Annotated in this window: 42 protein-coding genes, 1 tRNA gene and 1 pseudogene (2 of these 44 running past the window's edge); 34 read left to right on the forward strand and 10 right to left on the reverse strand. The window is 44.3% G+C overall.

Annotated features, from left to right (window positions below):
- The 4 genes in view from ACMXI2_RS02135 to ACMXI2_RS02150 are tightly spaced (at most 34 nt apart) and all read left to right on the forward strand, a layout consistent with a single transcriptional unit that may run on beyond the window.
- Nucleotides 1-1,137, forward strand: partial view of a GMC oxidoreductase gene (locus ACMXI2_RS02135; RefSeq protein WP_483780079.1) — the 3' portion only. 582 nt of this gene lie to the left of the window's left edge; the window shows 1,137 of its 1,719 coding nt (coding positions 583-1,719); the start codon falls outside the window, past its left edge; its stop codon occupies nt 1,135-1,137.
- Between the two features lie 32 nt (nt 1,138-1,169).
- Nucleotides 1,170-1,682: a gluconate 2-dehydrogenase subunit 3 family protein gene (locus ACMXI2_RS02140; protein ID WP_483780080.1), complete on the forward strand. Its 513-nt coding sequence runs from the start codon at nt 1,170-1,172 to the stop codon at nt 1,680-1,682.
- 34 nt (nt 1,683-1,716) lie between these two features.
- Nucleotides 1,717-3,528 (forward strand): DUF4091 domain-containing protein, encoded by a 1,812-nt coding sequence (locus ACMXI2_RS02145; protein WP_483780081.1) that lies wholly within the window; start codon nt 1,717-1,719, stop codon nt 3,526-3,528.
- Nucleotides 3,529-3,553: 25 nt separating this feature from the next.
- On the forward strand, nt 3,554-5,356 hold the full coding sequence (locus ACMXI2_RS02150; RefSeq protein WP_483780082.1) for a DUF5107 domain-containing protein: 1,803 nt from the start codon (nt 3,554-3,556) through the stop codon (nt 5,354-5,356).
- 128 nt (nt 5,357-5,484) lie between these two features.
- Here ACMXI2_RS02150 and ACMXI2_RS02155 read toward each other — a convergent pair whose 3' ends face one another.
- The 4 genes from ACMXI2_RS02155 to ACMXI2_RS02170 form a co-directional block, all read right to left on the reverse strand.
- Nucleotides 5,485-6,816 carry a PQQ-dependent sugar dehydrogenase gene (locus tag ACMXI2_RS02155; RefSeq protein WP_483780083.1) on the reverse strand — a complete coding sequence of 444 codons (1,332 nt, stop codon included), beginning with the start codon at nt 6,814-6,816 and terminating at the stop codon, nt 5,485-5,487.
- Nucleotides 6,817-7,197: 381 nt separating this feature from the next.
- Nucleotides 7,198-7,737 carry a hypothetical protein gene (locus ACMXI2_RS02160; RefSeq protein ID WP_483780084.1) on the reverse strand — a complete coding sequence of 180 codons (540 nt, stop codon included), beginning with the start codon at nt 7,735-7,737 and terminating at the stop codon, nt 7,198-7,200.
- 10 nt (nt 7,738-7,747) lie between these two features.
- Nucleotides 7,748-8,146, reverse strand: a complete 399-nt coding sequence (locus ACMXI2_RS02165; RefSeq protein WP_483780085.1) for a hypothetical protein — start codon at nt 8,144-8,146, stop codon at nt 7,748-7,750.
- 39 nt (nt 8,147-8,185) lie between these two features.
- Nucleotides 8,186-8,749 (reverse strand): T6SS immunity protein Tdi1 domain-containing protein, encoded by a 564-nt coding sequence (locus ACMXI2_RS02170; protein ID WP_483780086.1) that lies wholly within the window; start codon nt 8,747-8,749, stop codon nt 8,186-8,188.
- A 1,417-nt stretch (nt 8,750-10,166) separates the two neighbouring features.
- Between ACMXI2_RS02170 and ACMXI2_RS02175 the strand changes: the two genes are divergently transcribed.
- The 4 genes from ACMXI2_RS02175 (at nt 10,167) to ACMXI2_RS02190 (ending at nt 13,564) form a co-directional block, all read left to right on the forward strand.
- On the forward strand, nt 10,167-10,928 hold the full coding sequence (locus ACMXI2_RS02175) for an SDR family NAD(P)-dependent oxidoreductase (RefSeq protein WP_483780087.1): 762 nt from the start codon (nt 10,167-10,169) through the stop codon (nt 10,926-10,928).
- A 60-nt stretch (nt 10,929-10,988) separates the two neighbouring features.
- Entirely contained in the window at nt 10,989-11,741 is a 753-nt protein-coding gene (locus tag ACMXI2_RS02180) for an SDR family oxidoreductase (protein ID WP_483780088.1), read from the forward strand.
- 90 nt (nt 11,742-11,831) lie between these two features.
- Nucleotides 11,832-12,737: a helix-turn-helix domain-containing protein gene (locus ACMXI2_RS02185; protein ID WP_483780089.1), complete on the forward strand. Its 906-nt coding sequence runs from the start codon at nt 11,832-11,834 to the stop codon at nt 12,735-12,737.
- Nucleotides 12,738-12,784: 47 nt separating this feature from the next.
- Entirely contained in the window at nt 12,785-13,564 is a 780-nt protein-coding gene (locus ACMXI2_RS02190; RefSeq protein WP_483780090.1) for an alpha/beta fold hydrolase, read from the forward strand.
- Nucleotides 13,565-13,904: 340 nt separating this feature from the next.
- Here ACMXI2_RS02190 and ACMXI2_RS02195 read toward each other — a convergent pair whose 3' ends face one another.
- Nucleotides 13,905-15,038 carry a redoxin domain-containing protein gene (locus ACMXI2_RS02195; RefSeq protein ID WP_483780091.1) on the reverse strand — a complete coding sequence of 378 codons (1,134 nt, stop codon included), beginning with the start codon at nt 15,036-15,038 and terminating at the stop codon, nt 13,905-13,907.
- 1,033 nt (nt 15,039-16,071) lie between these two features.
- Here ACMXI2_RS02195 and ACMXI2_RS02200 point away from each other — a divergent pair.
- The 10 genes and pseudogenes from ACMXI2_RS02200 to ACMXI2_RS02245 form a co-directional block, all read left to right on the forward strand.
- A pseudogene (locus ACMXI2_RS02200) lies at nt 16,072-16,191 on the forward strand (IS630 family transposase); the annotation flags it as partial.
- Between the two features lie 114 nt (nt 16,192-16,305).
- Nucleotides 16,306-16,896 carry an RNA polymerase sigma factor gene (locus tag ACMXI2_RS02205; RefSeq protein WP_483780092.1) on the forward strand — a complete coding sequence of 197 codons (591 nt, stop codon included), beginning with the start codon at nt 16,306-16,308 and terminating at the stop codon, nt 16,894-16,896.
- 1,306 nt (nt 16,897-18,202) lie between these two features.
- Nucleotides 18,203-19,429, forward strand: a complete 1,227-nt coding sequence (locus ACMXI2_RS02210) for a FecR family protein (protein ID WP_483780093.1) — start codon at nt 18,203-18,205, stop codon at nt 19,427-19,429.
- A gap of 267 nt (nt 19,430-19,696) precedes the next feature.
- Nucleotides 19,697-23,173 carry a SusC/RagA family TonB-linked outer membrane protein gene (locus tag ACMXI2_RS02215; RefSeq protein ID WP_483780094.1) on the forward strand — a complete coding sequence of 1,159 codons (3,477 nt, stop codon included), beginning with the start codon at nt 19,697-19,699 and terminating at the stop codon, nt 23,171-23,173.
- 148 nt (nt 23,174-23,321) lie between these two features.
- The gene (locus ACMXI2_RS02220) at nt 23,322-24,656 is read left to right on the forward strand and encodes a RagB/SusD family nutrient uptake outer membrane protein (RefSeq protein ID WP_483780095.1); all 1,335 of its coding nucleotides are present in this window, start codon (nt 23,322-23,324) and stop codon (nt 24,654-24,656) included.
- 85 nt (nt 24,657-24,741) lie between these two features.
- A complete protein-coding gene (locus ACMXI2_RS02225; RefSeq protein ID WP_483780096.1) occupies nt 24,742-25,668 on the forward strand; it encodes an ABC transporter ATP-binding protein in 927 nt (308 codons plus the stop codon).
- Between the two features lie 11 nt (nt 25,669-25,679).
- Nucleotides 25,680-27,983 carry a Gldg family protein gene (locus ACMXI2_RS02230; protein WP_483780097.1) on the forward strand — a complete coding sequence of 768 codons (2,304 nt, stop codon included), beginning with the start codon at nt 25,680-25,682 and terminating at the stop codon, nt 27,981-27,983.
- 8 nt (nt 27,984-27,991) lie between these two features.
- The gene (locus tag ACMXI2_RS02235) at nt 27,992-29,332 is read left to right on the forward strand and encodes a MutS-related protein (RefSeq protein ID WP_483780098.1); all 1,341 of its coding nucleotides are present in this window, start codon (nt 27,992-27,994) and stop codon (nt 29,330-29,332) included.
- 2 nt (nt 29,333-29,334) lie between these two features.
- On the forward strand, nt 29,335-30,663 hold the full coding sequence (locus tag ACMXI2_RS02240; protein WP_483780099.1) for a MutS-related protein: 1,329 nt from the start codon (nt 29,335-29,337) through the stop codon (nt 30,661-30,663).
- A gap of 35 nt (nt 30,664-30,698) precedes the next feature.
- Nucleotides 30,699-33,494: a M16 family metallopeptidase gene (locus ACMXI2_RS02245; RefSeq protein ID WP_483780100.1), complete on the forward strand. Its 2,796-nt coding sequence runs from the start codon at nt 30,699-30,701 to the stop codon at nt 33,492-33,494.
- A gap of 138 nt (nt 33,495-33,632) precedes the next feature.
- On the opposite strand, the gene ACMXI2_RS02250 is transcribed toward ACMXI2_RS02245, so the two are convergent.
- From ACMXI2_RS02250 to nfi, 3 genes are all read right to left on the reverse strand, one after another.
- Nucleotides 33,633-34,211: a hypothetical protein gene (locus ACMXI2_RS02250; protein ID WP_483780101.1), complete on the reverse strand. Its 579-nt coding sequence runs from the start codon at nt 34,209-34,211 to the stop codon at nt 33,633-33,635.
- A 167-nt stretch (nt 34,212-34,378) separates the two neighbouring features.
- Nucleotides 34,379-34,452: transfer RNA gene (locus tag ACMXI2_RS02255), tRNA-Asp, on the reverse strand.
- Nucleotides 34,453-34,522: 70 nt separating this feature from the next.
- Nucleotides 34,523-35,188 (reverse strand): deoxyribonuclease V, encoded by a 666-nt coding sequence (gene nfi / locus ACMXI2_RS02260; RefSeq protein ID WP_483780102.1) that lies wholly within the window; start codon nt 35,186-35,188, stop codon nt 34,523-34,525.
- A 308-nt stretch (nt 35,189-35,496) separates the two neighbouring features.
- On the opposite strand from nfi, the gene ACMXI2_RS02265 reads away from it, so the two are divergent.
- From ACMXI2_RS02265 to ACMXI2_RS02335, 15 genes are all read left to right on the forward strand, one after another.
- Nucleotides 35,497-36,096, forward strand: coding sequence for an RNA polymerase sigma factor (locus ACMXI2_RS02265; RefSeq protein ID WP_483780103.1), 600 nt, complete (start codon nt 35,497-35,499; stop codon nt 36,094-36,096).
- A 47-nt stretch (nt 36,097-36,143) separates the two neighbouring features.
- On the forward strand, nt 36,144-37,097 hold the full coding sequence (locus ACMXI2_RS02270) for a FecR family protein (RefSeq protein ID WP_483780104.1): 954 nt from the start codon (nt 36,144-36,146) through the stop codon (nt 37,095-37,097).
- Nucleotides 37,098-37,130: 33 nt separating this feature from the next.
- Entirely contained in the window at nt 37,131-40,514 is a 3,384-nt protein-coding gene (locus ACMXI2_RS02275; RefSeq protein WP_483780105.1) for a SusC/RagA family TonB-linked outer membrane protein, read from the forward strand.
- Between the two features lie 17 nt (nt 40,515-40,531).
- Nucleotides 40,532-42,133 carry a RagB/SusD family nutrient uptake outer membrane protein gene (locus ACMXI2_RS02280; protein ID WP_483780106.1) on the forward strand — a complete coding sequence of 534 codons (1,602 nt, stop codon included), beginning with the start codon at nt 40,532-40,534 and terminating at the stop codon, nt 42,131-42,133.
- A 108-nt stretch (nt 42,134-42,241) separates the two neighbouring features.
- Complete coding sequence (locus ACMXI2_RS02285) at nt 42,242-43,678, forward strand: hypothetical protein (RefSeq protein ID WP_483780107.1); 1,437 nt, start codon at nt 42,242-42,244, stop codon at nt 43,676-43,678.
- Between the two features lie 23 nt (nt 43,679-43,701).
- The gene (locus ACMXI2_RS02290; protein ID WP_483780108.1) at nt 43,702-44,490 is read left to right on the forward strand and encodes a patatin-like phospholipase family protein; all 789 of its coding nucleotides are present in this window, start codon (nt 43,702-43,704) and stop codon (nt 44,488-44,490) included.
- Between the two features lie 67 nt (nt 44,491-44,557).
- Nucleotides 44,558-45,253: a FadR/GntR family transcriptional regulator gene (locus ACMXI2_RS02295; RefSeq protein ID WP_079469191.1), complete on the forward strand. Its 696-nt coding sequence runs from the start codon at nt 44,558-44,560 to the stop codon at nt 45,251-45,253.
- A 197-nt stretch (nt 45,254-45,450) separates the two neighbouring features.
- Nucleotides 45,451-48,825 (forward strand): SusC/RagA family TonB-linked outer membrane protein, encoded by a 3,375-nt coding sequence (locus tag ACMXI2_RS02300; protein WP_483780109.1) that lies wholly within the window; start codon nt 45,451-45,453, stop codon nt 48,823-48,825.
- An 18-nt stretch (nt 48,826-48,843) separates the two neighbouring features.
- A complete protein-coding gene (locus tag ACMXI2_RS02305; protein ID WP_483780110.1) occupies nt 48,844-50,415 on the forward strand; it encodes a RagB/SusD family nutrient uptake outer membrane protein in 1,572 nt (523 codons plus the stop codon).
- Nucleotides 50,416-50,437: 22 nt separating this feature from the next.
- Entirely contained in the window at nt 50,438-51,355 is a 918-nt protein-coding gene (locus ACMXI2_RS02310) for a dihydrodipicolinate synthase family protein (protein ID WP_483780111.1), read from the forward strand.
- The gene (locus ACMXI2_RS02315; RefSeq protein WP_483780112.1) at nt 51,352-52,497 is read left to right on the forward strand and encodes a hypothetical protein; all 1,146 of its coding nucleotides are present in this window, start codon (nt 51,352-51,354) and stop codon (nt 52,495-52,497) included. Before ACMXI2_RS02310 ends, ACMXI2_RS02315 begins: the two co-directional genes overlap by 4 nt.
- Nucleotides 52,498-52,507: 10 nt before the next feature.
- Nucleotides 52,508-53,737, forward strand: coding sequence for an MFS transporter (locus ACMXI2_RS02320; RefSeq protein WP_483780113.1), 1,230 nt, complete (start codon nt 52,508-52,510; stop codon nt 53,735-53,737).
- Nucleotides 53,738-53,739: 2 nt separating this feature from the next.
- Nucleotides 53,740-54,912: a sialidase family protein gene (locus tag ACMXI2_RS02325; RefSeq protein ID WP_483780114.1), complete on the forward strand. Its 1,173-nt coding sequence runs from the start codon at nt 53,740-53,742 to the stop codon at nt 54,910-54,912.
- A gap of 122 nt (nt 54,913-55,034) precedes the next feature.
- Complete coding sequence (locus tag ACMXI2_RS02330) at nt 55,035-55,463, forward strand: SRPBCC family protein (protein ID WP_483780115.1); 429 nt, start codon at nt 55,035-55,037, stop codon at nt 55,461-55,463.
- Between the two features lie 112 nt (nt 55,464-55,575).
- Entirely contained in the window at nt 55,576-56,073 is a 498-nt protein-coding gene (locus tag ACMXI2_RS02335; RefSeq protein WP_483780116.1) for an anthrone oxygenase family protein, read from the forward strand.
- A 373-nt stretch (nt 56,074-56,446) separates the two neighbouring features.
- Here the strand turns inward: ACMXI2_RS02335 and ACMXI2_RS02340 are convergent, their stop codons facing one another.
- Nucleotides 56,447-56,641 (reverse strand): hypothetical protein, encoded by a 195-nt coding sequence (locus ACMXI2_RS02340; RefSeq protein ID WP_483780117.1) that lies wholly within the window; start codon nt 56,639-56,641, stop codon nt 56,447-56,449.
- 67 nt (nt 56,642-56,708) lie between these two features.
- Between ACMXI2_RS02340 and ACMXI2_RS02345 the strand changes: the two genes are divergently transcribed.
- Entirely contained in the window at nt 56,709-57,317 is a 609-nt protein-coding gene (locus tag ACMXI2_RS02345) for a TetR/AcrR family transcriptional regulator (protein WP_483780118.1), read from the forward strand.
- A 17-nt stretch (nt 57,318-57,334) separates the two neighbouring features.
- Here ACMXI2_RS02345 and ACMXI2_RS02350 read toward each other — a convergent pair whose 3' ends face one another.
- Nucleotides 57,335-57,671, reverse strand: partial view of an alpha/beta fold hydrolase gene (locus ACMXI2_RS02350; RefSeq protein ID WP_483780119.1) — the 3' portion only. The gene runs 449 nt beyond the window's last position; only the last 337 of its 786 coding nucleotides appear in the window; the start codon falls outside the window, past its right edge — the gene reads right to left on this strand; its stop codon occupies nt 57,335-57,337.

Genomic DNA, 57,671 nt, shown 5'->3' on the forward strand with positions numbered 1-57,671 from the left:
GTAGAAGAGCATTTAAAAGAAACATTGGCCGGTAAGTTCAACCGTCATTATGTATCTGGCAGATGGGCACAGGTAACACAGCCGCAGGATATTCATAAAGAGCAACACCGTCAGTGTTTAAGCAGGAATCTTTGCATGCGCGGTTGTCCGCTGGGGGGGTATTTCAGCTCAAATGCGGCTACTCTTCCGGCGGCGGAAAAAACGGGCAATTTAACGATACGGCCTTTTTCTGTTGTACATTCCATTATCTATGATGAACAATCCGGTAAAGCAACGGGGGTGAAAGTGATTGATGCCCGCACAAAGAAGGAGATCATCTTTCATGCAAAGATTATTTTCCTTAATGCCTCTGCTTTAAACACGAACCTGGTTTTATTAAATTCAACCTCCAGGCGGTTTCCGAACGGACTGGGGAACGATAACGGGTTGCTTGGAAAATACATTGGTTTTCACAATTACAGGGCAGGTATGAGCGGGGAGTTTGATGGTTTTGAAGATAAGTATTACAAAGTATCGAAGCCTGCGGAATGTATTATTCCCAACTTCAGGAATGTGTATCAGAAAGACACAGATTTTGTAGGCGGTTATGTCATCTTTAGCGCTGGTTACAGGGAAAAGTTAAATGATAAAAACATTCCACAGGCAGTAGGCGCTGCATTTAAAGACGCCATTAGTAAGCCGGGTAAATGGGGAGCATATATGTATATGCAGGGAGAAACAATTCCCAAAGAAAGCAATCATGTAAGATTAAGCAAAGATAAAAAGGATGAATGGGGAATTCCTTTATTAATAACATCTGTAGACTATGATGATAACGATGATAAAATGGTAAAGGATTTTATCGAACAGGGAAGAGCAATGCTGGAGGCAGCCGGCGCTAAGAATATTGTGGTGAATGAAAACCGCCAGCCGCCGGGATTGGATATACATGAAATGGGCGGCGTACGTATGGGAAAAGATCCTGCCAATTCATTGCTTAATGAATGGAATCAGCTGCATCATTGTAAAAATGTATTTGTTACGGACGGCGCCTGTATGACAAGTACGGGCAACCAAAGTCCTTCTATTCTTTATATGTCGTTAACTGCAAGAGCTGCTGACTATGCGGTGGAGCAACTAAAAAAAGGAGCGTTGTAATGAATCGCCGGGAATTAATAAAAACGATCTCTGTGCTTACAGGTGCAGCATTGGTAGGAGGAGAGCTGTTTCTTACGGGATGCAGGGAGCGTAATGAACCGATTTTTGGTAAGCAAGACATTGCATTCTTTGATGAAGTAGCGGAAACTATCCTCCCCCGCACAAATACGCCGGGTGCAAAGGATGCGGAAGTAGGGAAATTTATTGCATTGTATGCATCAGATTGTTACAATAAAATGCAACAACAAACATTGAAGCGGGGAATTGCTCAATTAAATGATGCTTCACTTAAAAAGTTCAAGGTAACTTTTGTAAAGCTTTCTGCTGAACAAAAAATTGTCCTGCTTACCAACGTGGACAAAGAGGCGAAAGATCACAGCAGGAACAACACTGCATCGCCACATTACTTTACATTGATAAAACAGTTGACTTTATTGGGATTCTTTACATCAAAACCCGGTGCTACAGAAGTATTGCGTTACCTGCCTTTACCCGGGGGCTATCAGGGATGTATAGATTATAATGGAGAAACAGCGTGGAGCTGATAGAACAAGCTTATTCAAATGAACAAATGAACACATGAAAAAAATTTCGTTAATCTTTGGCCTGGCCAGTTGTTTTTCATTTTCAGCTTTTTCGCAGTACAAGGGGGAAGTTGACCGCAACCGTTTACCGGCATTAAGTAGTCATTATCAACCGGAATACACCTTTGATAAAACAACCGATGAGCAGGCATGGGCTGCGCAGGGCCACGGCCTGCATGTATCTTTCAGTACTACCGATAAGCTGTATTTCAGAACAGAAGTGCCGGTGCAAAAGACAGCAACAAGCTGGGATGCCACCGGCTGGAAGGCAGAAAGACTGAATGCACAATTGCTGGTGTGGTCGCCGGACACGCTGAACCAGGTTCGCTTTACATTAAGCGATCTTACCGGCGCCGGCGGTAAGATGATCAGCCGGGAACATATCAGTTTGAACATGGAGCGCTACGTACTTTCTAACTATCCGTACGGCGCCAAAGATGCCGTGTGTGGTGAAACGCCGTATAAGAACGGCTACCTGATGCCAGACCGGTTTGAGCCATTTGAGCGTTTTGATGTTCCCGGCGGGACGGTAAGACCGGTTTGGCTGTCGCTCAATATTCCGGCCAATACCCCGCCGGGCACTTATTCGGGTACCATACAGGTAAACACGGATAAATACAGCACGGCATTGCAGATCAACATCCGGGTGCAGCCACAGTTATTACCGCCGCCGCGTGAATGGTCGTACCGGCTTGATTTGTGGCAGAATCCCTGGGCTGTTGCCTGGCATAACCAATTGCAGCCGTGGTCGGCAGAACATAAAGCACTGTTGAAAAAACATCTGCAATTATATGCAGATGCAGGCGGTAAGTACATTACTACTTATGCCGTGCATTCCCCGTGGTCCGATAATTCGTACATGATAGAAGGAGGAATGATCGAATGGATAAAGCAAAGGAATGGCAGCTGGAAATTTGACTATCATATTTTTGATGAATACGTAGAGATGTGCATGGCGTTGGGCATTGATCAGGCAATCACCCTGTATACCGCTATCCCGTGGGCCAACCGGTTCCGCTATATGGACGAGGCCACCGGTAATTACCAGTATGCTTACTGGGCGCCGGAATCGGCAGCATATAAAACACACTGGCATATTTTCCTCAACGATCTGCAAACGCATCTGCAACAAAAAGGGTGGTTTAATAAAACATACCTGGGTATCAACGAGAATGAAATGAAGCAGACACTGGCCGCGATTAAGGTGATTAAAGAACATCCCGCAAAATGGCGTATCACCTATGCGGGAAACTGGCATAAGGAGCTGGATACGCTGTTGGATGATTATTCTTTCCTGTATGGCAATGAGCCTGCCGTTGCTGAGTTAAAGCAACGAGCCGCAAGAGGCGCTTCCTCTACCTTTTATGTTTGTTGCAATCCTGCCAAACCAAATAATTTTGTTTTCTCGCCTCCTTCAGAAGGACGATGGATCAGCTGGTATTCCGCCGCTGTTGGATACGACGGTTTTTTGCGCTGGGCGTACGATGCATGGACGGAAGATCCGGTAAGGGATGCCCGTTTCGGTTCGTGGCCTGCGGGCGATTGTTTCCTCGTTTATCCGGGAGGCAACAGCTCTGTGCGTTTCGAGAAACTAAGGGAAGGCATTGTGGATTTTGAGAAGATCCGCATTTTAAAAACACAGGCACTGGCATCAAAAGATAAAGCTGTAAAAGCCTTGTGGCAAACATTTGAGCAACATCTGCAACGCTTTGCTGCGGAGAAGGATTTTGATGAAGATAAGATTATCGGAGATATTAATAAAGGAAGAAGCCTGGTAGAAGCACTAAGCGATAAGCTGGGCAGGTAAAATGTTATCTGAAAAAAACGGAATAATGAATATCAGGATATTGTTATTGCTGCTTACAGGTAGTATTGTTAGCAAATGTATTGGTCAGCATACCACTGGTAAAGTGGCATGTTCGGAACATAGCAACTACCTGCTCACGCATGTGCTTACGCCTGCCGGCCCGGTTCCTCCTGTGTTTGATCCAAACGGGGTATATCCGTACGTTAGTTATGCAGAAACATCCAACAGACCTGTGTTGAAAAAATATCGTTTTGTGGCGTTGGAAAATGACCTGCTGAAAGTAACGGTATGTCCGGATCTGGGAGGTAAAGTAGTTTCTATGATTCATAAGCAATCAGGAAAAGAAGTATTGTATGTGCCGGATGTAATCCGGCAGACAAGGATACTGCCCCGGTTTTATTTTGTAGCCGGTGGTATTGAAGTGAGTTTCCCGATTTCACATTCACCTTCTCAGAATGAATCCGTGCTTTACAGGATCGACAGTACACCGGGCAGGACCTATGTTACCTGTGGTGAAAGAGAGCTGCGTTTTGGCATGCAGTGGTCTGTTGAATATTCCCTTGGACCTGCGGATAATTTTTTAACCGAGCGGGTTAAATTCTATAACCCCGGCGCCAACGCCTATCCCTGGATGAGTTGGTCCAATGCAGCGCTGCCTTCCGCTGCCGATACCAGGTATAATTTTCCTGAAGGCAGGGTGCTGTCGCACGCTTCCCATATTGATACCATTGACTGGGCCAGCCAGGGACCGCGGGGGGAAGCTGATATCCGGGAAATGACCGGTTATTTCTGGAAAACAAAAAACGTGAATGCCTTTGGCGCCTATACCCCTTCACTTGGCACGGGGTTATATCATATTGCCGATAACCAGATCGCGCCGGGCATTAAGCTGTGGAGCTATGGCGGGGGGGCCGACAGCGCATGGGCAATGTTGAGCACCGCACGGAGCGCGCCATATATTGAGTTGCAGGGTGGCCCCATAGCAGATCAATCCATCAAGCTGGAACTGCAGCCGAAGGAAATACGCTGGCATGTGGAATACTGGATACCTGCCGACCGGGAACTGGATATCCATTCCCTGCCAACGCCCGCTATTAAACTAAGGCCGGTAAAGGACATCCCTTTATTTGACTGGGCCAGGAACAGGGACGTGCAGGTTTGGAATGAGCTGGCGAAAGCCTGTGCTGCTAAAACGGCACTGCCTTTGCCTCCGCCTGTTGACCAATATACATGGGCGCCTTCGGGTATGGAAAATATGGATGCTCCCTTTAAATACGCCATCAGTAAAGCAAGTGGAGAAAACAGGGAGATGTGGGGATTTTATTATGCCGCCTGGGAGGCAGGCAGGGGAAGAAGCAAAGAGGCAATACAAATGCTTTCTGTCAACAGCATGGGACTCGCAAAAGTGTTACTGGCGAGGCTATTGAAACTAGATGGTAATCTCACAGGCGCCTGGAAAGCAATGGAAGCAATCAGTGAAAAATGGGTACAGCTGCATCCGCAGGTGGTTGTGGAAAGAGATAAGCTGCTGCGCGCTATAGGACCACAAACGATAGCTGAGCGGGAACATTGGTTATCGGCAGTTGATGCATTGGCAGATGAGTGGGTTATTGAAAGAAGAGTGCAGTTGCTGATCGACAAAAAACAGGTGCAGCAAGCGAAAGACTTACTGCTTTCCACACATTTTCAGAAAGTACATCAAACCTATACCCGTACCGGTTTATGGATGCAGATATGTGAACAGCAGGGGATTCCCGCGTTTCCGATACCAGCGCAGCTGGGAGAGGACCAGCTGGCAAGATTTGGCGCCTACAGGGAATATGAGTAGTGCCAGTGATGACTTAGGGGCTGATTTTTTTGTCGGCCCCTAAGTCTCAAACCGAATTTTCACCGCCTATCTTACTGAATGTTTTACCAGTGTCTGAGGTATGGTAAAGTGCCGATACAGGAGGTGAATTATTTTTTTGCAGCTACGCGCCAGATGGTATTGGATGCATCATCCGATACCAGCAATGCGCCATCTTGGGCCATAGTAACACAAACAGGGCGGCCATGAACCTCACTTTTAACTTCATTTGCGATAAACCCTGTCAGGAAATCTTCCGCTTTACCGGCAGGTTTACCATCTTTGAACGGCACATAAATCACTTTGTAGCCAGAGAGGTAGTCGCGGTTCCATGAGCCATGTTGACCAATAAATGCGCCGTTGCGGTATTTTTCGGGAAATGCAGTGCCTTTATAAAAATGCAGTCCAAGAGACGCTGAATGCGCCATCAGGGCAAAGTCCGGTACCAGCGCACTTTTTACCAGTTCGGGCGCCTGGCCTTTAAGAGAGGGATCTTCGTGCTGACCAAAATAGGAATAGGGCCAGCCGTAGAATGCGCCATCTTTCACGCTGGTAAAGTAATCCGGTACCAGGTCGTTACCCAGCTGATCGCGTTCGTTTACTACCGTCCACAGGGTATGTGTGCCCGGCGCCCAGTCCATACCAACCGGGTTGCGTAACCCGCTGGCATATATTCTGACGCCGGTGCCGTCCGGATTTACTTCCAGTATGTTTGCCCTGTTTTTTTCATTTTCCATTCCGTGTTCGGCGGCATTGGTGCCGGAACCCACGGATATATACAGTTTGGCGCCGTCTTCACTTCTAATCACATTACGCGCCCAATGGTTATTATAACCACCTGCGGGGAGGTCTAAAATTTTCTTTCCTGCTGCTTTCATTTCCGTTATGCCGGCAGTGTATGGGTATTGTACCAGCGCATCGGTGTTGGCCACATAAAATTTGTCGTTCAGGATCAGCATTCCCATCGGCTGGTTGAGGTTTTCCAGGAAAACATGACGCTCATCAGGCACTCCATCCTGGTTGGTATCCCGGAACATTGTGATCCTGTTGGCAGTAATGTTGTTATTCTCTGATTTGGATTTGCCACTGACTGCATTGACCACTTCCTGGCTAAACCGTTTGATGGCATGTGCTTCGGAAACAAAGATGTCGCCGTTGGGCGCCACGTAGATCCATCTGGGATTTTTCAGGCCGTCAGCAAATTTGTTAACTACAAATCCTTCCGGGGCAATTGGTTTGCTGTTGTCTTTCCAGCCGATAACATGACTGAAATTGGTAACCGACGGAGTAGCACCAGGGGCAGGCAGTGAGTCGGGGGGCGTGTTGTTGATGATTTCCAGTGAATCCGCTGCCTTATGCAGCGTTTTTGGCTTGCCTCCATTGCATCCATTCAAAACAGCCATCAATGCCATAAAACCGGCAGACAGTAGTAGTCTTTCCATATTTAGTATCATTTATATTGTCATAGGGCGATTAACGCCGGGATGTACGCTTTGTTCGAACAGCGCGCATTTAATGTCCTTTTTTATTTTATTGATTACCCGGGGTTCAGGTTAAATGGGGCCGTATATAGAAGCTTACGTCCTGGCCTTCAAAAAAAATGCTGACAGATTCACCCTCGTATTATTCCGGCTTTATGGTATGCTAAAGACCGCCGGCTTTAATCCGGGTTAAATATAGGATTCTTCCCTGAAAAATTTCTGCTTAAAGCCATATTCCGAGGGATATAAACAAAAAAGTGGCTTTGCGGGTGAGGAAAGACTCGAACGTCTCAGATCCTCCACATTAAAGCAAAATTTCTCTACTTTCAAAAGAAACAATTTTTATTGTAATGGATAATTTAATAGTCCATACTTTTTTATCAGCCAGCCGGATCCAGCCATTGCCCCATTAATCTTTTCGAATCCATCCAATGCGCACTCACAGTCGCCAACAGGCCCAAACATACCGTAATTATATTTCGCCCTATAGCTCAATCCGGTGAGCTGAAAATAACGATTACCTGCTTTTACAATCACCTGATCTGTAATGCTCATTTTATCAAAAGGCAGCATAACCTTCTGGTATTCAGCGACAGGGTTAACATCCACTTTTACCACACTATCCCGCACGATTAATTTGTTCCGAATAAGATAAAAACGAACCTGACTGATTTCTTTTTTACTAAACCCACTAAGTACAAAATCAATTTTTCCATTTACCGTTGTTATGGTATCACAAACCTCTTTTTGATAACGGATTGCCTCTTTCCCTTTTGAATAATTACCCCATTTCACATTTCCCCAGAAAAGCCCCATAATTAATAACAGAAGACAGATGAGGGTTAAGACAGTTGTGCCAATTATTTTAAAGATTTTATTCATTACTGGCTTATTATTCTACTTTCTTAAAATATAATGTCGAAGAAATGCGTATGGTGTTTGCCCAATTTTCTTCTCTGTACAACACCAAACTGTCTTGATCAACTTTCTGTATGCCGTAATGGGTGGTTTTACCATTGCCTATAAATTGAAGTACGCTATCATTTATGGAATAGTCATAACTTAACTTTGTTGCATTTGTGGTAATTTCCAAATTTTTAGCTGTTTTGAAATTGAACAGATCATAGGTAAAGTCCGAAATCTTTACTGTGGTGGTATCAATTTTAGCATCCTTAATTTTATTAACCTCTTTTACAACTTGCCATTTCCCTATAATAGGATCGTTTGCACCAATTCCGCAAGCGTACATTAAAATAATATATGGAATTAAGAGGTATCTGGATTTAAGCATAGAATATGAATTTTAAAAAGCCAAAAGTGCGGGTTAACATTATTTAATCTTACCAAGTGTTTGGGCGATTAAGGAAATATGTTCTTTTATTTTTACTTTCTGAAGATGCACTGCTTTCTCTGGTCCACCTAAACCCAGCAGGGGCACATAACCGAAGCATTCATCATATCCCGGTTCACCTAAATTTGCTTTAGCGGCCATGTAGTTCTTATCATTTAAATTATCCTTTAAAAAGCCCTCATCGGCTAAATCCATATCAAAAAACCACTCCATATCGTCCCCACTTTCAACAATGGAATCGTAACCGTTTTTGAAGTAAACAGCCCGTATTGCATCTCCTGTCCAGGTCAGGAAATCCCCAAGACCAGTAACAGCAAAAACAATTTCGTTGTCCATATTATTGTAGGCTTCATCAAAAAGCTGTTGAAATTCTGAAGGATCAACCATTTTGAGGTAGCCGTTCATATATGTTCCAAATCCATAAGCATTCCAGAAATCCATAAGTTGAATGGGCAGTTTGCCCCTAAACTTATCCAATACATCTACTGTTGGCTTCTGCACAGTTGAATAATCCGGATATTTTTCAAAAAATATATCAAACATAGTTCGTACTTTTTTTTAATCAGGTAAACTCCTGTAAACAGGTTTTAAAGGAAGGGAAATACGAAATTCCTCTTTCTACAAATATTAACTTTAAAAGGAACCTGCAAGGCTTTTTTTTAAGCCTTCAACGCTTTTTCCTGGAATTTATCGGGATGCACCACAAAGGTTTCCATAGCCGTATTCTATTTATAAAAGTATATAAATAAATGTAGCAAAAAGTTCTGTCAATAAAAACAAGTAAGCAGCAATTGTCGAGATCAAAAATTAGTCCATTGCACCCTATATGATTAAATCGTAAATTTATGAGGGCCTATAAAGCTCAAATAGAGAAATGAGGATCTTTTTCAATCAGGAATTTATCGATTAAGAAATAGCGGATCTTCAAAAAAATAAAATAAAAGAGCGTAGCTCCGTTCTACCGGGATGTCTGATCTGATCATTTGGGAGAACAACTATACCCTGCTGCTGAATTTCAGGTATGGTGTTTCAAAAGTAATTGAATCGGGGTTTCAATACTTTTTAGAAGACATATACGACAAAGACTTGATGAGGAGTTAAAGGGGAAACATTATTTGGCGGCCAAAAGGAAGCTCGGTAAAATTTGCTATGAGGAAAGCACATCTCCATCATTGCCCAGGCTCTTGGTAAAATAGAGTAAACCGAAACAGATGTTAAACGATGTATGAGAATATCCGTAAATGTTGATACCTATTTAAATTCCATTTTGAGTTTAAGGGACGAGTCGGACCCGGTTCCTAAACCCTTCTCACAAAAACATTGGGGGTAACCGAGGGTACCAATTCGGAGAAAAAACAGGTACCCTTTTCCTTTGGTAATGTTTGTTTATTTTTCAAATCACTCATTTTCAAATAATTACATTTTATAAGGGCGTTGGTACCCTTAGAGGTACTCTCGATAATTGTTTCCGGAGACTAATAAGAATTGTCAGAAAAGCCTACCTTTCCCGTATCATGGGCTCTGTTAAATCTCTTCATTTCTAAATCTTGCAGCGGAAATTTAAGTCGTGGAATCTCTACCTGGAGCTGCGCTGAATTTTGCTATCAAGTTTGTTATTGGCAATAGCCAAGTCAATATGCTCTGAATATGCGCCAGGCGATTATTTAATTTTTGCTATTTACTATCCAATTCATCAACCAAATTTATTGTGTGTGTTAAATCTGACACAAAAGTGTTCGTTATAACTTGCCGGTCTCTTCTGAAGCAGTAAATCGAATCCCGTCAATGGCTATTCTGCTCCGTAATGAAGTGTCAGGCTAAATGGGGAACGCAGGGATTTTCGCTGAAATATCTACATTTTTCCCAGCATCTATGAAATGTATAAAACCTATCCGGAAATGTATAAGTAGCCCTGCGCCGCGTTGTTGAACTTTGTTATATAAATTAAAACTTTAAAAAGATGAAAACAACAGCATCAAAAATTCTCCTTGTAACCGGCGGGAGCCGTGGAATAGGAAAAAGTATTGCGTTAAATGCCGCTCAACGTGGCATTGACGTTATCCTAACGTATAACAGCAACTCCGATCAGGGGAAAGCTGTTGCCGATACCATCAACAGTAGTGGAGGTAAGGCCGTTGCCTTGCAATTGGACACATCCAAAACCAGCTCCTTTAGTGGCTTTGCCGATCAGATTTCGCAGGTGTTAAAGCAGGGATGGAATCGGGAGAACTTCGATTATCTTGTAAACAACGCAGGGATATCCCAGCGGACGCTCATCAAGGACACAACCGAAGAGTTATTCGACGAACTTGTGGATGTAAATTTTAAAGGCGTGTTTTTTCTTACGCAGAAACTAATTCCGTTGATCGTTGATGGCGGCCAGATTATTAATATTTCTTCCGGGCTTGCCCGCTTCGCCTTCCCAGGGGTTGCTGTATATGGTGCTCTTAAGTCCGCGATAGAAGGCTTGACACGGTATTTTGCCAAAGAATATGCCGGAAGGAAGATCCGTGTAAATAGTGTTGCACCAGGAGCAATTGACACTGAATTTGGTGGTGGGAAAGGTGATGATAGCCATCGTGAGCAGATTGCCGGCATGACTGCGCTCGGACGTCTTGGAAATGCGGACGATGTGGGCATGTTTGTCGCATCAATGCTATCCGAAGACAGCCGCTTTGTAAATGCCCAACGCATCGAAATATCTGGAGGAATGTTCATCTAGCCCTTAGGAGGGACATGCTCGGCGCTTGTCCCTTAATTCTTCAAACTAAATAACTGATTTATGAATTCTTTAAAAGATAAAGTAGCACTGGTTACCGGCGCCTCCAGAGGCATTGGTAAAGCAATTGCCTTGAGGTATGCCCAATTGGGTGCACATATTGTAGTTAACTACGCAAGTAATAGCGTGGCCGCCGATGCAGTAGTTAAACAGATTGAAAGTTACCAGGTAAAAGCTATTTCAGCGAAAGCGGACGTTTCCAGGCCCGCTGAAATAAATCGGCTATTTGAAGTTGCTCTCCAGGAATTTGGGAAAATTGACATTGTGGTGGTAAATGCAGGATTGGAATTGGTTGGCGTGCCGGTTACCGCGTTTAGTGAAGAGCAATTTGATAGGTTGTTTGATACCAATACAAAGGGCGCATTCTTCACTATGCAGGCGGCAGCCAGGCATGTGGCCGACAATGGCCGGATTATTTATATCGGTTCCAGCACGACCGGGCTGCCTAATCCCGGCTATGCGCTTCACGGTGGAAGCAAAATTGCCGCCTTGTACCTGGTGCAGGTATTGGCCAGGGAGTTAGGGAAAAAGGGCATAACAGTAAATGCCATACTGCCCACGGCAACCGAAGGTGCGGGAATTCATACAGTTGTTGATGCGGAAGCGCCTATCAGGGCCATAGTACCAACATTTTATCCTATGGGACGGATGGGTACTCCGGAGGATGTAGCGAATGTTGCAGAATTTTTCGCTGGTGAACTGTCGGGTTTTGTAAGCGGGCAGCAGCTTTTGGTCAGCGGAGGCGCTGTTGCCTGAAGGAGAAATCCACCTCCGATTCATTGTTTAACGCCTGGCATCTATAAGTTCCTTTTTAGTAAATTTACTTAGCTTCTTAATCGGTTATGTATGCAACAATCATTCGTCGATATCAATACTATACATGAGCTACATAAACTCTACAATTGCCCGCCACCGAAACATCCGCTGGTTTCTTTCCTTCAGTTGCAGCAGGTCAGCAGGAATAACTTTCCGGAAAAAGAAACCGCGTTCCGGCTTGGATTTTATGCCGTGTATCTTAAACAGTTAAAAGGATCAATGGGCTACGGGCGTTCTCATTACGATTTTGATCAGGGCACATTGGTATTTACCGCACCGGGGCAGGCTGTTTCTACACAGCGTTATATTTCCTATGAGGATGGATGGGGATTATTCTTTCACCCTGATTTGCTATACCGGACCGCGCTGGGCAAAAAGATACATGGATACTCATTTTTTCAGTATGATGCCAATGAAGCGTTGCACGTATCCGAGGATGAAAAGAAGACCTTGCGAAATTGCGCGGATAACGTGAAGCAGGAGTATTCGCAAAATATAGACAAACATTCACAGGAATTGATCGTAAATAACCTTGAATTGCTGCTTAACTACTGCACCCGTTTTTACGACCGGCAGTTCTTCACACGTTCCAAGCCCAGTCAGGACCTGGTCCAGCAGTTTGAAAGTCTGCTGCTGGACTATTTTTCAAAGGACTCGCTGATCGATGACGGACTTCCTGACGTAAAATACTTCGCTTCCCGGCTCAACCTCTCTGCTGATTATCTTTCTGACCTGCTGAACAGGTATACTGGTAAAACCACCCTGGAACATATCCATCTGCAACTGGTAGACAAAGCGAAATCCCTGCTGTGGAGCACAGATAAAAACATCAGTGAAATTGCATTTGAACTGGGTTTTGAACACCCCTCTCACTTTACAAAGATATTTAAAAACAAAACCGGTAAGTCACCGTCGGATTACCGGCACCAGAATTAAAAATGACGGCATTCTTTCGTTTTATGAACAATAATAAAAAGCATATTATGAACTCAAATCCCAATCGCAGCATTCGTACATTTAAAATGCTGATTATTTTTATCATGACGATTTTTGTCTCAAAAACACAAGCTCAGGTTTCCACGAGAATCCAAAACATTGTGCTTGTTCATGGTGCATTTGTAGATGGCTCAGGGTGGGAACAGGTCTATGAAATCCTCACAAGGAAAGGTTACAAGGTGAGCATTGCCCAGCCTACGCTGACTACCTTTGAAGGTGATGTGGCTGCGGTAAAACGAGTAATTAACCTGCAGGACGGACCTTGTATTTTGGTAGGGCATAGCTATGGAGGAGCCGTAATAACAACGGCGGGTAATGACTCCCTGGTTCGCGGACTGGTATATATTGCCGCGCATGCACCTGCTCATGGTGAATCTGAAGCTGACAACGGCAAGATTTTCCCGGCCGCCTATAAATCACTGATCAAGGGAAATGACGGCTGGGACTACATCAACCCAAAGATGTTTGCCGCTGATTTTGCCGGTGATTTGTCAAAATCAAAAGCAGATTTTATGGCCAATTCCCAGACGCCTACTGCTGACCTGGTATTCCATGCCATCATTCAAAATCCAGCCTGGAAAACGAAACCTGTTTGGTATATGGTGGCAAAATCCGATAGGATTATCAATCCGGAGTTAGAACGGATGTATGCCAAAAGGGCTAATAGTAAAAAAATAGTGGAAGTAGAAGGTGCAAGCCATTGTGTCTATATAACCCATCCAAAGGAGGTCGCAGACTTAATAATTTCCGCAACTCACCTTCCATAAAAGAGTAGGGTAGGCAGGTCTGATTTCTGGCCTGCCGGCTTGCGACAAGGAAGGGCTAAAAATCTGGGTCACCATTAAGGTGCTTATAATTACTATAGAAGTATAGTGAAGAAAAGCATTATACCAATAATCTGCAATTAGTTTTCGGCGTGTCGCCAATGGAGGCCAGACAGGATTTAATTTATTATATGGTCGAATTTTTGAATTTATACTGTTTAATTAATGTTAGAAAATTTGCCCTTTTGAACCAAAGAAGTCTTATTTATTGTATAATTCTCCACATATTCATTAAGCCTGATTTCCAATGAGTTATTTTGCTGTTTTTTTAATGTAGTATAAATTATTGGAGTAATCTATTTGTAAGTGCTTTTTCGATCTCAGCTAGGGATGCTGATTTTAGAAGGATATTACCCGCAGGATCAATTAGAAATTTTGAAGGTATTTCGTTGACATTTAATAAAACGGCTGCTTTATTATTACTACCTTCTAGATCTGATAAATTAGTCCACGGAATTTTATTTTTAATTATAGACTGAGTCCACATTTTTTTATTTGTATCTAACGAAATGCCTAATAGGTCAACTCCTTTTGAATGGAAGCGATTATATAACTCTTTTAATTGCGGTAATTCTTCAAGGCACGGTCCGCACCAACTCGCCCAAAAATCAATTATGACATATTTTCCACGAAACTCAGAAATGGTTCTTAGATTCTGGGTAGTGTCAGGCATTGAGAAAAAGGGGATAGGCTTTAGTAGGGCTGTTTTTTCAGGATAATCGAAAAGCCTGTACTTTAACTTTTTACCGAGAGCACTTTCCTTCAACTTGTTAGTTAGTTTTGAATAATATTTTATTGCAGTATCTAACTTGATAAAATTAGATATACTCCATAATTCGTATAGCATTCCATAATTGGATGGATGACCTTCAATAAAACGAAACAGAGTAGACTCTCGATTGGCATAGTATGGGGTAATGAAATCTCTTTCTAATTGTTTTATTTCAATTGTATCATTTATTTTTTTTAAGCTATCAATTACTGCTTGTACTTTTCTAACTTTCGATAGAGCGGGATAATATATTGTATCCCAATAGAAGTTATATACATTTGTTTGAGATGATCCTGTAACTTTTGAATTGTATACCGAGTCTTTATTACCAGTTATATTTAATTCCTCATTCTCTAGTATAAAACTAACCCAACCTTTTGCTACTGCTGGGACTTCGATTGAATAAAAATCTAAGCCTTTTACTTGTCCCTTAAAAGTAAAACTATCATTTTTGCTGTAGCAAGAATCGAAATATTTGACCTTGAATGCTCCTGAGTACCCTCTGCTAGGTTTATTACCTAAAAGAACTTTTGTGTTGCCAATACCATCAATTTTTCCGAAAATTACAAACTTATCAGCATCTTGAGCGATACCTTTAAAAGTACATATCAAAAATAGCATCATTAGAATCTCTCTTAATTGCATAGCTCAGATTTTTTTTGAATAACGAAGGGAGATTATCCTTAACTGCAATAGCATAATAGAGGTATGTTAGGCTGAGGATAATCAGATCTGAAATTTTTTATCCTAACACATTTCTTCGTACGCACCTGTCTCACCGCATCTAATCTTCGTGCCATCAGTATGACACCTTACTCCAAAACCGCAATCTTTAGTCTTACCTCCGGTTGGGCAGTCAACACAGCATTGACTAGTAGGTGACGCAGAACAAGGATCTGTATTACATGAGCTGTTAATTTTAATTTTTTCATATGCTCGTAATCAATGTTGAAAAGCGGTTCTGTTAAAGTTAACAAGCAACGGTGTAAGGATTTCCAAATCCATCACGATCGCATGTAACAGAGTGTCCGTCCCGTGCATCGCAATGATCGACCCCTGAGCAAGAGACAGTTCTACCTCCTGGTCCAGATCCAAATTCTGCTGTTGCAGTACATGGAATCCCGGCTCCGGTACCTCCAGAGCCGGCACCTCCCCAAATATTCTTTAATTGTAGTGGGAACAATACTTCATTAGCACCAGGCTCAAGTACCTTTAATTTGAGTTTTTCATTTGGTAAATTTTAAATTGTGAAAGATAAGAAATGATTATATGTGCTCATGAATGATATGTCCCTAATAAGTAGCAGGCAATCAAAAATGTTGCTTTCCTAATGTGTCATTTCGTTTAAGTTAAGGTTGTTGAATAATTAACAGTAGGATATTGATGTTTTTTAATAAACAACATAGTTGTTTAGTTAATAAATATGAGTAGTAATGCGGTTCCAGACAAATACAAATAGGGCCAGCACGATTACTTGGAAAATTTCAACTCTATTCTTGTAAATCCAAAATGTAAGAGTTAAACTCTTACATCAAGGTATTAAAGGTTTTATATTTATCAAAATTATTTATCAGTATTGTCCGGGTAAAAAATAAAGGCAAGGCATAAAAAAAGGGGCAAAGCCCCTAATAGTTTATGCGTTATTGATTTATTTTAGTCGAACAATACTGTTAATAAAGTAAAAACAGAAGTAGCAGCATGGCAAAAAGCCAGGAATAATAAAAACAGTAAAATCAATTGGCAATTTACAGCCAAGGACGCAAGGACAAAGCTCAAAAAGCTTTATCCGTCAACTTAAGCATGACACGACACTAGCTTAATATGGGGATACCGGTCAAATTTGCTTTAAGTTCCGAAATATTTCTTTAATATTGGCTTTTGATTCCGCAAATTAAAGGTTAGGACATTACAAATGGCAATTACGTCCCTTTACGATGACAAAGAACAGTTGGCTAAAATTGCAAATGGGGATGAGCGCGCCTTTGAAATAGTTTTTAACCGCTATTATGATAAGATCTTTCGTTATTCCCTTAGGTTGCTCCATGAGCGGCAACCTGCAGAGGAAATTGTTCAGGAGGTGATGTTATACATCTGGCAGCAGGGCGAAAAGCTAACTGAAATTAAAAACCTGGAAGCTTACTTGAAAACACTGACCAAACGTAAAGCGGTTAATGCTTTTAAGCGTAGGCTGCTGGAAGCTAAAGTGGAAAAAGAGTTGAAGGCTGGTTACCATGAAGGGCATCAGGAAACTGAGCAGGGAATTTTGATGAATGAAGCTCGAAAAATACTGGAACAGGGTATAGAGCTTTTACCATTTCAGCAGCGCCAGGTTTATCAGCTTTGCCAGAGGGAAGGGCTTAAATACGAAGAAGCCGCTGCTAAACTGAATATTTCTCATGGCACCGTTCAGACGCATATGAAGTTGGCCTTAAAATTTTTAAGAGAATATATTCGGAAAAACACTGATCTGGCCATCCTTGTCATCATTTTTAAATTACTGTGATGTGCATCAAAAGATGTAAACTAAAAGTACTGTGAACTTTCTCATTTAATGGCACACGATTTTCTCTTTTGATGGCACACTTTATTTGCTTCTATTCTATTCCCAGCCCTTTTTAGCTGCTTGAATATAATGTCATTGGCACAATATTTATTTTTCTTTGGGAACCAATATCTTGTTGATTTTTCCTTGTATCCCTCAGAATAATATCGGTCGTCGGCATCGTAGTTATAGTCTGATCCATAGAAGTCAGTGTGCTCATTTTCATATATTTCTGTTCTGTAACTTTCAGTTGAATCACATTTCTATGTCCCGGTTTGGCTGTTGGTGTTGGAAGCCGTTCTTCAAGCTCGGTCGATACTGGCCCAGAGAACTAGCCTGGGATTTCTCCATAATGCTTTAAAAGATCATTACTCGGCAGGTTGTGCTTCTTACAGTATTTAATGAACCTGCCAGGCCAATGTTCAAGCAGCCAATGGCCTATCAGATGTAGATTCGCCTGATCTTTTAAAGACAGTTTTGCAATGGTCGTCTGGTTGAAACTTTTGTAAGGAACACGATTCTTCTCATAGATTTCCTCCAGAAAGCGGTGGTGATCATCGTTGATCCATTTGCTCAAAAGCAGGGTAGTCGTTTTATGCAGAACCTGGAAGAACCCCACTGAATATCGTTTCGATTCAGTGTATCGCTGATTAAGGCGCTCATTGATCGATGTCTGCATTCCTATTATTGAAGCAGGCGCAATTTCCGGCTTGCACCTGCTAACGTCATGTTTACATCGACCGCAGGACAGAAAAAGGTCTCTTACACTTTGTTCCAAAAATCCCTCGGTACCTATATTCGTATTAGTTGCTCCCTGATTGCAATTGGGGCACCTGTCTTTTAGATAGCATTTACAGTCCATGCACACGAATGAGACTGCAAGACGCCATTGTTTCTTGTAATAAGTAGGTTTGGCCGGTAAGCTAATATGCGCCGGGAAAGATGCTTGCCCGTAATCGAACGATGGCTCGTACCGATCCTTCGGACTGGTTTTACAATCATTGTCAGTTCTTATGAACAATGTCACAAAGCTATACAAAGGGAAAATTGAAAATGGAGATAGTTATAAACACCTGTTAATAAGATGAATAGTATTGCTCCTGTGCCACTAAAAGAGGAAAAAGTGTGTCATCAAGAGAGAAAATTCACAAGTACTTTAAAATATTTCAATTTCAATTACCTCGAATTTCCTACTCAATTGACTAGTTAATAAAAGGATGTTAATTTAGTGTGATATTAACGCTAAATTCATTCTTTTCTAACAGTTATGGATAAGGAAAGAGTAAGCTATTTATATCAGAGACATCTGGACAAGGTTTTAACTGGCGCTGAATTGGCGGAATTAAGGATTTTGGCTAAGAATCCCGAGTTTTCCGAAACGTTGGAGGACTTAACCGAAAACCTCTGGGATTTTGATGAACAGGGGTTTGCGGGTATAGAGCCAATAAAAGCAAGATCTTTTTATGAATATATCGTGCTGCACCCTCAACAAAAAAGAACGTTTTGGCTTTGGCCGCGTATTTTGACAGCGTCAGCTGCGGTAATAGCGATTGCTTTTGGTGTATGGTTTTACACAATTAAGGTTGATTCGTTACGAAATATTTCTGGTAGTGACCAGGTAGTAGTAAATGATGTTGCTCCGGGGAAGGTTGGCGCAACACTTACACTTGCGAACGGGAAAAAAATTAAACTAACTAATGCTGCAAACGGTGAATTGGCTAAAGAAGCGGGTGTGATGATTACCAAATCTGAAGACGGCCAGATTGTTTATGAAATACAGCATTCCGCTGCAGAACCAAACAAAATTAATACTCTAACTACTGCTAAAGGAGAAACTTATCGGCTGCGTTTGCCGGATGGTTCTTTGGTATGGTTAAATGCTGCTTCAAGTCTGACCTATTCTGCTTCTTTAATTGAGCGTGGGAAGCGGATGATCAGGCTTCGTGGCGAGGGGTATTTTGAAATTTTTAAGGATAAAGCACATCCTTTTGTGGTAAAAGTTAAAAAGAGCGATAACCTGCCGGAACAGGAGATCACCGTGTTAGGTACACATTTTAATGTAAAAGCATACGATGACGAAGGCAACATAAAAACGACACTACTGGAAGGATCCGTACGCATTGCTACACCCAGTACCTCATTAGAGCGAGATGGGAAGAAGGAACAATTTCCTGGATATATCATACTTAAACCCAATGAGCAATCCATCGTGACGAGTGCCAACCAAATCAAAGTTAATCAGGCCGATATCGAAGAGGCAATTGCCTGGAAAAACGGTCACTTCAGCTTTAAAGATGAGAATATACAGACGATTATGCAAAGTATCTCTCGCTGGTACAACGTAGAAGTCAGCTACGAGGGAAATATTACCAAAGATGGTTTTAATGGTAAAATATCCCGCTTTAAAAATATCAATCAAGTATTAAAAATGTTAGAAGACACCAAATTGGTCCATTTCAAAGTAGAAGGAAGGAGGGTGATCGTAAGGGAATAAAAATACAAAATTAATTTGCGGGCTAGATAGAAATAAGCCAGGGAACCGGACGAATCCGGAACCCTGACTAAGTAAGGCTCACGTCAATAAATTAAATCAACGAACCGCGGTTGCCTGACCCATCGTCGAAAATGAAAAGGCAACTCGCATAACCTAACCAAGCGAATGTACAGTTTTTACACCAAAAAACTATGGGTTCCACCGCACGCCATAGCCAAACTACTGATGATTATGAGGCTCACCACCCTAATATTAATCATAGCCATAATGCAGGTAAGTGCTTCCTCTGTTGCACAGCGGATTACCTTGTCTGAAAAACAAGCTTCACTGGTGACCGTTTTTGACAAAATCAGAGCGCAAACTGGTGTAGACTTCCTGGTATCTTCCAGCATGCTTCATGAAGCCAAACCTGTGAATATCCAGGTCAGCAATGTTGAACTGGAAGAGGTCCTAAAAAGAATTTTTAAAGACCAGAATCTGGATTTTACAATTAAGGATGAATCTGTAGTTGTCTCAAAAAAGGACATCTCTCCTAAACAGCCGGTTGCGCAGATTGATCCGATTATCGTTCAGGGGTATGTAAAGACTGAAAATGGAAAACCGCTGCAAGGGGTGACTATTCAGATGTTAAATACACCACTAATGTCTCAATCTCAGGAAGATGGTTATTTTTATTTTGGTACAATTCCTGAAAATTCTACACTGATCTTTTCTTATATAGGTTATAAAACAGATACCGTACGTGTAAGAGGTAGATCAATACTTCATGTCACCATGAGGCTTAATGTTGAAACAATTAGGGAGGTGGTTGTCTCTACGGGTTATCAGACCATTGCTAAAGAGCGCGTAACAGGCTCCTTTAGTAAACCAGATATGAAGGCTTTTCATAATCGCACAGGTACCACTGACATCATGAGCCGGCTGGATGGGCTGGTTGCAGGACTTACTGTGATCAATAAGCCGAATACTGAGACCGGGAGTATGTTAATCCTGGAAAACAATACCAATAATGATCGTTTTATATTGAGGGGTAAAGGCAGTGTTAACCTGTCATCCCAACCGCTTTATGTGGTGGATGGTGTCCAGATGCCAAACATCAATAACATCAATCCGAACGATGTGGAAGACATTACTGTGCTTAAGGATGCAGCAGCAGCAGCAATTTACGGTGCAAAGGCAGCAAACGGAGTTATTGTGATAACTACCAGAAAAGGAAAAAGGAACGAGGCGGTTAAAATAAGTTATTCAGGTTTTATCAATTTTCAGGGGAAGCCCGATTTTAAAAAAGGGTTGTACATGAATAGCTCCCAGTACATTCAGACTGCCAGGGAGCTCTTTGATCCGGTCAATTATCCCTGGAGTTCACTTACTACAGATTTCATTGCGCCACATGAACTGATCATGTATAATCAATACCGCGGCCTGATTTCCGAAACACAGGCCAATAGAGGCCTGGATAGTTTAAGTGCTATAGATAACCGGCAACAGATAAAGGATCTTTTTTACCGCAATGCATTTTCCACAAACCATACGATTTCGGCATCAGGGGGAGGGGATAAATATTCTTTTTATAGTTCTATATCCTATACCAAGAACCACACCAGTACACCTGGACAGACCAATAATGCATACCGCGTAAACTTTAATCAAAGTATCGTTCCATCCGATTGGCTAAGCATTAGGCTATCTACATCTTTGAACAATACACTGGACAAGAATAAAAATCCGATCAAGGTTGCCGGAGACTTCCTCCCTTATCAATTGTTTAAAGATAAAGACGGAAATAATATCCAGATGAATTACCTGCAAGGCTGGACGGCTGAAACCAGGGCCGGTTACCAGGCCAGAAGCCGTCTGGATTTGAATTATACTCCGCTTGATGAATTTGAGAAACAATATAGCAGCCGGAATATGCTAAGCTTTAACAATACAGCAGATATTAAACTTAAATTATTTAAAGGTTTCAGCTTTGAGGGGACTTATGGTTATCAGAAATCTCCGGGCAGTTCTTTCACCTATTCTGATATCTCAGAATACACAATGAAAAGAGAGTTATTAAATTTTACGGTGGCAAATACACCAGAAGACGCTCCGGTTTATTACTTGCCGATAACCGGAGGAAAATACGTTACCAACGAATCTTTGTCTGAAAATTGGACCATCAGGAACCAGTTGGTTTACAACGGTTCTTTGAGAGAAGGCAGGGACCGTTTAAACGTGCAAATAGGTCAGGAAGCCCAGGAGCAGTCCAGTAAAACAACCATCAATACACTAAGGGGCTACGATGATGTATTAAAAACATACGCCTTACTAGATTATGTCGCACTAAGCAGACCGCTTTTCGGCGCGGTTGGATCGGGTTTCAGTATGTTTAATGAACAGCCTTATGCGATCTACTCGGCGAAGTCACGTTTTGTTTCCTATTTTGGTTTGTTTAATTACTCCTTCAGCGATAAATATATGCTTGACGGGAGCATCAGACTGGATAAAAGCAGCCTGTTTGCAACAGAACACTCGGGGCAGAAAAAACCGATTTACAGCATTGGTGGTAAATGGCTGATCTCAAAAGAAGCGTTTATGAATCCGGTAAACTGGATTGATAATCTGGGATTGCGAACTACTTTCGGCATCACAGGAAACTCTCCTTATCTGGGAGCTGGTTCTATGGTAGATGTTTTATATGCAGATACTGATCCTACTCTTGGAAGCAACCTAAAGCTTGCATCAATGGCAAATAAAGGATTAAGGTGGGAAAGTACTAAGACGCTTAATTTTGGGCTGGATTTTTCAGTGTTAAAATCAAAACTGAGTGGTAGCATAGATGTGTATAGCAGAAATACAACAGATCTGCTGGGCCTGGTGCAATACAATCCACTTGCGGGGGGAGAATCCGCAATTGGGAATATCGGCAAGATCCGAAACAATGGAATTGAATTGTTTCTGCGTTCAGAGAACATCCGGACACGGAGCTTCAGCTGGTCAAGTAGTTTAGTGTTAGGTTATAATGTTAATAAACTGGTTTCCTATTCGGTTCCTGAACAGCACGAGCTTACAACCTTGGCCTGGCTAACGGGTAATTATCGTGTTGGCTATAGTAATCCTTCATTATTTGCTTATCGTTTTGCTGGTCTCGACAATATGGGAGATCCACAAATCAAATTGGCGGACGGAACAGTAACAAAGCAGCGACAGGCGGCCCGGCCCGAAGATCTGGTTTATATGGGTACAACACTCCCTAAGTATAATGGCAGTGTAGGAAATACGCTATATTATAAAGGAATTTCCCTGACCGCTAATGTTAATTATAGTATTGGTGCAGTGATGCGTAAACCGGTAAGTTACATTTCTTCAGGTCGCTTAACCGGAAGTGCCGGTTCTTACAGCGCCAATATATTCGCTGACTTTGAGAATCGCTGGAAAAATCCGGGGGATGAAGCTTTTACCAACATACCATCCTACAGCTTTAATGAAATGGATGATTTTACCAGAAGAGATATCAATTATTACAGGATGGGGGATATCAATGTGATCAGTGCTTCTTTCGTCAGGCTTAAGGACATCACACTTTCCTATGGCCTTTCTTCAAACCTATTAGAGAGTTTAAGCGTGGGGCAGGTAAATGTGTATGTGCAGGGTACAAATTATATGTTGTGGAAGGCAAATAAATCTGGCATAGATCCGGAGTATCCGCTTTTGGATAAGGCAGGGCGGTCATATAGTGTTGGTTTAAATGTTACATTTTAATTTTAGAAATATCATGTACAGATATAAATATATTACAGTTTTAATGAGCCTGTTGTGCTTCACACAGCTCTCCTGTAAAAAAGACTTTCTGAATATCGTTCCGCAAGGAAATCAGGTGGCGGTAACGGTTAAGGATTACGATTTACTGATGAATGATCCGGGTCTTAGTCATTATAGTGTAGCCGGAGGCTGGCAGGGACCAGCACTGATGGGTGATGAAGTCGCTGCGGAGGCTGCCTATTTCAATACTGCTACTGCCTATATACAAGTTGCCTTCAGATGGGAAGATCAGCTAAACCAACCTGAAGATATAGACAGGGCCAGCAGAAGTTGGCTGGAACAGCTATATGTTCTCAACAAAGTGATCAATGAGGTGATGGATGCGTCCCACGGCTCCATTGAACAAAAAAAAGCGATCAAAGCCGAGGCCCAGGCAAACAGGGCGTGGATCTATTTTCAGCTGATTAACTTCTATGGAAAGCCGTATGTGGCGGCGACTGCCGGTACAGATCCCGGGTTTCCAATGATATTGGCGTCGGATATGACCGTAAGGGACTTCAGCCGTAGCACGGTGCAGGCCGTTTATGATTTTATCATTAGAGACTTCACTGAAGCCATCACAGACCTGCCGTTGAGTAACTCCAATGGGTTAAGGTTTAATAAAGCGGCTGCCGAAGGCCTGTTGGGAAAAGTATATTTATACATGGGCAGAAATGCAGAGGCCCTCGATCTGTTCAACGCTGCTTTTACACATAACGCTGCGAGGACGATACCAGCAGTATTGTATAATTATAATCAGGAATTTGCCGCCGGTGGAAAGTTCAGTCCCATCAATTTTGACGGTCCTTCCAATTCACCTGGCAAAAACTATCTTGATTTTACAGAATCCATAGTATCAAAAGATTTTTATAACGATACCGATATTGGGACGGGCTATGGGAATGATGCTTTTGTATTAGATCCCAAAAGCGAAGGTTTATTCAAACCTACCGACTTAAGGCTGAAATTTTATGCCGCCGAGTTTCCCTATCAAGAACCAAATCCATCAGGAAGGCTTAGGAAATATGGCGTCAGGTATTCCAGGTTTGGTTTGCAAATGGCAGAACTTTATTTGTTGAGAGCAGAAGCTAAAGCCCGATTAAATGATTTTCCCGGAGCAAAAGCAGACGTTGAGGAGTTACGTAAGAATCGAATGCCTGCTGAAGATGCGGATATACCTGTTGAAAGCACATCCGGCGTTTCAGAAATGGTGAAGTATATTTTTGAAGAACGTATCCGTGAATTTGCAATGGAGGGCTACCGCTGGTTTGATATGAGAAGGGAGTCTGTAGATCCTATATTTAATGGTAAAATTTATACCCATACCATTTTTAATTATTCAGAACAGAGTTCGGTAGTCATCCCTTTGCGGCCAGTGCGGTTAACTATGAAATTGCCATATCGCATTAGCAGTACTAACCCAGATCTGCCGGACAATCCTTAAGCATATCAACTACTTAAATTATTATACAAGCGCTGCTGAACCATTCAGTCGGCCAGCTAGCTAACACCCTTAAACAAAGAAAAAATTGGAAAAAAGTATCATTAAAATTGAACATTTGTCCCATAAGTATGCCAGCTCCTGGGCTATCCGGGACATTAATATGGAAATTGACCACAGTGGAATCGTGGGACTGTTAGGCGCCAACGGTGCTGGTAAATCGACAATTATGAACATCTTATGCGGGGTGTTGAACCAAACTGAAGGTGACGTATTCATAAACGGTATCAGTTTGCGCGAGCAGCCTGAACTCGCCAAACGGCAGATCGGTTTTTTGCCACAAAGCGCACCCTTATATACGGACCTGACTGTAGATGAATATTTGGTCTATTGCGCAGAACTCAGGCTTATACCGAAAGAGAAAATTAAACCTGCACTGGAAGATGCCAAGGAACGTTGTGGCATTACACATTTCAGTGAACGGCTGATTGGCAACCTGTCCGGTGGGTATCGCCAAAGGGTAGGTATCGCCCAGGCCATAATACATCAGCCAAAAGTAGTTGTTTTAGACGAGCCAACCAATGGCTTGGATCCCAATCAGATCATAGAAGTAAGGACGTTGATCAAAGAGATTGCTGCTGATCGTCTGGTTATCTTTTCCTCTCACATTCTATCTGAAGTACAGGTACTCTGCAGAGACATCAAAATGATAGAGGCGGGCAGGATTGTATTCGAAGACACGATGGAAGCTTTCAATAATTATGTCGAGCCGCATAGTGCGCTGATGTTTATGGAAAATCCGCCAGTAGAAGCAGCGCTTCTTGAAATTGAAGGCGTTGAAAAAGTTCAGTTCCTGACCGAGAGGCAGATCCGGATTTATTTTAGTGGCAACCAGGATATTTCAGAAAGGATAATTGTCGCCAGTGTACAGAATGGCTGGAGGTTGAAGGAAATCAATCTCGATAAAACTGCGCTTGACGAAGTATTTAAACAGTTATCAACCAAGTCAAGATAAAACAGAAGAAAATGATATATAAAATAGCAAAAACGGAACTGAAGAATCTGTTCTATTCACCGATCGCATGGTTTCTGATCATTGCATTCATGGTTACCTGTGCAATGGTTTATATGGATATGATAGATAATATTGTCATGGCTCAGGAAATGGGTGGATTGCAGCTTAAGCTATTGAAGGATCTGACCAGCCGGGTCTTTGCCGGTCAAGGTGGAGTTTTTAATAAAGTAATGGGTAACCTTTACCTCTTTATGCCTTTACTTACTATGGGGCTGATCAGTCGTGAAATCAACTCCGGCACCATTAAACTGCTGTATTCTTCGCCAGTTAAAATCCGGGATATCGTATTTGGGAAATACCTTGCCATGATGATTTACAGCCTGGTTCTGGTGGCCATTGTTACGGTTTTTATGGCTGCTGGCTTCTTTCATCTTGTAGCCCTGGATTCTGGCATGCTAATTTCCAGTGTACTGGGATTATACCTGCTTCTGTGTGCTTATGGAGCTATTGGTTTGTTTATGTCCAGCCTGACTACCTATCAGGTCGTTGCGGCCATTAGTAGTTTTTTAATGATCGGTATTTTGTCCTACATCGGCAGTTGGTGGCAGGAAATTGATTTTGTCAGAGATCTTACTTATTTCCTTTCTCTTTATGGCCGTACCGAAAAGATGCTCAACGGGTTAATCACGACCAAGGACATCATTTACTTCGTGATCATCGTTTACATATTTTTAAGCTTTACTATTTTTAAACTTAAAGCCGGAAGAGAGTCTAAACCGTTTTGGGTGCATGCTTCCAGGTACACTGCTGTTGTATGTTCTGCCCTTGCTATCGGATATATTACTTCAAGGCCGGCCATTACAGGTTATCTGGATACGACCAGAAATCAAAAAATGACCTTGTCGGTTAATGCGCAAAAAATTATTACAGAACTGGGTACTAATGAACTTGAGGTTACGATGTACAGCAACTTATTGGATAACCTGGGTTTTCTGGGGCTTCCTCAACTTCGCAACAGGTACCTGGATGTATGGGAGCCTTACGCCAGATTTAAACCAAACATCAGCTTTAAATATGTGGATTATTATGATACGCCATATAACAACAGGATATTGGAAAGTCAGTATCCAGGTAAGAGTTTAAAAGAAAAGGCAGAACTGCATGCCAAAAATAGCAGGTTGGACCTTAATAACTTCTTGCCACCTGTAGAAATCCATAAAATTATGGATCTGGAACCAGAAAATAACCGTGTGGTAATGCATTTGAAGTACAAAAACAAAAAAACCTTTTTAAGATTCTTCAATGATGAAGAAATGTATCCGGGTGAGACTGAAGTCTCGGCGGCATTTAAACGATTACTTTCCGCTAAATTTCCCAAAATTTCATTTTTGAAGGGAAATTTGGAAAGAGATATCGATAGAAGCGGGGACCGGGATTACCAGTTTTTAACCAATACGAAACCCTACAGGTATTCATTGATCAACCAGGGATTTGATACCGACACACTTTCGCTGGAAACTCAGCATATAGATCAATCGATCTCTGCGATTGTAATTGCGGATCCGAAAAGGGCCTTGTCCGCAGTAACCTCGTCAAAGATTGAAGCTTATATTGCCCGGGGAGGAAATATGCTGATTGCGGGAGAGCCGGGTAAGCAGAATATTTTGAACCCAATTTTAAAGCAATTGGGAGTACAATTGATGCCTGGCTCTATTGTGCAACCAGACAAGAACCTTACACAAAATTTGTCCCAGAACACGGTTACTGGTTTTGCGTCAAGCTTTTCTAAAATTCTCGCTTCAAAGCGGGCCGACGGACTTATCGTGAGTATGCCCGGGGCAACTGCGATTGCTCATGATCCACAGGGACCTTTTAAAGTCACTGCTTTATTGCTTACGAATGCGAAGAAAAGCTGGCTGAGAAAAAATAACTATGTGGTGGATTCATCGAATGTCGTTTTCTCTGCTACCGATGGAGATATCCAACAATCATTTCCTACAGCTGTAGCGCTTACCAGGACAATAAATGGAAAAGAGCAACGGATCATTGTTTCGGGAGACGCCGACTTTATGAGCAATAGTGAGTTGAGGAAAGATATGGTCCCAAACTGCAATTTTGAATTCAGTACCGCTCTGTTCAGTTGGTTAAGTTATGGAGAATTTCCTATTGACACGTTTAGACCCGAATCTAAAGACAATCGTACGACGCTGTCCACTGCGAAGGTTAAGGTCAACAGGGTTATTTTTATCTGGATTCTTCCGGGACTGGTTTTGGCTTTTGCTATCATATTGTTAGTCAGACGTAAAAGGAAATAAACGGACATATGCTATTTACAACAGATCAGCAGACGCTGGAAGACCTGAACATCTTCGGTAAATACGGTGAAAATTCCATTTACCAGTTGTTTAACCATACCGCTTCAAGGGGAGGAGCATTGCTTTTAAAAGAAATGTTTAGTTATCCGTTATCAGATGAAAATGCCATCAATAAAAGAAGTGGTATCATTCAGTACCTGGCCATTAAAAATATAGCGTTTCCTTTTCAGAATGGGGATTTTGATGCCATTGAATCTTATCTGGACAACACAGACGAAAGGAGTAAACTGGCTGCGCAGCAGCATTCGGTCAGTAAAAGGTTAACCAACCTGATAGCTACGGATGTGGAAACAGCTGCGCTTCACAAAGGTGTAATAACCTTGGTTAAGGTGTTAAGAGGTTTTCATCGTTTTGTTAATGACCTTAACCTTGGCGCTGTTCATCCTTATCATACCGATAGGGATGACATAATGCAGTTACTAGCCGAGCCTTCGTTTGCTGTTTTCATCACACAAAAGGAACCGGGCAAACTATCAAATCTGGAAATATCTGACTATGATGTGTTGTTCAGGTTTCGGCACAGAGAATTGATTTTACAGTTGTTACGCCACATCTACTTTTTGGATGTTTATTGTGCCGCTGCGAAGGTTGCGCGAATACATGGTTTTGTTTTTGCAAAGGCAGTACCGAATCATCTTTATGTGCTTAATGTACAAGATGTATACCATCCGCATGTAAAAAATGCGGTTGCCAATTCGGTAGAAGTCAGTCAGAAAAATAACGTGATTTTTCTGACCGGAGCCAATATGGCTGGCAAATCAACTTTCATGAAATCCTTGAGTATCGCATTATTTCTGGCCCATATGGGCTTTCCGATAGCTGCTTCGGCTATGGAATTTTCCGTTTTAGATGGCATTTACACCACTATAAACCTGCCCGACAATCTGGGAATGGGTGCAAGCCATTTCTATGCGGAGGTGTTGAGGGCAAAAAAAATGGCGCTTGAACTGAGGGAAAGAAGCTTATTCGTATTGTTCGATGAATTGTTCAGAGGTACAAATGTAAAAGACGCCAGCGAGGCAACCATTGCTTTTACAGCGGCCTTTGCGGCAAAAAAGAAAAGCTTTTTTGTGATCTCGACTCATATTATTGAAGCCGGTGAAGTATTGAAAGGGCAATGCCCCGATATTAATTTTATTTATATGCCCACATTGATGGATGGCAATCAGCCGGTCTATACTTACCGGCTCGAAAAAGGGATAACCGCTGACAGGCACGGGATGGTAATTATTAACAACGAGGGTATTCTGGATATTCTTGAAGCAGGACTGGCAAAGAACAATAATTGACTATGAACTTTATAGCAGATAAACAAACAGTCACCGATCTGAACCTCTTGGGTAAATACAAGCCCGATTCCATTTATAGCATTTTTAATCAGGTGCGAACATCCGGGGGCGAAAGGCTGCTTCAGGAAATGTTCCGGCAGCCGCTTACTGATCATCATCAGATCAATGTGCGCAGTGCGCTATTTTCTTATTTCGGGCAGCAACAAACAGACTTTTCTGTTCAAACCGTGTTATTCCGGCAAATGGAAACCTACCTGGAGACAGGCAGCCAAAATAGCTTCATTGCAGCCTTTGCCTGCTCAGCATATCAAAAATTCGCGGCGAATTTTTTACGTGATGAGCAGTATCAGCTAGTGTACGCCGGCTTGTTAGCCAGTATAGAGGTGCTGAACTTATTTCGTGACTTTCTTTTTCAGTCTGATAAGGATTCCGGCAGTCCGTATGCAAAGGAGCGGCAAATGCTTGCGGATATTTTTCAAGACAGACGATTGGGCTGGTTGGATGAAGAACGGAATAACAAGCACCTGAGTTTGGTAAAAGTGGCAAGATACAACCACATTTTAAAATATGTGCTCCAGGATGAAATAGAGCAGTTGCTAAACGGAATGTACCGGCTCGATGTCTATATTACCGTTAGCCAGGTCGCCAGGCTCCACGGTTTACGATATGCAAAGGCCTTACCTAAATCAGAAAATATACTACAAATCGATTCCCTGCGCCATCCGGGTTTAGAGAAGGGAATTGCCAATCCCGTTTCCTTCGGAAAAGATCAAAACCTGTTATTCCTTACCGGGGCCAACATGGCTGGTAAGTCTACTTTTATGAAAGCATTCGGGATTGCCATATACCTGGGCCATATGGGCTTTCCCGTGGCAGCTTCCCGTATGACGTTTTCTACATTAGATGGAATCTATTCTTCTATTAATGTCGCAGATGATCTGAATATGGGATATAGTCATTTCTATGCGGAAGTGTTGCGGGTAAAAACTGTGGCTGAAGAAGTTGCGTCAGGGAAAAATCTGGCAGTGCTGTTTGATGAACTCTTTAAGGGAACTAATGTTAAAGATGCCTATGATGGGACACTGGCGGTGACTGAAGCGTTCTCAAAATATAGAAACTGTTTTTTCATCATTTCCACACACATCATTGAAGTAGCATCTGCGTTGAAAACAGCAGGCGATCATATTGCTTTTGCTTATCTGCCTACAGTAATGAAGGGCACAGTACCTCAATATACCTACCAGCTAAAAGAAGGGGTAACAGAGGACCGGCAAGGTATGATGATTATTGAAAATGAGGGGATTATAGGACTGTTTAAAGATCAATCTTAAAAAACTAACTTAAAAAAATGAAAAATCGGATATTTATGAAGCAGCGACTGCTGCTTGTTATTTTATTTGTTTCCATCAGCCAAGGTGCCTGCCGGGCGCAGGAAACCCAGCTTCCCCTTGACAGCAATGTTCGTAAAGGGACGCTTTCTAACGGATTTACCTATTACATCAGACAGAATTCGGAACCCCAAGGCCGGGTAATGCTTTCCCTGGTCAATAAAGTAGGTTCCATTTTAGAAACGGACCAGCAGCAGGGACTGGCACATTTCGTAGAACACATGAGTTTTAACGGAACTACACATTTCCCTAAGAATACACTGGTGGATTACCTGCAAAGAGCAGGATTAAAGTTTGGGGCTGACATCAATGCATCCACCAGTTTTGACCAGACTTTATATCAGCTCCCTCTCCCGGCTGATGATCCTGAAATTCTTAAAAATGGTATTCAAATTCTACGTGACTGGGCGCAGGAAGCCAGGCTTGAAGCTTCAGAGATCGAAAAGGAGAGAGGAGTTGTACTGGAAGAAAAACGCTCAAGAAAAGGAGTACAGGAACGTATACAAATGCAGACTTTTCCTATGATGACCAACCACTCGTTATATTCCAGGCGAATGCCAATCGGGACAGACGAAATACTTAACAATTTCAAACCTGAAACCATTCGTTCGTTTTATAAAGATTGGTATCGTCCGAACCTTCAGGCATTAATTGTAGTTGGAGACATCAACCCGGATGAAATTGAAGGCATGATAAAGAAAAAATTCTCTGATCTTAAAAACCCTGAACAGGAAAGGCCTCATGAGGTTCCAACAATTCCATTATCAGGAAGGAATCAATTTCTGGTAGTTACTGACAAAGAGATTACTTCTACCGCAGTTCAGGTGGTGATAAAGAGTAAAACCCCGGAATTGAAAACGGTTGAAGACTATAAACAGAGTATCATCCAGCAATTATTTAGTTCAATGTTACGCAACAGGTTTAATGAACTCAATCAAAGCAAAAGCACAGCTTTACTTAGTGGCGGCGCAAGTATTGGCGAGTTCCTTGGCGGTTTAAATACACTTACCATATCAGCAGGTAGCAGGACAGGTGAAATGGAAAAAGCCTTTAAGGAAGTATGGCGTGAAATCGTCAGAATCAGCAGATTTGGTTTTACCGAGTCTGAATTGGCCAGAGTAAAAATCAATCATCAATCTATGTTTGACGCAATAGCCAGGGAAAAAGGCAAGATCAATTCTGAACAATATGTGCAGGAATATGTTGCTCATTTCATGTCTGATCTTGCAGCCCCGGGCATCGATTATGAAACACAGCTGGTAGCGAAGGTACTACCTGAGATCACACTTATGCACATGGCTAACTTTGCTAAGGCCCAGTTTAAAAATATAGACAGGGACGTGATTCTGACAGCTCCGGAGAAGGACAAAGGTAGCCTTCCGGATGAGGTTACTTTTAATTCCTGGATCAAAGAAGTGGAGTCAGAAAATCTTCGGGCTAAGGTGGATCGGGCAGCCAGTAATACTTTATTGTTAAAGATGCCCGTGGCCGGCAAAATAGTTTCAGAAGAAAAAGACGCAGTCCTGAATATAACAAAGCTTACTCTGAGCAATGGTGTCAAAGTTATTCTTAAGCCAACTGATTTTAAAAACAACGCGGTGCATTTCGGAGGTTTTGCATGGGGTGGGGCTGGTGTTTACCCGGAAAAGGATTTTCAGTCGGCATCCAATTCTGCAAATATCATTGGTTCCTTTGGCGTGGGTAATTTAAATAATCTTGAGCTTGGTAAATATTTGACAGGTAAGGAGCTTCAGGTGCGTCCTGGAATTTCAGAATCCATGCAGTTTGTAAGGGGAGGTGCGTCGCTGAAGGATTTACCTGCCGCTCTGGAACTCTTATATGGTGTTTTTACGCAACCCCGGAAAGATGGTGATCAATTTGAGCAGGTATTGAACGGAGGACGGTCGAGCCTCAGTAACAGGGAAAACGACCCGATGGCTGTTTTCGAGGATACAGTTTCTGCGATATTGAATAATTACCACCCCAGGCGTACGGGCCCGAGTATGGAAAAACTGACCCAGCTTTCCCTTGACAGGATGTACGAAATCTATAGGGAGCGTTTTGGAGACGCAAGTGGCTTTACTTTTACATTTGTTGGCAGCTTTAAAGTAGATAGTATAAAACCACTGCTGGAACAATACATCGCCGCCTTACCCGCTAGCGGCCGTGTTGTCAAACCAAATCAGTTAGATATCCATGTACCCGAGGGAAAAATTGAAAAGACTGTATATAAAGGAACTGAAGACAAGGCAAACGTGCTGCTGGTACACTCCGGACTATGCGATTACAATTCGGCCAATCTCACTGAGCTGGATGCGTTAAAGGAAGTGCTGCTAATCCGTCTTACGCAGCGTTTGAGAGAGGAGGAGGCTGGTGTGTACAGCCCCTCAGTTTCTTTTTCCGCTATCAAATTTCCTGTGGCCCGGTATACTCTGACTGTTTCGTTTGCCTGTTCACCTCAAAATGTAGAGAAACTCATCGCAGCAACGCAGGATGAAATCAATAAATTAAAGAATGCAGGCCCGGAAAAAGTGAATGTGGACAAAGTTATTGCTGAAGGAATAAGGCGCCATGAAACTCAGATCAGGACCAACGGCTGGTGGATGGGCTACATTGATCAGAATATTCAAACCGGACAACTGCTGAAATCACCGGAGCATCTTGTCTCTGACATGAAAAATACAAGTCCCTCATTGCTAAAAGCAGCTGCCAATAAGTATCTGAGCGGCAAGAACTTTGCAAGGCTGGTATTAATGCCGGAATCAAAAAAATAAGACAATATGAGTTTCCTATTGCAATATGGCTCTGTCGAACGGAGAGCCATATTGCAATAGGAAATTTCCTTTTCGGTGTCGCCTTCAAAAATGTGATTTTGGAAAGGCAGATAAATTAAAGAGATTTGCTTTTTATCGCTAAGATTTGTTTCCCTTATGATAGACATCATCAAAGTTTTTAAACACTTCCAGATAGTGTCGTGAGTTTGGTTTCATCAGCTTACCTTTTTTATACACCAGGTCAAGTTCATTTTTCATTCCTTTGGGACTAACACCAAAAATTTGATGGAGCAGATCTGCGCATCTATCCGTTGGCGCAAGGAAACTTAATTTACTTGTCTTTTCCAATACATAAAATAGAAGAACCGGTGCCCGGTTTGACAACTGATCCTGTTTACATTTCTCCAACCAGGCTTGTTCCTTTCCTTCATACGCGATTATCGCAGTTTCAAGTTTAGGGAGAAAGTCAAGGTTGAAGGTAGGCCGATAGATGAAATAGTACAGTAGCACGTAAGCAAGTGCTCCTATCATAAATAAGGCACCAAGCTGAGCGCCATCGGTAATAATCAACGGGCTGGAGATAAGGATTACGAAAAGGGTACTTATACCTACTAACATGAGGTAATGTTGCAAGACATTTTCCCAATAATCACTAATCCAGTTTATGACGGATAGTGGCTGTAGGCAAAACGGCATAAGAAGAGCAATAACCTTCATGTGTTTTGTGAAATTGGGAATAAATGTAATTGTAGTTAATTGGTAAATCAAACGTGGCAAAGGAATGCATCCACCTCAAATTCAAACATCTCATTAAACTGAAATCGATTAACTAATCGACTATAAAAGAAAAACCCGCGACTAGCGCGGGTTCCTTCGAGATTTTGCGGACCGGACGGGACTCGAACCCGCGACCTCCGCCGTGACAGGGCGGCATTCTAACCAACTGAACTACCGATCCTTCCTACAGGCAAGCTTTTCAGCCATTCTGTATTCCCCCATTTGGGGTTGCAAATATATAAATAATAAATTCATTTCTCCAAATTTTTATACTCCAGTAATGCCAGCCGTCCGTAATGATCGGATATCCGGGTGGTTTCCGGTAAGCGGTACTGTGTACAAAGTTTCAGTACAATGTCGGTGGCGGTAGCCAGCGATATTTTATGTCCTGTGGAAACAAATACCGGGTTGGTAGCAGTTTGTGTTCGCAGGGCGTTGCCGATATGCTCACTGCCTTCTATTAGTGGGGCAAGGCTGCCTCTTTCTTCTCCGAGGTGATGGTATTCGCCGCATAGCCGTGTTTTGCCGCAGCCGATCACGGGTTTGTTAACCGTTACTCCAAAGTGGCAGGCCATTCCAAAACGGCGCTGATGGGCCAGTCCCTGACCATCGCAAACGATGAGGTCCGGGAAAAGCGGGAGTTTTTCCCAGGCTTTCAGAAGGGGAGGCATCTCCCGGAAGGAGAATAGTCCGGGGATATAGGGAAAGGTAACTTCCATACAATGGGTGGCTACGGCCACTACCTGCAGGGTGGTATAGTCCAGCAGTACAATGCTGCCTGCGATCAGGTTCGAATCTTTGTCGTATTCCACGTCGGCGCCGGCAATAATTTTAATGGTATCCGGTAATTCATCTGTGGCGATTACCTGCCGACGTAATTCTTCCTGTATGGCGATAGCTGCATCTTCGGTGAGCATAGGCGACTTTTAAAACAGATAGAAAGATACCGTTTTGAGGTAAGATGTACGCTTTATAAATATTCTTTCCCGTTTGAAAAAGTAAATTTATATTTGATTGACGCCAATCAGTCCACATTAAATTATCAATCAAAATACGGTAACAATTTAATTTTCAGTTCACGATGAAAAGTACAGGAACAATGTCACATCTTTCCTGTAAGGTCTTGCTAAATCGATTTTTAAGAGAAAAGTAGCCTGGAATTCCTAACGTTAATATCCACGTAATATTAGACAATTACTTTTGTAGGGACTGTTATATTCAACTTATGTCTGCGCTTAAGAAAATATCTTTCCATCATACATCCGGAAGTTCCGGCCAGGCTGAATTTGAAGCGGCTGTAGCGGCCTATTGGGATAAGTTGCTCGGCATTGCCGTGGCGAAAACCAATCCGCATGATGCATTTGATATTGTACAGGATGTACTGCTTTCACTATGGGTGAAATGGGAGGAAGTGCCTAAAGACGAAACGCTGGAGTTTTACCTGCTTCACGCCCTGAAACTGCGCATCTTTAAGTACTATCGCACTAATGGCCGTTACCAGGCACACCTGAAAAAACTGGAAGTATTATTAAACGACACACTGGAATCACCGGATGCAATAGGCTCCGATGAACTGCACGGACTGAAAGAAACCATTATCTCTGAAGCGCTGGAAATCCTTTCTCCCAGTCAGCGCCAGTTATTTATCCTTCGCGTAAACCATCACTATTCTTACCAGAAAATTGCGCAGCAACTAGGTATAGATGCAGGCTCCGCACGCGTTTTATACAGCCGAGCCCTTAAACAGGTAAAGGCGCATATTAAAGCAAATCCGGCTTTATCTGCCAGCCTTATCTCCTCTTTTTTGTTGTTTACAATTCCTTAACCTTAGATGGAGTTAACATTTTTTGTGTTGCGGGTATTCATTAACAGATGGCAACACAAAAATATCCGAGGGCTGAAGCCCTGTTGAAAAAGTTTCATGAAGGAAAATGTACGCGGGAAGAACTGGCACTACTGGACAACTGGTATGACGGTTTAAACAGCGAAGCAGCTTTGTCCGCCCTGGAATCAAACCTTTACCGGCAGCAGTTCCTGGCTAATTTTCACAGCATGCTCCCGGCAGCTCCGGTAGCGTGGTGGAAGAAACGTTCCATTCAATGGGCCGCAGCAGCCAGCATATTGTTGCTGGCTGGCGCAGGATTTATGTGGCGCCGTTATTCACAACAGCCGCCCGCCCGCCTGGCTTACAATAAATCATTCCAGGTTACCAATGAAACCAGCAATATTAAACTGGTAGTACTGCCGGATAGCTCCCGCATCTGGCTGAATACTGCGGCTTCCCTTAAATGGAAGGAAGACTATAATAAACAAAGCCGTAACGTACAACTCACCGGGGAAGGCTTTTTTGAAGTACAAGGCAACCGGAACAAACCATTCGTGATCCACACCAGGGATCTCGCTATCCAGGTACTTGGTACACAGTTTAACGTGGAAGCCTATGCCGGCGAAGGATTAACCCGTGTATCACTGGTACAGGGTAAAGTAAAAGTACGCACGGAAAAAGACAGTACCATACTGAAGCCCGGCTACGCCGCCGCCTATAATAATGAAGAGAAAGCACTGAATATTTTAGCTACAGAAGCCGGTAAAGTAGCCGCCTGGAAAGAAGGCGCCTTCGGCGCTACTGATCTGCCTTTCAAAGATGCCGTTATGCGATTGTGCACACGCAACGGTTATCAGGTGAAATGGGAGAACACACAAGGCATCGAAAAAAATGTTTCTGTACTCTTCAAAAAAGACAGCTTCGTAAAAATGCTGGGAAATCTATGTTACATCAGCCGTAAACAATTCCGTATTTCCGACAAACAGGTGATCATCTATTAAATAACACGTGAACGCTCCTGAAAATTTCAACACATGAAAATGACATTTACTTCCGCTGATCAGCATAGCCGCAGCAGCGGCCCTGCTGTATCCCGCATCAAACGATTCCTGCTAATGGGATGTGCCCTGTTGCCAGCTACCTTCGGATACGCCAGGCAAAACGGGTTGAGCGAAAAAGTGAAACTGGATATTTCCCGTGCCTCCCTCTCCCAGGTGCTGAGCGCACTGGGACACCAGAGCAGCTTTACATTTAACTATGTAAAACAGGACTTCGACAAAATTATTGTCAGGGATTTCAAACCGGATAATATTACGCTGAACGAAGCCCTTAACATGCTCCGTAGTAAATCAGGTATTGAGTACAGCGTGAGCGACAAAGCCATCCTGCTCAGGAAAGCAGAGAAAGATCCGGAAGTACAAACTACCCAGGTAGTTGCCCGTAAAATTACCGGTCGTGTAACCACCGAGAATAAAGAACCTATTCCCGGCGTATCTGTTTGGGTAAAAGGCACTAAAACAAGAACCGTTACAGATGTCGATGGCAAATTTGAAATCACCCTGGACAGTGATAAAGCCATACTCAGCTTCAGCTATGTAGGTTACGAAACAGTAGAAATGCCTGCCGGTAGCTCAGATACGGTGAACCTTACGCTGAAAACCAGCAACAACGCATTGAATGAAGTAGTGGTACTGGGTTATGGCACCGCAAAAAAAGGTGACCTCTCTGCAGCCGTAGCAGTAGTACCAGACATGAAGCAGATCAAGGAACGCCCGGTACTGGATGTGGCCAATATGTTACAAGGTAAAGTACCCGGTATCACGGTGGTAAGCAATGGTGGTCATACCAGCAATGCCAACAGTGTAGTAATCCGAGGCGTAGGTTCCCTGAATGATAATGTACTGTATGTGGTAGATGGCGTACCCGGTGCGCCTTATAACCCTGCTGATGTGGAATCCATCACAGTATTGAAAGATGCTGCTTCTGCTGCTATTTACGGCGCTTTCTCGGGTTCGGCAGGGGTTATCCTCATTACTACCCGCCAGGCTGCAAAAGGACTACCCAGCGTACAGTATACCGGCTTTGTTGGCGCCAAGGAACCCTGGCGCACATTGCAGTCACTCACAGCAGAACAGCAGGGTAAAGTATCCGACCTCGCGCAAACCAATGCCGGACTGACTCCGCTGGAAGGATGGAATCCTGCCAAAAACCCGGATGGCCTGGTAACGCGCACTAACTGGATGGATGAGATTTTCCGCACCGGTCTGATACAACGTCACAATATCAGCGTAAATGCCGGAACGGATAAATTTTCCACCCTCTTCCAGGCACGTTATGAGAAAGAAGAAGGTACGCTGATCAATACCTATAATAAAAATATTTCCCTGAGATTTAATGCAAATTATCAGTTTAGTAAGAACGTTAAACTGCGCCAGGATCTCTTCTGGAATAATAATGATAACAGGGATGCAGAAACCGCCAGTGGTTACAGCGGCGTTATTCTTTCTGCCTTGTACATGCCGCGCTCCGCTACCCCATACTACAGCGATGGTACCTTTGGCGGCGTAGGCCCAAGAGGTTCCCAGTATAACGGTATCTACGGAGATGTGATCAACCCGGTAGCCACCCTGCTGAGAAACCAACCCTATAACAAACGGAATGACCTGCAGTCGGCAACGGAGTTAACGGTGTCTGATATTATCCCTGGCCTTACTTACCTGTCCCGTTTTTCTTACCGTCAGCAAAATGCATTGTGGAAAAACTTTGAACCTAGAAGAACAGAGCCCGGAAAACCAAATGATCAGAATACTTTAACCTATTCTACAGATAAAGGATACAAATGGATTTGGGAAAATACCCTTAATTACAATAAGATCATCAACCGGCATAACATTGGTGTGATGGCATCTATGACAGGGCAGGAAGAATCTAACCGCAACTTTTCTGCCGCTGCCAAAGGATTTGAAAACGAATCCGACTGGGCGCAGTTTTTTACCAATGCCACCATCTTTGATCAGAATCAACCTGCCGATGATGAATGGAAAGACAGAACAGTTTCCTATGTAGGAAGATTATCCTATAGCTGGGCAGACCGTTACTTTGTAACCGCCAGTTACCGTAACGACGTTGCCGGCAGGTTAGCAGAAGGCTATCGCTCCAAAGGTTTCCCGGGTGTAACAGCCGCGTGGAAAATCAGCTCAGAGTCGTTCATGGATAATGTAAAATGGATGGATCTGCTCAAAATCAGGGGAAGCTGGGGAAGGATTGGTAACCTGGGTTCCATCGGACATTATTATGGTTATGCTAAACTCACTCCGGATTATACTTTCCAGGTGGGTGACGGTGCGCCAAGATCCAACTCACTCGCCAATGGAAGTGCATTTAACCGTTCCCTGTCCTGGGAAACTTCCCAGCAATCAGATATCGGTATCGACATCAGCGTCCTGAAACAGCGCCTGAATATTACCGCCGATTATTTTGATAAACTTACCTATGACCTGATCCAGCTGCAATCCAACTGGCCCAATACTTTCGGTATAGGCGCACCGTATATTAATAAAGGAGAAATCAGTAATAAAGGTTTTGAAGTAGCTGTAACCTGGAATGATCATATCGGTATGGTAGGATATAACCTGGGAGCTAATATCGCTACATTAAAGAACAGGGTGAAATCCATAGATGAGGATCCGGCTGCTACATGGGTACACACTGATGCCTTCAGAGGTGTGCTCACGCCTTTCCGCTCTAAAGTAGGGGAGCCATTTTATTCTTACTGGCTGATAAAAACTGCAGGTATCTTCCAATCGGATGACGAAGCAAAAGCTTATCAGAAAGACGGTAAAATGATTCAGCCTAGCGCAAAAGCCGGTGATCTGAAATTTGTGGATCAGAATGGCGACGGCTCCATCAATGACGGCGACCGCGTATACATGGGCAACGCATTTCCAAAACTTACTTACGGATTCACAGCCAACTTCACCTGGAAGAATTTTGACCTGAGCCTGTTTATGCAGGGCGTGGGCGGTGTAAAGCTGTTCAATGCTTTCAAAATGACTACCTTAAGCGGCTCCGAACAGGGATACAACCGTTGGGATAAAATCCTCGATGCCTGGTCTCCTGAAAATAAAGGATCCAACATCCCCCGTATCTCCGCAAATGATCCCAATAAAAATTTCCAGACCAACTCCGATTGGTATCTTGAAAATGGTAATTACCTGAGATTAAAGAACCTGTTGATCGGCTATACCTTTAAGAAAATGAGCTGGAATCAGGGCCTTCGTGTATACTTCAGCGGCGACAACCTCCTCACCTTTACCAAATACACCGGTATGGACCCGGAAGTAGGTGGTGTTGGTCTTGATGGCGGCCAGTTCCCGGTATCACGCGTGTTTTCCCTGGGTGCAAATATTAAATTCTGATCAAACCAAACGCTTTTATGAAAACAACATTCAAACATATATTTCTCGCGGGGTCGCTGATGTTGGGTGCAAGTGCCTGTAACAAATGGGTAGACACAAAGCCCAATGGCGCACCTACCACTGCTTTCTTCTGGCAAAGTGATAACGATCTCCGGAAGGCTACCAACGACATGTACGTAGCCATGCGTTATGAATCTACCTGGGGCCGTGATCTCTTCTGGGTACAGGACGCCAGCGATGACCTGATTGTAGGAAGGGCGAAGGCCGACGGTGAAAATATCAAGAACTTTATTCCAAGTGGCCGGGAAGGTTACCTGAAAAACGGATGGTCTGATCTGTATAAAATGATCAACCGCGCCAACCAGGTGATCCAGAATGTGCCCACTTCAAAAAATACTACGGAAGCAGCACGCAACCAGGCTTTGGGCGAAGCGTATTTTATGCGCGGATTTGCACATTTCTGGGTGGCTTACCTCTGGGGGCATAAAGACCAGGGCGTTCCCTTCGACGGACCGGAAAATCCTGAATTTGGAAAACGTATTCCTCCTCAGCTGCCATCTGTAACGGATAACTACGCGCAAATTGTCAGCGACATGGAAAAGGCAGCCTCCCTGCTGCCCCTCTTTGAAACATATAGCACCTCCGATCAGGGACGCGCCCACAGAGCCGCGGCCTGGGGGTATATGGTAAAAGTATACGCTTACTGGGCGCAGTACGACGCTTCCAAATGGGCATTGATCCCGGCACTCGCGGATAAGATCAGGGATGAAGGACACCGTGCGCTCATCAAAGGAAAAGAAAACAGCCAGCAGAACTACCGCGCTGTTTTCAGTATTGCCAATAACTGGAGTTCAGAATATATGTGGTCTGTTACCTCCGGTGTACAGGGTGGTTCCGAATTTCCGGGCGTAGTACTGGAAAATACCGGTTGGGCTATTTTCAACGGCTGGGGCTATTTCCAGCCAACAGAAGAACTGTATGATGAATACGAAGCGAATGATCCAAGACGGGAAGTAACCATCCTGAAATTTGGGGATAAATTCACCTTCTTTGGCCTGGTGCGTTCTTATTACTCTACTAACAGTTTGTCTGGTTTCCAGATGAATAAGTATATGGAGCCTTACTCTTATGGTAAAGATGGTGTTATTACAACCAATACCAACATCAACCAGAGCCCCGATTATCCAACTACTGCACTCAATTTGCCGTTGATGCGTTATGCGGAAATCCTGCTCTTTAAAGCAGAAGCGCTGATCAAACTGGGCAGAGGCGGCGAAGCCGCTGCTCCGCTGAATGAAGTACGCAGCCGCGTAGGACTGGCAGCTATTGCAAATCCTACAATGGAGGATCTCAAGCACGAACGCCGCGTGGAACTGGCCTGCGAATGGACAGACCGTCTGCAGGACCTCAAAAGATGGGGCGATTATGCGAAGATCAATGCACCTTTGCATGGCCGTATCCATAGCGATAAGGTAAACCCATTGTCGTCTTACGAAATAAAACAGGTATGGCCGGCACGTAATTTTGATCCGGCCAAACATATGGCATGGCCTATGAATCCTGATGTAATAGCGCAGAGTAACGGCGTGTACAAGCAGGTGCCGGGCTGGAGAAACTAACAGGCAATAGCGAACAATGATACAGGCGGATGGTAAGAGTAAAGATATTTATATATCTTCACTCTTACCATTCGCCTCTTTTGTTTCACTCCTTATGCTCATTGTACTATGCCACGGAATTATTTGTTTACCGCCATCCTCTTCTTTACTGCTCTTATGATCGGCTGTGCGGAACATGGTCCTGCACAAACCAGCCAGGCAGTCGCCGACTCCATACCGGTTACCAGCCGGCCATTGTTCAGGGATTTTATGGGCATCAACGGCCACGTAACTTTCAAGCCTGATTTGTATAAACAGGTATGCCGGCTGGTGCGCAGTTATCATAACATCAGCTGGGATGTGAAAGCGCCCGGCGATGCTATCACCATACCTAATACCATCAATCATATTAACTGGAAACAGGACGTTTATGGCCCGTGGAAAGCCGCCGGGTTTGAAACAGATATCTGTATGCAGTTTCTGGGAGTAGGATTGGGCAGTCCGGATTACAAACAATTATGGGCTGGTAAGGAGCAGTGGGCATATGATTACGGCAAAGCGATGGCCGCTTATTATGGCCCTTCGGGGGCGGAGAAATTATGTACCTCCCTGGAAATTGATAATGAGCCGGGCACCAGGTTTGATCCGGCGCTTTTTAAAACCCTGTTCACAAAGATGGCAGAGGGCGTGCGTGCCGGCGATCCGGCGATGAAGATTGTTACGCCGGCAGTGGCGGTGAAAGCAGATCCTTATTCGCAGGGATTGAATGATTTGTATATAGATAAAAAAATACTTCCCCTCTATGATGTGATCAATGTGCATACTTATCCTACCATAGAAAAATCTGCTGATAGTGAAAACAGCTGGAACCGAAGCTACCCCGAAGATAATTCCCTGCAGTATCTCAAAGTAATTGAAGACGCTATTGCATGGCGCAACCAACATGCAAAAGACAAGGAAGTATGGGTAACCGAATTTGGATATGATGCGTGTACGCAGGAAGCTATGAAACACCGGAAAGACTGGTCGCTGAAACTGAACTGGCAGGGCGCCAGTGATCTGCAGCAGGCGCAGTACCTGGTGCGGTCATTCCTGGTGTTTGCCACGCTTGATATCCGGCGCGCTTACCTGTATTATTATAACGATGAAGATGAAGCCTCTTTTCACGCCGCCTCCGGGCTTACGAGGAATTTTGTTCCGAAAATGTCGTTCTGGGCGGTGAAGCAATTGTACCAGACATTGGGAGATTATCGTTTCCGGCGTGTGGTAAAGAAAGAAACGGATTCTCTGTATGTGTTTGAATTTATAAAGGGAGATGATCCGAATTTGCTGGTATGGGTGGCCTGGTCGCCTACAGGAGCCAGCACCCATCAGCAGAAAGGATATCGGCCGCATGTAATAAATGCGGTACTTGATAACCCGCCGTCATGGCCTGTTAGCACTGCTGCCATGACTACGGCGAATGAACCTGCAAAACAAGTGAAGTGGGAGAAAGCAGGGGATACGGCTATACGTTTAGAGGTAGGGGAGAGCCCTGTTTACATTATGTTTCAAACGGGCCAATAAAAAGGTTTTTCTATATTAGCCGAATGAATGAACAACAAACCCGCCCGCCTGTGAAACGACCATTTGTTTTATCCGGCGGTGGCGCCAGGGGATATGCCCACCTGGGCGTTTTAAAGGCATTTTCCGAACAGGATATTTACCCGGAAGCGATTTCCGCTACCAGCGCGGGTTCTATCGTAGCTGCCTTTATTTGTGATGGATACAGTACCGATGAGGTGAGGGAAATATTCCGGGTGCATAAGCTCGGGCTGTCGATGCACTGGCGGAACTGGCGTGCCGGTTTCCTGTCTCTCAAAAAAGTAGCAGAAGTACTGAAGCAAACACTCCGGCACCAGACATTTGAAGAACTGGATACTCCTTTGTACGTGGCAGCCACTGATTTTTTAACAGGCAATCAGCGTATTTTCAGTGAAGGCCCGCTGATCCCGGCCGTCCTGGCGGCATCTTCTGTGCCGCTGTTGTTTCCGCCTGTGGAGATAAACGGGGTGCACTATGTGGATGGCGGTCTTTCCGGCAACCTACCCATAGAGCCACTGCTGGCGGAATACCGCGATATCATTGGCGTGCATGTAAACCCGCTTAGACCTTACAACCCGGCAGAAGGTTTCCTGGCCAATGTGGAAAGAACCCTGCACCTGGCTATCCGTGAGCCGGTGCTGAAGAATAAATTGTTGTGCAGTTATTTTATTGAACCGGAAGATCTGGGCAAATTCGGCATGTTCGACTTCAAGCGGCTGGAAGCCATTTATACCTCCGGTCTTGAATATACCCGCCGCCGGTTACAGGAACATCCGGCGATACTGCATGGATAAACAAACGGTATTATTGAGGGGATCTGTTATTTTGTAGTACATTTAAACAAAATATCACACCTGTTTTATGGGAATTGGGAATTTACATATCGATATTGAAAAAGTGAGTTATAAAACGATGGCAGATGAAGTGGAGATGAAGCTGCTGGAGTATCTCAAAAAGCAATCCTTTAAACCCGGGGATGCATTGCCGAAGGAAATGGAGCTGACCGAAGCCCTGGGCGTGAGCCGCAACGTATTGCGCGAAGCCCTCAGCCGTTTAAGGATGCTGGGCATGATTGAAACAAAAAAGAGACGAGGCATGGTATTGTCCAGCCCCGATATTTTGGGGTCGCTGGAACGGGTGATGGACCCGCTTATCATCGACGATGCCACACTGCAGGATATTTTTGAATTACGGCTTACGCTGGAAATGGGACTGGCAGACATCTTATATATCCGCAAAACAAAAAAAGATATTGAAGAACTGGAGAAGATCGCCCTCAGCCAGAAAACAACTCCCACCAAACAAAATTTCCGGATCAAACATGAAGTGGAGTTTCATGGCAAAATTTACCAGATGACCGGTAACCGCACCATGCAACGCTTTCAGACGATGTTGCTTCCTATTTTCGGCCACCTGGTGAATGAAGAAAAAGTACCGATTGTAGGCAAGGTGTCGCATATCGACCTGGTAAACTTACTGAAGAATGGTACCCGGGAACAGTTCCGCGAAGGCATGCGGAAACATCTTGAACATCATTTCAAGAAGTTGAAGAAGTAGGCACGATAAGTTACAGCATACCACTGCCTCGCTTTCAAAGTGGCTACAGCCTTTACTTTTATACATTATTCCATACACATCCTTTTCTTTTTTTGAGAAATGTTTTGCAGTATGGATTTTTTTAGGCAATTTTAATATGTAGTACATAAGTATTTAAGAATATTAGTACAAGTTTTATTGTCTAAACAAATTCCCGTATGAAAATTGCTCTCAACAAACTGATGGGGGTATTCCTTGCCATTGCCATCAGTACAATAGCTGTAGCTCAGCCAAAGAAAATCACCGGCAGGATCATCTCTTCAGAAGATCAGCAGCCACTACCCGGTGTCAGCATTGTCATCAAAGGAAAGAAAACGGCCACCATCACCAATGCAGAAGGCTATTTCAGCATAGCAGCCACACCTGAAGATGTATTGCGCATTTCCTATATCGGGTTTACGCCGCAGGAAATCGTAGCGGGAAACCGTACTATGGTGAACATCTCCCTGGTATCCGCTACTTCTAAAATGGATGAAGTAATAGTAGTCGGATATGGTACACAAAAGAAAAGCAGCCTCACGGCATCGGTAGCACGACTGGATAAACGTATCCTCGAATCCGGTATACGCGCCAACCCCGCACAGGCGCTGGCGGGCACGATTGCCGGGGTGAGAGTGTCCACCAACTCCGGTAAGCCTGGCGCTATCCCCAACATCATCCTCAGGGGAGGTACCAACTTCGATGGCTCCGGCAGCCCGCTCATCATCATCGACGGACAATTCCGCCCCTCTTTAAGCGATATCAACCCCGAAGATATTGCCAGTATGGAAGTACTGAAAGATGCATCTGCCACCGCCATCTACGGCGCCCGCGCCAGCAACGGCGTAATCATGATCACCACCAAAAGAGGAAAATCAGGGACATCTGAAATTAACCTGAAAGTAAAAACAGGCTTCAACTATTTAAATTCTCCCTACACCCTGCTCACCCCGGAAGAATATTTATACTGGGGCAGAAAAGCATTGGTGGAAACTTATAAGGTAAACGGTAACCAAAGTCTGCTTAACGCTTCGGGGCCACGCGGTACCGGCAACGTTTATAAAGATGCCGCAGGAAATATCATTGACGGCAACTACGACCTCAATGCCGTATTCAGCCCCATGCGCTTAACAGATCAGAACAGGGAACTGCTCTCCGCCAACGACGGCTGGAAAGTAATGAAAGACGCTATCCCCACCAATGCCGCCGGTCAGTATGATCCCAACGGTACCTATGCAGATCTTATTTATAAAGGCTTTAGTTATGGAGACAATGCCTTTAACAAAAAATCACTCACACAGGATTATAATATCAGTATGACGGGGGGTAACGAAAAAGGCGCTTACTATGCCAACCTCGGTTATTATAATGAAGATGGTATTGCGCGTAAGTCGTTCTACAAGCGACTGAATTTTACGCTCAACGGCGATTATAAAATAAGGACCTGGCTGAAGTCGGAAAGCAACGTATCTTTTTCCCGCGCTAACTCCAGGGATCAGGCGCAAACCAGCGATGTGAATTACTGGGGACGTTTACTGATGGCCGCGCCCACCATGCGTGGCAGCAACTCCAATGGAGAACCGCTCCTGGGAAGGAACGCAGGCGACGGTAACCCCGCCGTAAACATGGATAAATATTCCCGTAAAAACCAGGCGGATAAGTTTACCCTCGCGCAATCTTTTAAAGTAGATCTGTATAAAGATCTCTACTTCAGAATAGGCGCTATTCTCATGTACGACGAAAGCTTTAAGGAATCATTCAATAAAGACTTTCGTACCGGCGTGATGAGCAAAACAGATCCTAATGCAGGATGGGACCGCACCCGCAGCAGTAGCGCAGCCTTTGATCGCACGGTTCGTCAAACCTATAATGCTACGCTGAACTACACCAAAATTATCCACGACGATCATAATATCGATGCGATGATCGGCGGTGAATTTTTTGATGCTTATAACTATGGATTATCGGCCAGCGGAAAACTGGCGCCTACGGATGATTTTCCCACACTTGGATTAACATCCAGCGACGCCAACACCCGCGGGCAAAATTCGTATCACCTGCGGGAACGCATCCTGTCCGGCTTTGGCCGTATTAACTACGACTGGAAAGGGAAATACCTCGCTACGTTTACGGCCAGGAGGGACGGCTATTCCAGGCTGATAGGCGATAACCAGTATGGCCTGTTTCCCGGCGCTTCCGTAGGCTGGCTGCTGCATAAGGAAAACTTTATGGTGAACACCGGTAAGTGGTTATCCTTCCTGAAACTCCGTGGCAGCTGGGGAAAGAATGGTAACATCGGTGAAGTAGGAAAGCGCTCCGACGGCACTATTGATGTATACTCCCTGCAGGGAGGTTACCCGGCTACGACCCGCTATGAAAGCGTAATCGGATTTTCATTGGGTGGTATCCCCAATCCCGGCTTACGATGGGAGAAAACCAATACTATTGAAGGGGCCGTGGAATACGGATTATTTAATAACCGTCTGAACGGAAGTATTGCCTTTTACAACAGGAACACGAGCGATAAAATTGCGAGCGTGAATCTGCCTGGATCTGCAGGTGTAAACAGTATCCTCACCAACAACGGATCTATGCGGAACAGGGGATTTGAAGCAGACCTGAATTATAAAGTATTGCAGTCGGGCAACTGGAATGTTAGCGTGGGCGCCAACGTAGCGTGGAATAAAAATATGGTGTTGAAGCTGCCGTTTAACGGGAATGAAAAGAACCGTCAGAACGGGGCGCAGATTTACGATCCTGCCAGTGGCAGAGTAATATGGGCCGGCGGTTTGCAGGAGGGACAGGAACCTGGCGAAATATTTGGCTACTTAACAGATGGCATCATCAGAACTACCGCTGATTTAGCAGCTTATAACAAAATAGATCTCGCTGCCGGCCAGGTGCAGCTGAACAACGCTGCAGGCCGGCCGGTTGCCAGTCAGCAGCTGATAGATAAAAATGGGCTCACCGGCTTCTGGGCCACCAGCCTCGGTGATATGAAATGGAAAGATCTCGACAGAAACGACACCATCGATTTCAGGGACCGCGTATCATTAGGCCGCACTATTCCACGCTGGACCGGCGGATTCAATGTAGCCGCCGGCTGGAAGGGCTTACAGCTGTTTGCCCGTCTTGATTACGCCATCGGTTTTATGCAGATGGATGTAAAACAAATGTGGGCGCTAGGTAGCATGCAGGGCGAATTCAACGGCACCGACCTGGTGAAAGATACCTGGACACCGGAAAATCCCAATGCAAAGTATCCCATCTATGTAAACCAGGATCAGCAGCTGAAAAAGAACTACGACCGGCACAGCGATATGTTCTGGAAAAACTCCAGCTATCTCGCTTTCCGGGAAATAACGCTGAGCTATGTAGTGCCGAAAAAGATACTCAATAACGCAAACATTGCCGGCTTAACAGTAATGGTAACCGGGCAAAACCTGGGATACATCAGCAATAAAATGCTGGCACTGCCGGAACGTACCGGGCAGCAGGATGGCGTATATACGATTCCTACATCACTGGTATTTTCCGCTAATCTCACTTTCTAACGTATCAAATCAGCACTCATGAAAACAACATATATTTTCCTGCTGGCACTGATATTAACTGCTGCCAGCTCCTGTAAGAAAACACTACAATTGTCGCCGGAAGATTCTTTTGGAGATGCTAACTTCTGGAAGAATGAAGCGCAGATCACCAACTACATGGTGGGATTGCATAACGAGTTCCGCAACGACCAGTTCCAGTTTTTCCGGTTGGGCGAAATGCGCGGCGGTGGCCTAACCACAGAAGAAGCTTTTACCTTGTCGTTGCAGGAAAGCCCCATTATTGAGCAACGGATAGAGGAGAACGTTTCCGGGGTGAATAACTGGGCCGGATTTTATGGACCTATCTTACAAATAAATCTCTTTATACAAAAAGTAGAAGCAACGGGTTTTTTGGGAGATGATAAAAAGAAATACCTGCTTGGCCAGGCATATGCCATGAGAGCCTGTTACTATTTTCACCTGTTACGTACCTACGGTGGTGTGCCGCTGCGGTTAACCCCTGATGTGGCAAATGGTGTAACAGACCCGGTATTGCTACGCATGCCACGGGCTACTGAAGCAGACGTACTTGCATCGGTGAAGTCGGATGTGGATAAGGCTGTTGGCAATTTTGGTACAGCCGCTGCAAAGGGCAAAGGACAATGGTCACCGGCGGCGGCATTAATGCTGAAAGGTGAAATCTATTTATGGTCTGCCAGAGTGTATGGTAACACGGCAGATCTGGCTACCGCAAAAGCGGCGCTTAATGCTGTAACAGGCGCCAGTTTGTTGCCAAAGTTCAGCGACGTGTTTGCTTATACCAATAAGAAAAACAGTGAAATTATTTTTGCTATTTCTTTCATGGTAAATGAAGCTGAAATGTCTACCGTGTCGTTGTTTACCTACGACCTGCCCGGCATAGCGCAGGACTGGTACGCGGATTCACTCGCCTCTGCACCAAAGCTCACCGATCCGCTGAACATCGGGCAGGTAAATTCAAAACAGATCATTCAACGTTACCGTTATAGCTTCAGATTATTCCAGAGCTATGATAACCTGGATCAGCGCAAAGCAGCTACCTTCTACGATTTCTATAAAGTAGATAAAACCAGCGGAACCCCGGTGGTGAAAGTACGTAATACTGTATTGCGTAAATTCCTGGGTACTTTTGATGCAGTAACGCAAAAGCGGTATTTCTCCGACGACTGGCCCGTTTACCGTGAGGCCGACCGTTTGCTGATGCTCGCGGAAATAGTGAATGCGGAAGGTGGCGATCCGTCGCCTTACATCAAAGCCGTGCGCGACCGTGCTTTTGGCGGCCCGGGGATAGATCCTGCTCCTTTTGTAAATTCGTCTAAGGATGCCAATGAACTTGCCATCTTCACGGAACGCAGCAAAGAGTTTGTACATGAAGGCAAGCGATGGTATGATCTGCGGAGGATGAAATACGGCAATGAACCGCTGGTATTTATCAATGCAGGCCATCCTTTTGGCGTACTGAATAAAGCCACGCAGGGATATAAAATATTATGGCCAATCGACGCCAATGTATGGACCACTGATTTGCTGGTTAATCAAACACCTGGTTACGCAACTTCAAAACCCGAATAACCCAATATAAAAGTATCATTTCATGAAGCATGAACATATCGAAGGACTGATTGCGGCCGCATTTACCCCCTTTCACGGGGATGGTTCCCTGAACCTGGAGCTGATACCTGCTTTAACAGATAAGCTGGTAGAAGACGGCTTAAAAGGAATATTTGTTTGCGGTAGTAATGGCGAAGGTCCTAACATGACCACTGAAGAAAGAATGCAGGTAGCGGAAGCATTTGTAAAAGCAGCCAGGAAGCGTTTGCTGATCATTGTACATGTAGGTCACAGCAGCATTGCCGAATCGCGGAAACTGGCTGCGCATGCAGCGTCCATCGGTGCGGATGCATTTTCCTCAGTGGCGGCATTTTATTTTAAACCCACTTCCGTACAGGTACTGGCAGATTGTATGGCAGATATTGCCGCCGCCGCGCCCACGCTGCCGTTTTACTATTATCATATTCCCACGCTTACCGGTGTAGGCATGGATATGATGGAGTTCCTGGAAATAGCCGGCAACAGGATTCCCAACCTGGCGGGGATCAAATACACTTCGTCCACCATCCAGGAATATCAATCCTGTTTTAATTACCAGAACGGCCGCTTTGATGTGCTGTTCGGGTTCGATGAGTTGTTACTGCCCGCGCTGGCAGTAGGCGCCAGGGGCGCTATCGGCAGCACGTATACTTTTGCAGCGCCGTTATATCTGCAAACAAAAGCGTATTTTGAAAAGGGCGATATAAAGGCCGCGCAGCAGCAGCATTTATTCATGGTGGAGGTGATCAGAATCTTTGCAAAATACCCGCCTATACCTGCTCAAAAAGCCATTATGAAGATGCTGGGCTGGGACCTGGGTCCGTGCAGGCTGCCATTAACCACGTTTACGCCTGCACAGTACGATAAACTGTATCAGGAGCTGGATGCCATATCATTTTTTCAGAAAGTACAACCTTCATGAAACGGATACTTTATTCAATATTTATGATGATAACGGTGAACACAATCAACGCCCAGGAAAAAAATGTGGATAAAGTGCAATGGCAGGTGGCAGCGGTACTGCCGCCTGCCGCCGGGCAATCCGTACAACCCGGTGTAGCCGGGCCGGTAACAGGCGTCAGCAATAATGTAATGATCGTTGCCGGCGGCGCTAATTTTCCTGACACTATGCCCTGGAATGGCGGTATAAAAAATTATAAGCAGGACATTTATATTTTCCGGAAAGATGAAAAAGACAATGTGCTGCCCGGCATTGTAAGCCGGCAAACATTGCCGCAACCACTGGCGTATAGCGCCAGCGTGAGCACACCAACAGGACTTATTTACGCTGGTGGTGAAAATGATCATGGCCCCACGGATAAGGTGACGCGATTAACCTGTGATGCTACAGGGCACATTAGTTTTACAATGCTGCCATCGTTGCCGGTGGCGCTCACCAATTTATCGGCTGCATGTTATCAGCAAATGCTGTATGTAGCCGGAGGCGAATCGGTGAGTGGACCATCCGCTAAATTCTTTTCGCTGGATATATCCACGCCGGGCGCTGCCTGGCAAACGCTGGCAGATATACCGGTGGCCGTTTCCCACGCGGTGATGGCCATACAGGATGGCGCGGTGTACCTGATCGGTGGCCGGCGGAAAAACAGCAACGGCATCAGCGACATTTTTAATACCACCTACCGCTACGATTTGTATACAAAGGCATGGGCGCTCAAAGATCCACTGCCTTATCCCGTTTCCGCAGGAACGGGGCTGGCAGCAGGGGATCATGAAATCCTGTTTTTCAGCGGCGACAAAGGAGCAATATTCAGCAAAGTAGAAGCGCTGAACGCCGCCATCAGTGCGGCTACTGACAGTATCAAAAAGGAAACGCTGACAAACGAGAAGAAAACACTGTTAAATACGCATCCGGGGTTTACAAAGGAAGTATGGCTGTATAACACCACCACCGGCCAATGGAAAGCAATAAATGCTTTAACGATGGAAGGTCCTGTTACCACCACCGCATTTTTGTGGAACGGGGTTATCATAATTCCTTCGGGAGAAATAAAAGCAGGCGTGCGTACGCCGGTAATAATTTCAGGTAAATTAATTTTCAACTGATCTGTGTATCATGTCCAATAAAGGAAGTTATCGCTGGGTAGTAGTAGGGTTGCTATGGGTAGTAGCATTGCTGAACTACATGGACAGGCAGATGCTGTCGACCATGAAACCCGCCATGCAGGTGGATATCGCGGCTTTGCAATCGGCCGCCAATTTTGGCTACCTGATGGCCATTTTCCTGTGGATCTATGGATTTATGAGTCCGTTGTCGGGCATCATTGCGGATAGGCTTAACCGGAAATGGCTGATTGTGGGAAGCCTGTTTGTATGGTCGGGGGTAACGTTTGCAATGGGTTATGCCACTACTTTTCAGCAGTTGTATTGGTTACGCGCCCTGATGGGCATTAGCGAGGCATTGTATATACCGGCGGGGCTGTCGCTCATTGCAGATTTCCATTCCTCTGCCACCCGGTCGCTGGCCGTGGGCATTCATATGACCGGGCTTTACATGGGACAGGCGCTTGGTGGCTTTGGCGCTACTATTGCCGCCAGGTTTTCCTGGCATGCTACCTTTCATGCCTTTGGTATTATTGGCATTATATACTCGCTGATACTGATCGTATGTTTGCGGGAAGCCGTGAAAGAAACCCCGGGTGCGGTGAAGGAGCGACCGCCTTTCGGGAAAGGGTTGGGGTTACTGATGACGAATATTTCTTTCTGGATCCTCCTGTTTTATTTTGCTATTCCGAGTTTCCCTGGCTGGGGAATAAAAAACTGGCTGCCGACCTTATTTTCTGAAAGTTTACAGATAGATATGTCGGCCGCAGGCCCTTTATCTACCATTACTATCGCGGCCTCCTCTTTCCTCGGCGTAATTTTCGGAGGCATATTATCTGATAAATGGGTACAACGAAATAACAGGGGGAGAATTTATACCAGCGCCATTGGCTTATCGCTTACCATCCCGGCATTGCTGCTGATAGGACTGGGACACAGCCTGGCGCATGTAATGGGAGCGGCCATCCTGTTTGGGGTTGGCTTTGGTATGTTTGATGGCAACAACATGCCTATTCTCTGCCAGTTTGTGCCATCGGGTTCACGGGCTACCGCCTATGGGATCCTGAATATGTCCGGCGTATTTGCCGGCGCCTTTATCACCGATCTGCTGGGACGCTCCACGGATGCGGGCAACCTCGGACAAAGCTTTGCTATGCTGGCAGGGATCGTATTGGTAGCAATTATCATTCAACTATGCTTTTTACGTCCGCAAACAAATGATATTGACCTGATAAATAAATAATGATGATTAAAAAGATAATGGCTGTGCTGCTGATGATGTGCTTCGGCACTGCGTATGCACAACAAAAAGAAGTACCTGTTTTTATTTCAGGAACGGATGGTTACAAAACATTCCGTATCCCCGCAATTATTGCATTGCCCGATGGGGACCTGCTGGCCTTTGCAGAAGGCCGGGTAAACGGCATGGATGATTTCGGAGATATTGATATGGTGATGAAACGCAGTAAGGATAAAGGCAAAACCTGGTCGCCCATGCAGGTAGTGGCCGGCGCCGATAACCTGCAGCTCTCCAACCCCGCGCCGGTGGTAGACCTTACCGATCCGGCCTATCCACAGGGGAGGATCTTTCTTTTTTACAACACCGGTACGCACCGGGAAGGGGATATCATTAAAGGCAAAGGGATAAAACATTGCTATTACATCACCTCTGCGGATGGTGGCCGCACCTGGGCCACGCCGGTAGATATTACCCTGCAGGTGCACCGGCCGAAACAACCGGATACTGACCCGGCGTTTAATTTTGCGGAAGACTGGCGCTATTACGCCAACACCCCTGGCCATGTGATGCAGTTTCCCGAAGGCATTTTTAAAGGAAGAATTTTTATTGCTGCCAATCACACCGCGGGTAAAGCATTGCCCGGCGCGCGGCATTATGTGGCGCATGGTTACTATACGGATGATCATGGTAAAACATTTCATTTAGGCAACAGTATTAACCTGCCCGGCAGCAATGAATCGATAGCGGCTCCGCTTTCCGGCAATAAGCTGATGATGAACAGCCGTAACCAGGCAAAAGATGTGAAGGTGCGGATCGTATCTATCAGCAGCGATGGCGGCGCCACCTGGGATACTACTTATTTTGATCACCAGCTGGTAGACGCCGTATGCCAGGGTAGCATCCTGAATGTAGGTACTTCTAAAGGGAAAAATATACTCGCCTTTTGCAATGCTGCCGATTCGCTGGAAAGGGATAACCTCACGCTCCGTATCAGCCTTGATGATGGCCGCACCTGGAAAAAAAGCTATGTAATATATAAAGGGGATGGCTCAAAGAAAGCTGGTTATGGTTATGCGGCCTATTCCGATATTGTGCAGCTGGCCCGGAAGAAAATAGGCGTGCTGTATGAAAAGGATCATTATTCTTCCATTGTATTTACAGTAGTAAACTGGAAATAAACCGGTATTGCGGAGGTTGTCGCAAACAGGATGCTATTTTGTCGTATTTAGCCATGCCGGGAATAAAATAGTCGCGCTATGTTTGCATTAACAATAACGATTAACATTTAAATCTTAAAAAAATGCAAACAGCTAATAAGACTAGAATCACAGTAAGCGCAACTATTAACGCACCAGTTGCAAAAGTATGGGCTACCTGGAGTTCGCCTGAGCATATTGTTAAATGGAACACGGCCTCTGACGATTGGCATACTCCAAAAGCAGAAAATGACCTGCGTCCGGGCGGTAAGTTTGAAACACGTATGGAAGCCAAAGATGGCAGCTTCGGTTTTGATTTCGGCGGCGTATACAACGACGTGGTGGAACACGAACTCATTACCTACACAATGGGAGATGGCAGAACCGTAAAGGTGACTTTTTCTGCAACAGGTAACACTACCGCTGTTACAGAAACTTTTGACGCAGAGGATACCCACAGCATTGAAATGCAACAAGGCGGCTGGCAGGCTATCCTGGATAATTTTAAAAAATATACAGAAGCCTTAGCTTAATAGACGGTAAGCCTGAGGGAAAATCAGCTGGTAAATCTGTTATAGTTTATATGAGTGGGATGTTATATTTTCATGTAAGATCTATTGTCCGCATCATTTAAAATTTTAGCACATGGGACTTACTTTCCTGCAGATTTTACTGGGAATTACGGCTGTCTCCACTGCATTAATGGGAGGACTTTTCTACGCCTATTCCTGTTCGGTAAACCCGGGGCTGGGCCGCTTATCTGATATGGGTTATCTGTCTGCCATGCAATCTATCAACCGGGCTATTCTCAATCCTGTATTTTTCTCTTCTTTTCTGGGTTCCCTGGCTTTGTTGCCTGTTTGTACCTGGGTGTATTTCAGTTATTCCGTGTCGCCTGGAAGCTGGTGTGTATTGGGAGCTACCTTTGTTTATTTTACAGGTGTTTTTGGGGTGACGATGGTAGGCAATGTTCCGCTCAATAATGCATTGGATAAAGCGGATCTTGCGGCTGCTTCTGCGGGACAGCTGGTGCAGCACCGGGCGGCGTTTGAGCAACGGTGGAACCGGTTGAATACCGTGCGGACAGTGGCGGCTGTTGTTACCGTGGCGCTGATGGTGGCGGGATGTATTGGATTTAAATGATGGTGCCAGGCATGCAATGTACGCCCGTTTCCCATGCACGTAATAATAGAAGAACCCTCCTCCAAAGTAAGCTGCCACATCACAGATATCGCCGGTATAGTCAGCAGAAAACCGTGGCATTACCCATTCAAAAACCACCGACATATATAGCGCGATGAACAGGAGATAAGAGAGGGGATAGGTATAATGTTTGTCGCGGACAATACAGCTGCGCGTAAAAGTAAGCGCAACATGTGCCATAGCAGGCACTGCAATGAAGTCGGTGAGATATCCGTTGACCAGCGGAACCGGCTGTTGTATATGCCTGAAGAAGTGGATGATACCCCATAGCCCGCAGTAGATAATGAACAACGGATCAGATAAACCTCTCATCTTACAATACAAACAGGATGGCGCCTCCGAGTAGTAGCGTAATAAGTAATGCCATTACTGCGAATAGGTAAAACGCACTGTCTTTCAGTAATTTTACGGATGTGGTATCCGTAGGCTTAACCGGGATAATGCTGCTTCTTAGTCTTTGCAGAAGAGGTTTATCGTCTTCCTGCTGATCATACGATTCGTTATTCATATCACCTGTATTTAGAACAAATGTACTAATTATTATTATTTTTAGAACAATTGTTCTAAATTTGGATATGGATACGAGGACAAATATTCTCAAAACGGCGCTGGAGCTTTATAACAGTCAGGGCGTAAATACAATTACCAGCAGGCATATTGCGGCGAAAATGGGGATCAGCCCGGGAAATCTTCATTATCATTTCAGGCAGACAGATGAAATCATAAAAGCACTTTATGAACGCCTGGCTGCTGACTTTGATGCCCTGGTTTCGGAACTGGAGTCAATTCATCCCGTAAGCCTGGATACGCTGCGGGATTTCTCCGTCCGCTCGCTGGAACTGGCATATAAATACCGTTTTATATTTTTACATTTTGTGGAGATAAGCCTGCGTGTGCCGGCTATCAGAAAAAACTATTATGCGCTTACACAACGCCGGGCAAAGGAGTTCTTTGTTATTTTCGGGCAGCTGAAAGAAGAGGGAATTTTCCGGACCGATCTGCCGGAAAGTATCTGGGAAGCGTTGGTGACGCAGATATTTATTATGGGTGACTTCTGGCTGTCAAATAATGAATTAACCGGGAGGCTGAAAGGAAGTAATGCTATAAAACATTACAGCGAAATTTTTTCCGGTATGTTTTATCCTTATCTCACCCCCACGGCGCAGGCACGTATGGCGGAGTAAATGTGTTCTCCGCCATGTTATTCTTTCAAAAATGCTGTAATCATCGCTGTTACCAAAACGGGTATTTTGCTTTGCTTGTCGGGCGCACAAATTTCCCCGATATAATCGCCGTGGCCGCCCGGCAGGATGGCCAGTTGTGCATGTGGCAAAGTACGCGCCAGTAATAGCGCATGTTCCGGCAGGATCACCTCTGCATAGCCATTTACCACCAACGCCGGCGCCTGGATACCTTTTATTTTTTCCGTGCTGATATCTTTAAAATTCCCCATCCTCGCCACATCCCGGTGAAACATCGCTTCAAGTCCTTTGGGATCGGGATTGGCTTCCAGGTACGCTTCCTTTAGCTGCGTCGGC

It is taken from the genome of Chitinophaga sp. G7 BAM 1005, assembly GCF_057126945.1.

Excerpts from the sequence above, each read along its gene's own strand:
- ACMXI2_RS02190 (WP_483780090.1), top strand. The coding sequence starts at position 12,785 with ATGAACTCAAATCCCAATCGCAGCATTCGTACATTTAAAATGCTGATT.
- ACMXI2_RS02285 (WP_483780107.1), top strand. The coding sequence starts at position 42,242 with ATGCCACGGAATTATTTGTTTACCGCCATCCTCTTCTTTACTGCTCTT.
- ACMXI2_RS02175 (WP_483780087.1), top strand. The coding sequence starts at position 10,167 with ATGAAAACAACAGCATCAAAAATTCTCCTTGTAACCGGCGGGAGCCGT.
- ACMXI2_RS02290 (WP_483780108.1), top strand. The coding sequence starts at position 43,702 with ATGAATGAACAACAAACCCGCCCGCCTGTGAAACGACCATTTGTTTTA.
- ACMXI2_RS02155 (WP_483780083.1), bottom strand. The coding sequence starts at position 6,816 with ATGGAAAGACTACTACTGTCTGCCGGTTTTATGGCATTGATGGCTGTT.
- ACMXI2_RS02300 (WP_483780109.1), top strand. The coding sequence starts at position 45,451 with ATGAAAATTGCTCTCAACAAACTGATGGGGGTATTCCTTGCCATTGCC.
- ACMXI2_RS02160 (WP_483780084.1), bottom strand. The coding sequence starts at position 7,737 with ATGAATAAAATCTTTAAAATAATTGGCACAACTGTCTTAACCCTCATC.
- ACMXI2_RS02320 (WP_483780113.1), top strand. The coding sequence starts at position 52,508 with ATGTCCAATAAAGGAAGTTATCGCTGGGTAGTAGTAGGGTTGCTATGG.
- ACMXI2_RS02180 (WP_483780088.1), top strand. The coding sequence starts at position 10,989 with ATGAATTCTTTAAAAGATAAAGTAGCACTGGTTACCGGCGCCTCCAGA.
- ACMXI2_RS02275 (WP_483780105.1), top strand. The coding sequence starts at position 37,131 with ATGAAAATGACATTTACTTCCGCTGATCAGCATAGCCGCAGCAGCGGC.
- ACMXI2_RS02185 (WP_483780089.1), top strand. The coding sequence starts at position 11,832 with ATGCAACAATCATTCGTCGATATCAATACTATACATGAGCTACATAAA.
- ACMXI2_RS02280 (WP_483780106.1), top strand. The coding sequence starts at position 40,532 with ATGAAAACAACATTCAAACATATATTTCTCGCGGGGTCGCTGATGTTG.
- ACMXI2_RS02270 (WP_483780104.1), top strand. The coding sequence starts at position 36,144 with ATGGCAACACAAAAATATCCGAGGGCTGAAGCCCTGTTGAAAAAGTTT.
- ACMXI2_RS02220 (WP_483780095.1), top strand. The coding sequence starts at position 23,322 with ATGAATGATCCGGGTCTTAGTCATTATAGTGTAGCCGGAGGCTGGCAG.
- ACMXI2_RS02215 (WP_483780094.1), top strand. The coding sequence starts at position 19,697 with ATGCAGGTAAGTGCTTCCTCTGTTGCACAGCGGATTACCTTGTCTGAA.
- ACMXI2_RS02230 (WP_483780097.1), top strand. The coding sequence starts at position 25,680 with ATGATATATAAAATAGCAAAAACGGAACTGAAGAATCTGTTCTATTCA.
- ACMXI2_RS02165 (WP_483780085.1), bottom strand. The coding sequence starts at position 8,146 with ATGCTTAAATCCAGATACCTCTTAATTCCATATATTATTTTAATGTAC.
- ACMXI2_RS02305 (WP_483780110.1), top strand. The coding sequence starts at position 48,844 with ATGAAAACAACATATATTTTCCTGCTGGCACTGATATTAACTGCTGCC.
- ACMXI2_RS02310 (WP_483780111.1), top strand. The coding sequence starts at position 50,438 with ATGAAGCATGAACATATCGAAGGACTGATTGCGGCCGCATTTACCCCC.
- ACMXI2_RS02170 (WP_483780086.1), bottom strand. The coding sequence starts at position 8,749 with ATGTTTGATATATTTTTTGAAAAATATCCGGATTATTCAACTGTGCAG.
- ACMXI2_RS02335 (WP_483780116.1), top strand. The coding sequence starts at position 55,576 with ATGGGACTTACTTTCCTGCAGATTTTACTGGGAATTACGGCTGTCTCC.
- ACMXI2_RS02295 (WP_079469191.1), top strand. The coding sequence starts at position 44,558 with ATGGGAATTGGGAATTTACATATCGATATTGAAAAAGTGAGTTATAAA.
- ACMXI2_RS02325 (WP_483780114.1), top strand. The coding sequence starts at position 53,740 with ATGATTAAAAAGATAATGGCTGTGCTGCTGATGATGTGCTTCGGCACT.
- ACMXI2_RS02145 (WP_483780081.1), top strand. The coding sequence starts at position 1,717 with ATGAAAAAAATTTCGTTAATCTTTGGCCTGGCCAGTTGTTTTTCATTT.
- ACMXI2_RS02265 (WP_483780103.1), top strand. The coding sequence starts at position 35,497 with ATGTCTGCGCTTAAGAAAATATCTTTCCATCATACATCCGGAAGTTCC.
- ACMXI2_RS02330 (WP_483780115.1), top strand. The coding sequence starts at position 55,035 with ATGCAAACAGCTAATAAGACTAGAATCACAGTAAGCGCAACTATTAAC.
- ACMXI2_RS02150 (WP_483780082.1), top strand. The coding sequence starts at position 3,554 with ATGAATATCAGGATATTGTTATTGCTGCTTACAGGTAGTATTGTTAGC.
- ACMXI2_RS02340 (WP_483780117.1), bottom strand. The coding sequence starts at position 56,641 with ATGAATAACGAATCGTATGATCAGCAGGAAGACGATAAACCTCTTCTG.
- ACMXI2_RS02250 (WP_483780101.1), bottom strand. The coding sequence starts at position 34,211 with ATGAAGGTTATTGCTCTTCTTATGCCGTTTTGCCTACAGCCACTATCC.
- ACMXI2_RS02195 (WP_483780091.1), bottom strand. The coding sequence starts at position 15,038 with ATGCAATTAAGAGAGATTCTAATGATGCTATTTTTGATATGTACTTTT.
- ACMXI2_RS02345 (WP_483780118.1), top strand. The coding sequence starts at position 56,709 with ATGGATACGAGGACAAATATTCTCAAAACGGCGCTGGAGCTTTATAAC.
- ACMXI2_RS02240 (WP_483780099.1), top strand. The coding sequence starts at position 29,335 with ATGAACTTTATAGCAGATAAACAAACAGTCACCGATCTGAACCTCTTG.
- ACMXI2_RS02245 (WP_483780100.1), top strand. The coding sequence starts at position 30,699 with ATGAAGCAGCGACTGCTGCTTGTTATTTTATTTGTTTCCATCAGCCAA.
- ACMXI2_RS02205 (WP_483780092.1), top strand. The coding sequence starts at position 16,306 with ATGGCAATTACGTCCCTTTACGATGACAAAGAACAGTTGGCTAAAATT.
- nfi (WP_483780102.1), bottom strand. The coding sequence starts at position 35,188 with ATGCTCACCGAAGATGCAGCTATCGCCATACAGGAAGAATTACGTCGG.
- ACMXI2_RS02210 (WP_483780093.1), top strand. The coding sequence starts at position 18,203 with ATGGATAAGGAAAGAGTAAGCTATTTATATCAGAGACATCTGGACAAG.
- ACMXI2_RS02235 (WP_483780098.1), top strand. The coding sequence starts at position 27,992 with ATGCTATTTACAACAGATCAGCAGACGCTGGAAGACCTGAACATCTTC.
- ACMXI2_RS02315 (WP_483780112.1), top strand. The coding sequence starts at position 51,352 with ATGAAACGGATACTTTATTCAATATTTATGATGATAACGGTGAACACA.